Below are 57,671 nucleotides of genomic sequence, written 5' to 3' on the forward strand. Positions count from 1 at the left end.
AAATAAGAACCCCCACGCAGGTTGCAAGCAACGAAGAGGCGGGGGCCGTGTTACACGAAATGCTAGCTCATCAGGTGGGTAGGTCAACTCAAAATCATTCAAAATGTTAAGTTTCTTTCAATACTCATTCAAAAATACCAGATGTTTGCATCGGCCCAATTACCACCAAAAGCAAGAGTTTTATTGGGTTGAAGGTGTGAAGCCCTGCCGGTATTTCTGGTGCTGATTGCCACGTCACACCTCCGTTGGGACGTTGTAGCATTAATCCACTGTGAGAGGTTAGTTGTCCCGGTTACTGATTAACCAATAATGTGAAAGAGTGCGCGGTGGATGTTTAATATGCCTCGCTATTCAAAGGAACGTAAATCCGCCGTTTCTCAGAAGCTTTTGCCTCCAGATAACTGCTCTGTACCTGATTTGGCAAGAGAGCCATTGGGGGAAGCTGAATCTGGCAGGGAGAGATCTCCCGCCAGAGCAAACAGGATCAGTGCGTTATGGCACCAACAGAAGTGAAGATATAGATCAGAGGGCGGTCAGCTGTTCCGTTTTTCCGCATAACGCTGCCAGTGATATCATGACCGGCATTCAGCAATCGGTGGAACAAACTCAGGCGACCACGATCAACATAGCCAAGCTCACGGCCATTCAATTCAATACGAATAGCCTGGTTGTCATAAACATTGTCAGGCTCAGCTACAAACTGCACCGGTGCATCAATAGCAATGTCGTCCTGGGTTACCTCAGCCTCATGCCTGAAGCCAGCCACTTCGGTGATCAACTCAAAGGGCTGTAAAGCATTATCAAACGGATGAACCAGTCCAAACCCGTCATCAGGTAGTCGTGCCCCTGCATAGCCCAGCAAGGCAAAATCACTGATTTCAGCGTCAGGGTTCAGCCCTCTCAGCTCCATATACCGATAAAAGTCACTGCGACTGCGGGGAGGAAGCCTTCTGACAAAAGCCTCCAGCACTTTGTCGTCAAACTCTTTTCCCCCTTCTTTCAGGCGAAAGGCAGGGTGCCCTGAAAAGCCATGCTGACGGGCTCGCTCAAAGTCTTCAGTGTCCTAAAAGTAATTGAGAACTATCTTGTCTTCCTTGCGCACCAGCTCGCCTACGACATAACGTGAACGATCCTCACTTCCCTGTGCCTGCCAGGACAGCAATAAACGATCAGGCTCGATCAGGTGCTCAATGTACCTCATTTCCAATTTTCTCCAGATGTTCGAGCAGAATACGTTTTCTAAGAATAGTTAACTGGTATACAAAATCTGCTCTTTCAATAGACAGAGGCGATTTTATGTCAAAGGACGTTAATTCGCTAAGAGTCTTTTCCTGAGCTTCCTCTTCCCAGCTGAGGCTGTCAACTAACAACGGTATAATAGCTGGATATTTTACGCAGATGCGGTAAACACCCTCTATAAGTGGTAGTCGTCCATCTTCTGAAAGGCTCCACTTCATATGGTGCCTGCCTTTTCGGATGTAAGCGCGTAGTCCGTTTTCATCGGTTGAAAGCTGACGGATTTTTTTCTCAAACAGTTCGTGCCCAAGACTGGTACCATTGTCGAAAAATGGAGTGAGTCTTGCCGTACCCATCTTGTCGTTCCAGACCACCCCCCAGTTTTCCTGATGACGATCTGTATTCCCGATCAAGGCATCATAACAGAAGCATAAGCCCCATTACTCTTGCCAGCTATGGCAAAGAACTTTGCGCTGCGAGAGAGCTCTTGAAAACTTGATAACTGTATCCAGATTATGTTGTCGTCCCTTTTCCCGGTCATAGCCATCAATCAGCGACTGCATATGGTCGCCACCGGGGGTAAACCGTTCCTCAGTGTCAGGACTATAGCCCAAAAACCATTCAATAATAGAACCCGGTTCACCCGTTTCTGAGTTCACAGCAACAAAAGCGGGAGGAACAGTTAGCTTCATCAATCGGTCGACTTTGAAGGCAATAATTTCTGCCCAATACTGATTGATCTGGATGCCTTGGCTTTCTCGAGTCTTTGGCGCTTTTTATAGCTTCTTTAAACAGGTAAGTACCTAACCAGTTGGTTTCGCATATTCTGGACGGCGGCTTTTTCCATCCTTCTGCGTTCCAACTCTGGTTGCGTAGCTATGGCTACGCGCCCGTCGTTGCGCCTTGAAGGATGAAAAAATCCTCTCGCCAGAATATGCGAAACCAACTGGCCAGGTACTTATCTGTGATTCGGTAAACAAAAATTATACGGGGCTGTTGGCGGGCATACTCTCAAGCTCTTATCTCTGGCTCCAACAGGAAATACTTCATAGTCTTCATGCACTGGCCACCGGGCAATATCAACAATCTGGTCACTGGGCTGGTGGATGTTTTCACGATCAATCAACTGAAAATACCATTGGAAAATGTCTGCCAATCGTAACTTGTCGAGCAACGCATTAAAGCGCCTCATGCTTTCAAGCTTCTCTGCCGGGGGTACAAGACTGGCTTATTGATAGTGGCGTCAATGATGGGGTGAGTCGCTTCTGAAAGCATTTTAATCGAAATGTTGCAGGGTATACCATAGAGAGCCTACCCTGCTAACAGCTCAGCATTCTCAACAGGATTCACCTATGATCATCGAGCCCTTCAAAACCCGAAACAACGATAACGATCCGGATAAAGCATATGCCAAGCTGGAAGCTTGGTTAGACAAATTTATCCCTGTTTTTCTGGAATCACCGGAATATAAAAAACTGTCCAAAGCCAATCAGAAGTCTGGGGGCTCCTGGTTTCGGCTGTTTATGGATTACCAGCTGAATTACATTGGCGGAGATCTTTGTGATTGTGACGAGGAAGATGCTGCCGAGATTCTGCTTGAGCTTTTCCCCCGCAAGGTTATTAGTCCCGACTCCCAGGTAAAAATCATCATTCCCGAATTAATAGCGGTCTGGCAGTTCCTGCACAGAGAGCTGAACAGTGGCAAGAAGCCTCAGCTGGAATTTGCAGAAGATGTGATTAGTTTTCTTAAGAGTATCAAAGGGGACTATCTTTCTATCTTCAAAGGTGAGATGGATGACGATTTGTCTGATGAAGGTATGATCGATCAACTACTGGCGCAGCTCGAATCTGAAAAGGACGGGTATCCCTGGGTTGACGGGATGATTGCTGAGGTCGCTCAGAACCTCGACAACATTCAGCAATATCCAGAGCCACCGGAAAACTGGGCTATCCTCTGGGAAGAAAATTCCCTGGGGCAGTTCCTTGAGCACATCCTTACTGCTGACTTTGACGCTTCTTTTCCACACGCTTTTGACGCCATACAAGAGCTGCTCAGCTTTGCCTGTCAGTATCTCTTTATGAGAGTGCGGCAAAAAGATAAAGATGCTTCGGACTTCTGGCAGCAAACGGAAGGGAATATTATGAGAGCGGAGGAGTCTGGCGTTCTTGTTTCTGAGTCTATGCTGATTCTCATATCAGTTCTGTCACAATACCGGCAGTTTTTGTCAACTGAGTTTCGGAGTTTTATCGAGGACTGGCGTTTAGAAGAGTATGACACGGATACTTTCCCGGATGACTTTTCTCTCGAAGACTTGAACGACACCTTCCAGGCCCTGCTTAATGAAGTTCCTGATGAATTTGCTTTTGTCACTGTGATCAAGGAGCAGCTTGGTTTCATTCCTGATGACGTCATGAACACGCTTGTTCACGCATTACTCTCGCTGGGAGAACAAGCGGCAGACGCACTGATGCTTATGGTACTGGATCGTGATGAACAACGGGCCGTTGCCGTTGCCTCGGCAATCAGTGAGCATCCTGAAGTCATCGGTACCAAAACGCTCTCCCGCTTAATCCGTATTCGAAACTGGCTGGCAGCCCCCGTTCAAAAGCCAGTCGACAAACTGATCAGGGATGTTCGAAAGCTTGGTGTTGTGCCACAACCACCGGAAGCACAGGATATTCAGGAAGTGCATATGTCGGGTGTGGATGGTGCTGGCGCACAGGGCGTGATGCTATTGGTGAAAGAAGGCAGGTCATTCCGGCTTATCAGCTTTGTGCTGAAAGAAGCAATCGGTGTAATAGATGTCATGGTGACACCGCCTGAAACAAAAAACGAGCTGAAAAAATACCTCGCCCTTGCTAAAGAGCAGGAAGCCGGAATGGAAAAAGTATCCCTCGAACTGATTCAAACACAGCTTCCGGTATTTCTGGCCCTGAATCTGAAAAGCAAAATTGCCATCGATCACGAGCTGGTTCAGGCCATGGAATTGTTGAGTCTGGATGACTGGAACCCGGCATCTGCTGAAGTTGGCAATCTTTATGCCGATCTCATTCCACTCACTCCAACTACCGAAGATATTGAGCAGGCTCAGAAAAAATCTGGCAAATGGACGACTAGCGGCGTTGGTCAATCATGGTTTTCTGATGATGCAAGGCTTCAGAAAGTGATTGATAGTTCCCCTGTCCAGAGTCTCTGCACAACTATCTGTAACGAAGTTCTTGATTCAGATCGGCATTTATGGGGAGAACGCCTTGGTCGTATGGCGGTCTGGGCTCAGCACGCCATTAATAAGCGTCGGCAACAGCAAAGCCAGGATTATGCCGTTGCCAGCTGGTTGCTTGAGCATTCGCAGCTCCCCACTCATGAAATTGAGCTACTGAGAGCCATAGCCAAAAACTCTATTGATTACTGACGGAAATAAATTCTTTTTTCAGATGTACGACAGTTGGTAACGGTATCTGGCCGTGTAAGAAGTAGAAATCAACTGTCGTTTTCTCTGATGGATAGTCGAATAATCATTCAGCATCTAAAAGTCATCAACCGGCACATTTATTGATAGGGCGTCAGGTCGTTGCCATCGCGCTTCATCAAGTCGAGCAACTTCTTGTGAACAAACAGTTTTTCCTTGCCGGATTGAATTTCTCTGAGCACACCTATTGCGCAAAGCTGCTTGAGGTAGAGTGAAGCAGTTTGCCGCCTGGCAATGCCCCGTTCTGTCAGGTTGTTGATACGACAGTAAGGCTGCTCAAAAATAATTTGAATCAGCTCATGGCTGTATATTTTGGGTGCCTGTTGTTGAACCCAACGGGATGTCAGCTCCATCAGTGCCCGTATTCCGGCTATTTTTGCCCGGGTCCAGCAGGATGTATTTTCCACCGCCTGTAACATATATAAAACCCAAGGCTCCCAAGCTTGCTCCTGAGTAACCTGATTGAGCAGATGATAGTATTGAGCTTTGTTCCGGACAATGTAGTGACTCAAATAAAGAATGGGCAGTGTCAGTAGACCTTGCTCCAGCAGATAGAGAATATTCAGCACCCTTCCGGTGCGACCATTGCCATCAGTAAAGGGGTGAATCGCTTCAAACTGATAATGCGTTACCGCCAATTTTATTAGCGGATCAGTGTCGTCTTCTGCGTGAACGTACTGCTCCCAATTGGCCAGCAAGTCACGAATAACCGTTTCTCCTTCGGGTGGGGTATAAATAATGCTGCCCGTCAGGTCATTGGCCAGTTTAGTGCCCGGCACTCTGCGAATGTCCATCTCACAGCCTTTAATGATACTGCATATAGCCACCGCCATATTGGTAGATATTGGCCTTTGGGTCAGTTGCTGAACACCCGAAAAAAGCGCAGTCCGGTATCTCAGGGCTTCCTTGGTTGCCGGGTCTGCCAGGCTGTCCTCTTCGGCATACTGGAACAGCTTGTCGGTAGTTGTGACAACATTCTCTATTTCTGAACTGTCTTTTGCTTCCAGCAGTGGCAGCATATTGATCAGCAGTTCCTGATTCGGTAACAGCTCCCCGGCCTGCTTTAGCTCTGCCAGTGCAGATCGAGCCCTGATACAGGCTTTAAGAACCGGGACTGTCTCCAGATTTTGAGCAGCGGGCAATAGTGGAAGCTGGTTGTAGGGCTGATCGGGCTGCCATTCCATGTTCACAAACCGGTTAAAAATCGACACGTAATCAGCTTATGTCGATAGCATCGACATGTAAAGGAAACGTGTTTAAAAAAAATGGTTTTATCGACACGTTTTCAGATTTACCCTGGTTCCCACGCTTTTCAGCCCTGAGAGCCCTGCCGCGGGTTTGTCGCTTTTTAATCAAGGCAACAAAACTGCACATTAACAGTTAATGATATCCAGATGACAGCCATGAGTATTTATTTGAATTACAGTGTCGCAGTAAATTCAATGGATTCAGACAAGGGCCCCAGCAAATATCCAAGCAGCGTGCGTTTGCCTGCCAGAATATTTAATTCAACGGTCATACCCGGAATCAACTGATTATTTTCACCAAACCCTGAGCTTTCCGTTTCAATCATCGCTTTATAGTAATGCTTGGCCGTGACACTATCTAGGTAAGTGTCAGCGCTCACCTCCAGAACCTTGCCCTTTAGAGAACCATAAGTCGTGTAATCGTAAGCAGAAACCCGAACATTTACCGACTGACCGGGCCAGACTCTGGCTCTGTCATGTGGGGCCACCATGGCTTCGACCATCAGGGGAACGCCATCCGGGACTATCTCCGCCAATATCGAACCCGGTGACACGACCTCACCGATAGTATTGACATGCAGGGTGTGCAAGGTACCCGTCACCGGTGCCGCCACTTTTTTACGGATCTCCCGTTCACTGGAAGACCGAATCTGCGCCTGAATCTGAGCAATTTCTAATCGGACTTTGTTGTAATTGTGCTGTGCCTCTTCACGAAAATCCGTCATCAGTTTGGTTTTCTTTAAACGCAGCTCTGACAGATTGGCATTAATGACCGGAATCTGCTTCATTGACTGGTTGATTCTGGTCTCGATTTTCAGCAACACCATCTTTTTTTCCAGCTGATTATGAATCGAACCAGCACCCTCTCTGAGAAGCGTGGTCAATATATCCAACTGCTTCTGAGCGACTGCCCGCTCGTTTTTCATATCCTTAATGACCTGCTCAAGCTCAGATAACTGGGCTTCCTCTTTGCTAATCTGTTGCCGAACAATGGAGATTTGTTCGCTGAGCTTTCTGTCACGTTTTTTATACAACTCGTGTTCGTTAAGGTAGTGCTCGTTATTTCGAGCCGTTTTTTTACTGGCCGTGGTAAGTTCCTTACCCGTCATTTCCGCATACAATCGTTGCGCTTTTGCGGTCAGCCCTATGAGTCTCTGGTTCAAAATGCTGATATTTTCGGTCAGGGAAGGATTCATCACCGAAAACAATACCATGTCTTTGTGAATCCGTTGCCCTTCTGTCACGTGTAACTCGGTGAGAATACCGCCTTCGAGATGCTCAACCACACGGTTATTGCTGAAAGTAGTCACCCGGCCATGACTTTTGACAACCACGTCAATTTCGACAATGGCTGACCAAACCAGAAAACACAGAACGATAAAAGTGATGGTGAAAATGACGGAATAGCGGGAAATCGAACGAAACCGCATTCGGGTTAGCAGTGGCTTCAGCATTATTCGCTCTCCACCACCCTGATAACCACCTGGTTTCTTTGCTCTGTGCCGGATTCGTCAAGTCTGATCTTGATAAATTCAGCGGACATACCAGCATCAAGAAGAATTTTTCGAACTTGAGAGATTCGGTTGAAGGCAATTTCGTAAGAAACCGTTTTTGCCAGACTTCTGCTATTAAGCAAACTGATTACATGGATCGTTTTACCCTGAAAATCATCCAGATTTGCCTGAACCCAGTCTTGCAGCTCTTTGTTTGCGGCTTCAGAAAGCCTTGAATTGAAATCCTCGTACTTTATACGAATGAGTTTACTTTTTATCTCTGTGGATACCTGGCTCTGTAAATTGACACTCAGGGCTTCAGAAACGATTTCTTTCTCAATATCCGCTTCTACCGAAGCCTGCTGACCCGCTTCCAGCCCCTCGGTTGAACCGGCTGCCGCATGTTCAGCTTCAATGGATGATTGCGCAATATCAAAACCCACCTGAACACTCAGCGCAGAAACGACCATAACCAACACAACCACCAGGAAAACAAAGACCAGCAGAGTGGTCGACAGAGCATCCACAAATCCGGGCCATGGGTTGCTTTCAACTTTTTTAGCCATGGTGCTCCAGTAGCAGGTGTGCGGGAAGGATATTGTCTGATTATCTATCGCCTGTCTGATCTGTTTCTTAATAACCGTCAACCCAAAGCTGAATGCTAAAAGGAAGCATCCTTTGCAGTTTTCGTCTTGTGGGCCGAATAAGACTCTGAGACTCGTAGAGTCATTTTGAAAACGCGGGTAGGCGGCAAAAAAAAAACAGGACAGGCAGGATTAAATTTTATGAAACTAAAAAGTCTGCTTGGGGTGAGTTCATTACTGTTTCTCTCCCCGGTGAGTGCTTTATCGTTACCTGAAGCGGTTAACAAAGCACTGGAGATTAACCCGACCCTGAAGTCTCTGGAGTCTACGGTTGAGGTTGGAGAGGCGCAACTGGACAAGAGTTATGCCGACTACCACCCGAAGATTACCCTTCAATTGGAAAGTGGCAAGAGCAAGAATTCAGACAGTGCCTGGCAGCAAAAACGCAAATCATCCGTAACACTTAATCAGGTTGTGTACGACTTTGGCCGGATTTCCAACCAGATCAGTGCCAGAAAATACAAGCTGAATTCCTACCAGCAAGATCTTGATAACGGGCGTGAGCAGCTCGTCCTGCTGACCTCAAACACCTTCCTGGAGATACTGAAACTGGAGGAGGTGATCGGCTATATCAAAGAGAATATAGCCTTTTACGATCGTTTTTTGGGCATCCTTGAAACCCGAAATCAGACAGGTGCGTCCAGCAAATCTGATGTTCAGCGTCTGACCAGTCTGAGCCAGAATGCCCAGCTTGAGCTTATCCAGTATCAGACGGACCTGACGTTTGCCCGTAAGACCTTTAAAAGCCTGACGAACATTGAGCCTGAAAACCTGATAATTCCTTCGCTGGACGGACTGGTTATCAAGCAAACCCCAGAGCAACTGGTCGAATTTGCAACAACCCGGAGTTATCAGATCCAGTCTCTTAGAAAAAACATTGAGTTCGCCAAAGAAAATCGAGACAAAGCCCGTTCCGATCTTTATCCCAAATTTAACCTGAAAATTGAAACCAACAGGGAAAATTCTCTGGACACCAACGGGAAATGGTCAACCACACAGGCTGCCGGTATCACAATGAGTTATGACATCTGGGACGGCTTCAAGGCCCGAAGTAATGTTGATGAAAACAATGCCAAAGTGATGCGGGCTAATCATCAGTTACGAGAGGCTACACTGGCACTGGAAAAAGAGGCAGAGGAAGCTTACAGCGCGATGTTGAAGTTAAAAGATGAGAAGGCAGTCAATAAAGAGGCACTGGAAACCAACCGTGAAATTGTCGATCTCTACTACAAAGAATTTGAACTGGGCGAAAAGACCCTGCTGGACATCACTACAGCCCAGGGAGATTACCACAACAGTAGAGTCCAGAGTGCCGTGTTCCGGTTTGAGTATTACAAAAGCACACTGAAAATTCGTTATTACCTGAACGATGTCATCAATACTGTCCGGAGTCTGGCAGACGAATCGAAATGATGCTTCTGAAGAAAAGCGAGAGAACGACGGGCAACACGGACAAAACAGGATAATAAGGACATGTCTGAGCTGCATATTGCCGACCCGAAAAGAATAGTGAGCTTCATAAGGCGAATGCAGTTTGTCGTCGTAGCCAGCCTGATTCTGGTTTATTTTTCCAGGGATTTTTTTATCACGGCGCTTATGTCGAACCTGCCCCTGAACGGTACGATTTTATCGGTGTTCATAATCGGTTCGGTGCTCTGTTTCCTTTATGTGTTTCAACTCAAAGATGATGTTCTGGTGGTTGCCAAACTGGATGAGATCCTGTTTGAAAACAAAGACGATCTGGACGATAAGAGCGGCCAAAGAGACAAGAGCACGCAAGAGCAGGACGAACCCGTAGCTTTGAAGATGCACCTGATGGGGCCAACCGTCACCCTGCTCAAAAACAACGTGGCATCTCTGGGTGTTATCCGACTTTCGGCTCCTGCAACCCGGGCACTGATAGACTCCCTGCAAGACAGTATGAGCGAAAAGTCCGCCTTCATTCGCTACTTCACCGACCTACTGGTTTTTATCGGACTACTGGGTACTTTCCTCGGTCTGACCATTACCATTGGCTCGATTGGCGGCATCCTGTCTGATCTTGCGGGTGGGTTAGATGGGGGAGATATTATGGAAACCCTGATCAAGCTGATCAGGGGTCTGGAAGGACCTCTTGGCGGAATGAGTACCGCCTTTGGTTCTTCCCTTATGGGACTGAGTACTTCGTTGGTACTGGGTATTTTTCTGCTTAGCCTGGACAAGGCCGGCCATTACTTCACTTCTGCCATGGAAAACTGGCTGGCCGAGCACACAGTTGAGAGAAATTCTAGTACTGGAGCGGCTGCGACAACCGCCACTCCAGCCCCGGGCAACGGGCAACTGGAGCAGATTACCACCCAACTCGGCACCATCGCCAATACTCTGAAGAAAATCAGCATTCAGTCTGCAAATGACAGACAGTGGCAAAGCCTGATCGCTTTACTCAAGAATAACCACCTTGAGCTCAAGACTGAGACCTCTCAGCTGTCTGAATCCTTGCAGCGAGCTGAACAACATATTGAAACTTCTGCCGAGCTTCAGTCGAATCAGTTAGCACAGACGCAATTGCAACTACAGGAATCAGAAAAACTACGACAGTTGTTCACTACTCAGACCAATGCCAGTATAGAAGCACTGGGGGCCGTCCAGGAGAGCAAGCATCGGCTGGTTCAGATTGTCAACGCCCTGCTGGATGAGCAGAGAGCCCTGGGGCGCAGTCATGTGAAAACCACTGAGCAGGTCTCCGAGCTGAAGGCGTTCATCTCGCAGAAAAAAGACGCCTCTGCCACCGAACTTAAAGGCGTCTCTCAACAATTACAGGCACTTTCCGACAAGGTTCAGGAAGATAATCAGGACAGCCAAACCAGACAGTCACGAATGGAAAAGATGTTCATGTCCATGTCCATGGCAATTAAAGATGTAAGAGCCAGAATAAAAGGCAAGTGAGCAGTGAGAGCTCGCAGGCATATCATTCCTCTGGTCTGGAGTCTGGCCGCTTCGGCTGACGAGAGTCCGGATTTTATTTTCCCGGTAGCTTGTCGTTATGGTGTTGACTGCTTTATCCAGAACTATGTTGATCATGACCCCACTGCTGGCTTTAGCGACTATCATTGCCGTCAGCAAACCTATGACGGCCATTCTGGTACCGATATCAGGCTAGTCAACCTGCCTCAAATGGATAAGGGGGTTCCTGTGCTGGCAGCAGCCAATGGTAAGGTTGTCGCGACACGGGATGGCATTACAGACACTTATCTGGACCCGGCAAGACGTGAGGAAATAAAACAGATCGGTCTGGGTAATGCCGTTGTTATCGAGCATCGGGACGGCTGGCGCACAATTTATGGCCACCTGAAAAAAGGCAGCCTGACCATCAAAAAAGGTGACCGGGTTATCCAGGGGCAGCCACTGGGAGAAATCGGCCTGTCCGGATTAACCGAATTTCCCCATGTTCATTTTCAGGTGACGCATCACAACAAGACGATCGACCCGTTCATAGGAAAACCGGACAGAGGCAAATGTGGGGATAACCTCAACAGTCAATGGCTCGGGATCGCGGACAACAAGTTAACCTACTTCCCGGGTTGGCTGTTGGATCATGGTTTCAGTCACACCCCCCCGGACAACTACCGGGCGATTGAAACCGGGAGTTTTAACAACGGCTCGGGTGACAAAAACCCGCGCCTGTTTTTTTGGGTTCGGTTCATCGGGCTGTCAACGGGTGATCAGGCAACATTGAGTTTCGTAGCACCCAATGGCGAACTTATCAGGGAGTATACCTTCCCGAAGCTGAAATCAAGCAAGGCACAGCAATTTTATTACATCGGCATAAATAATCCGGCTATCCAACCGGATCAACCGGGTCGCTGGCAGGGAAAAGTCAGACTGAAACGCACCTTGCTCCCTCCCATTAAGAAGGCTTTTGATTATGCAGTCGGTGTTGATGATGTTGCTGGCCGTTGATAATTCAGCTCCTTCAGCACTCGACTGCGACTGTCGTCACCGATAATGCGACCTTCGGATATCACGATAATCCGGTCCACCAGTTGCAACAGGTTTTGCCGGTGCGTGATAAGAATCAGTGTCTGGTCGTCCTTCAGGATGCCCGGAAGACGCTGACAGAAAAGTGTTTCGTTGTAGTTGTCATAGGCACTGGTTGGTTCATCAAGGATCAGTAAACGACCCTGACGTACCAGCGCACGAGCCAGGCAAAGCGCCTGTCGTTGACCACCGGAGAGATTCTCGCCCCGTTCCATGATTTCATGGGCGTAGCCCCGGGAGCACTTCTGGACAAATCCATCCAGACAAGCCCCATAACAGGCTTCATCCAGCTTTTTAGTAGATGCTGCACGCTGTCCGAGCATCAGGTTACTTTTCAGTGTGCCGGCGAATACAGAGGGTTTCTGCGGTGCCACAGCATAATGGCTGCGGTAATGATCCAGGTTAAGATGCTGCAGATTGCGACCGTCAATCATAACGTTGCCTTCAGTCGGCTCCACCAGTCCCTGAATCATGCGGATGAGCGTACTCTTCCCGGAGCCGGAAGCACCGAGTATCGCCACCCGTTCCCCCGGCTCGATCTTCAGACTGATATTTTTCAAAATCTCTGGTTCTGTGGCTTTATATCGATAGGACACTTTATCGAATTCAATCAATCCTTTCAGGGTTGGAACATTGAGTTTATCGTTGAGGTCATCCTCTCCTGCCAGACCCAGCAGATCGTTAATCTCTTTTAACGCCTTGATGGAGAAGCTCAGGCGATTCACCGCCATGGCCAGACTCATCAACGGAGCAACAGCCCTGCTTCCAAGAATAATGCAGGCAAAAAGGGAGCCAGAAGAAAGGTTACCACTGTGTATCTGGAATACACCCACAATAAGCATACCGATGACCACACTCTGGCTGGCACTTGCCACCAGCGTGTTTAGCAAGACATTAGACTGTTTACTGGCCAGCGATGCCCAGGCAGAAAGGGTTACCAGACTTCGCCAGCGCGCCTGAGTCTTGCGTGTTGCACCGAGGGTTTTAATCGCTTCCAGCTCTGAGCTGACTTCATAGAGAAAAGCACTTTTGGCATTATTGGCCCGGGTCAGCTGGCTGGCACGATGTCGTGTACTTCGATAACTGTATATCGCAATCGGTATCAGGCAGGCCGCAATGCCGAGGGGAATGAGTGCCATGACGCCACTGATCAATCCTATGACCAGGGTAAACAGAATAAAAAATGGTGCATCCAGTAGTGATAATACTACCGTTCCGGACAGAAATTCCTTAACCCGGGCAAAATTTTCCACAGCATGGGTAATGCGGCCTGTGGAGTCCGGCAGTTCACTTTGTTTCAACTGAAGAAGACGCCCCATGATGAACTGTTCGCTGCGTTTTTCAATAATCCGGCAGGCGTCATCGACAAAATAAGTGCGAAGCCAGCGCAGGACAAAATCAAAGATAACCACTACCAGCATACCTATCCCCAGAACAAGGAGCGTATCAGTAGCAAAGGTTGGGATGAGTTTATCGAACACCATGTTGGTGAATAACGGCAGCGCCAGAGTCAGCAGATTGACCATCACGGTCGCCAGCAGTATCTGGACGTAGTGAGGTCGGAGTTCGTTCATCTGTGTGCGAAACCAGGCAGGCATCAATAACTTGCTGGCAGTGGCTTTTTCCTTTTGTTCACTGAAACAGAAAATCGTGCCGGTATAAACCGACGACAATCGCGACAAAGACAGCCATAACCCCAGAGGGTATTTTCGTGACGCCACAAAATACTCACCGTTGCGAATTTCGGTGATAGTCATGAATTTTTTTTTCTTTAACTGAATGATGCAGGGTAGGTCATCTTCCGTAATATCAATGAGTTCGCTGCGTTTTTTTATCATGTCCAGGCCACAGTAGGCAGCAGCCTGTTTAAGACGCCAATGGTCAAACTCCTGACCATCTCGTGTGAGTGCCTCTAAATCCTCACTGACAACATCGGCCCCCATGTAATGGCAAACGCTGAGGAAACAATCTTTGAGGTGAAATTTAAGCATGTGAGGCGCTCTTTTAGTTATCCTGGCGCCCTCTGAACCTACTGGCCTGAATCCATCAGAGGAAGTTGACTGTTATGGTATTGCCACTGTTGTCATTGTAAATGTGCTGACTGGCATCACTGGTATCACTGCTGGTCGAATCATTCACAGTAATACCATCACTGCTATCAACATCAATGGTCAGGCTGTTACTTCCGGAAAGTGCACCGACATCATTCATTGAGATAGTGATGTTATCGGCACTTCCTCCGTTGAAATCAATCTTTTCAACATTATCGATAAGGCTGGTGAAATTACCCAGATCCAAGGTGCCACCGTTATTGAGACTGAGCGTGTCGTTGTCAGCTCCACCATCTATCCGTGTGGCATTGTTTTGCAGGGCTGCCAGATCGATATTGAGAGTGTCGTCACCGGCTCCGCCAATAAGCTGGTCTGCTGCAAAACCCGTTAAGGTGTCGTTACCGCCATTACCTTCCAATACGTTAGCTATCGTGCTGGAGGCGGTGAGATTATCCCCACTGTTGGAGCCCAGCACTTTCTCAATATTGGTCAGGGTGTCGTTACTGCCGCCACCGTCGGTGGCCGTACCAGTGGTCAGGTTAACCGTGACGGCATTGGTTTCACTGCTGTAATCAACGGTGTCTTCATCTGCCCCGCCATCCAGTGAGTCGGCTCCGGCGCCCCCCTCCAGAATATCGTTGCCGGAGCCGGCATTGAGGGTATCGTTTCCGTTTCCGCCCCGGAGTGTGTCATTGCCGCTACCACTGTCCAGAATATTGTTTGCACTGTCTCCAATCAGGGTGTCGTTGCCATGGTTGGTGGTGACATTCTCAAAACCCTTGACCTTGTCAATACCGGTAGAAGTTCCGCCACCATAACTTTTGTTGACGGTGATGTAACCATCAGCATCTGCTGCGGCAGAGAGGTCGACGGTAATATCATCCGGTGTGTCACCTGGCCCGGTGACATTGCCCACCATATCCAGCGTATCGCCCGCCGCAGTGTTAGCACCGCCATCTAATTTATCGTTTCCGAAGCCACCGTGGATGATGTCATCGCCAGCGCCACCCGTAATGGTGTCATCGTCCTGATTACCATTAATGTTGTCGTTGCCGTCTCCCCCGTTAATGGTGTCAGCACCGGCACCACCAAAAATCGTATCGCTTCCGCCCCCCCCGTTGATGGTGTTGGCTGACGCATTACCATACAACTGGTCGCCCGATGCATTGTCGGAGCCAGTAATGTTTTCGATATCAATCAGCGTATCGTTTCCAAAGCCACCATCAATGGCATAGCCTCCTGACAAGTCAACAGTAACTGCTCCTGAATCCTGGCTGTAATCAACAGTGTCAATGTCATCACCGCCATCAAGCGTATCAGCACCAGCACCACCGCGAAGCGTATCATTACCAGCACCGCCATCAAGGTCGTTGTTGGCGCTGTTACCGTTGAGCGTATCATCCCCGCTACCACCAACAATATTTTCGATCTCACGAAGGGTGTCCGTGCCCGCAGAAGTGTTGGCTGTACCATCGTTGCCAGTTTCGGCCAGAGTCACAGTGAGACCGCCAGTATCCGCCGAGTAATCCACGGTGTCAGTATCTGCGCCACCATCCAGAATATCGTTGCCACCGCTGCCATGGAATGTATCGTTGCCACCCGCGCCACTGAGACTATTGCTGTTGCTGTCACCGGTCATGGTATCGATAAAAGCAGTACCAATAACATTTTCCACATTACGGACAGTATCGGTATTACCACCCTTGACCACCGAGCCATTAGATGCACCAGCCAGAGTGACGGTCACGCCACTGCTGTTGCTACTGTAGTCGATAGTATCCGTGCCGCTGCCACCATCCAGAATGTCGGTACCATTACTTGAGTGGATCGTGTCGTTCTGATCACCGGTGTTAATGGTATTGTCCTCATTATCACCCGTGATGGTATCGACGCCGTCTGTAGCAATAATATTTTCGATGTTGCGGAGAGTGTCTGTGTCAGTGCCATCATTGACGGTACCGTTAGCGCTGCCATTGAGCACAACCGTGATACCGGAACGAGCATGGCCACTGTAATCCGCGGTATCAGAACCTGTGCCACCATCCAGAGTGTCTGTCCCGGTACCACTTTCCAGAGTATCGTCGCCAGCCATACCATTGAGGGTATTATTGCCGCTGTCGCCGATCAGGGTATCGGCGTTGCCGGAGCCAGTGGCATTTTCAATATTTTTGAGTGTGTCAGTATCACTACCATGAACCGCAGTGCCGTTGGCAGAACCGTTGAGGGTGATGGTTAAACCACTACCAGAGTTGTTGAAATGGGATGTGTTGTAATCCACCGTGTCACTGTCGCCACCACCATCAAGAGTATCGTTACCATCACTGCCATAAATGGTGTCTGCGCCGGTACCCGCATTGATCGAATTGCTGACACTGCTGCCGGTCAGTGCGTCGTTTTGATTACTGCCAATAATATTTTCAATATTCTTCAGGGTATCGGTGCCCTGATCGATGCTACTACCTGTCTCACTGGTCAGATTAGCGGTCACACCGTTGGTAGCACCACTGTAATCAACCGTGTCACCCAGACTGCTGTGGGCTCCTCCCTCCAGCACATCATTACCGCCACCACCGATCAGTGTGTCATCGCCCGAGCTGCCATCGAGGGTATTATCGCCACTATCACCCGTCAGCGTATCGTCGGAGAAACTGCCGGTAATATTTTCGATCTCGTAAAGGTTATCGGTGCCATTGCCGGTGGCTATGCCAGTGCTCAGATTGACATTAACCGCACCTCCGTCAGCGTAACTGACCGTATCATTACCGGTACCCCCATATATCTGATCGTCACCGGCATTGCCTTCCAGCGTGTCCGCACCACTGTCACCATAAAGAGTATCGTTGCCAAAACCGCCTTTCAGAAGGTCAGCATCCCCCCCTCCACGCAAGATATTGGCCAGAGCATTGCCGGTAATATCATCGGCCTGGCCACCTCCGGTAACATCTTCAATCCCGGTGATGCTACTGTCGGATGAACCGTAACCATCCTGGGTGGCGTTACCGTTACCGAGGTTAAGGCTAATAGCGTGGGTTGCCATGCTCAGGTCAAGCAGGTCATTATCACCAATGCCACCATCAATAGTGTCATCGCCCTGACCACCGTTGATAGTGTCATTGTCGGCACCACCTTGCAGCGTATCGTTACCGGCACCACCGTCAATCCGGTCCTGACCCGCATTGCCTTGCAATACATTGGCGTCGCCGTTACCGGTGAGAATGTCGTCACCACTGCCTCCGACCACACTTTCAATACCGGACAGGGTGTCTGTCACCGCGCTGACAGTTGCCGTTTGTAAAACATTGGACAGATCTACGGTGACTGCCGAGCTCTCACTGGCATAGTCAACGGTATCATTGTCTCCGGCCTCTTCACCGCCATCCAGCGTATCGGCACCGGCACCGCCAGTCAGATAATCATTGCCGTCACCGCCTTCCAGATGGTCAGCACCATCTCCACCGGACAAGATATCATTATTGGCATTACCCACCAGGTGATTAGCATTGGCATCCCCTGTCAGGTTGTCAGAATGGGCACCACCACGGACATTTTCAATATTTACGAGAGTATCGCTGGAACCCTGGCCATCTTGGGCATTGGGGCCAACCAGATCGCTGAGATCAACGGTAACATCACCGATAGCGTCGCTGTAATCGGCCCAGTCCGCTGTGCCTGCACCACCGTCGAGACTGTCATTGCCGACTCCGCCAACCAGAGTGTCATCACCGGAACCCCCATTCAGCGTGTCGCCTTCTGCTCCTCCTCGCAGGGTATCGTCATTATCGCCGCCGTTAAGGGTATCAATGCCATCCCCTCCTTCAAGCACATCATCACCGGCATCGCCGTTGAGCTGGTCGGCACCGGCATCGCCATGTAATGTATCGTTATTGTTACCACCGTGGAGAATGTCGTCATTGGCGCCACCTGTCAGGGTATCGTCGTCATCTCCACCCTCCAGAGTATCATTACCGTCACCGCCAAAGAGCTGATCCTGACCGGCATCGCCACGCAATGTATCGTTGTCTGCCTCACCATAGAGGGTGTCATTTTCCGTACCCCCTTCCAGGGTATCTGCCCCGGCACCACCATAGAGCGTGTCCTGACCGGCATCTCCGTAGAGCAGGTCATCGCTGTCGTGGCCCTCCAGCCTGTCATTGCCACCACCGCCACGGAACTCATCGACGCCAGTGCTGCCGGTCAGCACATTGACATCAGCATTGCCCGTGACTTTACCGCCGTTCGCGCCCAGCGTAACATTCTCAACATTGGTAATACTGGAGTCGCTGGTACCATAACCATCGTTGGTTGCTGTACCTGCCTGAAGATCAATATCGACTGCTTGTGTTGCCCCGGTTAACAACAGGGTGTCGGTTCCTGCTCCACCGTTGATGGCGTCGTCACCGGCACCCCCGTCAAGCTCGTCATCACCATCTTCACCCCAGAGCGTGTCATTCTCGGTTCCACCTGAAAGATTATCCTGACCGGTGCCACCCTTGAGGAAATCTGCACCCTGACCCCCTGTCAGGATGTCGTTATCGGCATTACCCTCGATATCATCGTTATCTGCACCACCGTCAATGGTATCGTTGCCGTCACCGCCAACCAGCTCATCATCGCCACCGCCACCTGAGAGGGTGTCGTCGCCGCCACCCCCTTCAAACCGGTGGCTGTCAGCGTTGCCGGTCATGCTGTCGTTATTGGAGGTACCGATAATATTTTCAATATTAAGCAGCGTGTCCTGACCACCTTCACCGTCATTGCTCACCTGGTTACTGCCCAGGTTCATATCAACAGTGACCGCCCCCTTGCCGCTGTAATCGGCCGTATCACCATTGCTGGAATGACTGCCACCATCCAGAGTATCGTCACCGGTTCCACCATAAAGAGTGTCATCCCCGGCATCGCCATTCAGGCTGTCATTGCCAGCATCGCCGTAGAGGGTATCGTTGTCGTCACCACCACTGACAGTGTCACCATCAGCGCCACCGTGGAGAGTGTCCGTACCGGCACCGCCATTAATGGTATCAATACCACCATTACCATTGAGGGTATTGGCATTGTTATCACCGGTCAGTGTATCGCCATGAGCACTGCCGCTGATGTTCTCTATACCTTCCAGAGTATCGGTATCGGTGCCATCGTTAGCCGTTCCGTTACCGCTGGCAGTGAGCGTAGCCGTGACTGCGCTGCCATGGACACTGTAATCAACGGTATCGCCATTACTGCCGTGGCTTCCGCCCCTCAGGGTATCGGCACCGGCCTTGCCATAAAGGATGTCATCCCCGTCCTGACCATCCAGAATATTGACTTCAGCGGTACCCGTCAGGATGTCATCACCGGAACCACCCAGCACAGATTCAAAATTGGCAATGGTGTCAGTATCGGCCCCGTCCGTCACCGAAGATGAGCCCAGGTCAACCGTCAGGCCTGTGGTATTGTCAGAATAATCCAGGGTATCATTGTCGTTGGCGCTTTCACCGCCATCCAGGGTGTCACTGCCACTGCCACCGCTGATGGTGTCATCGCCTTCATCGCCGTTGAGGGTATCGTTTCCACCCATGCCTTCCAGTGTGTCATTACCTATTCCACCGTCATAACGGTTGTCTCCACTATCACCGATGATATGGTCATCACCCGCACCCAGCACCAGGTCTTCAATGCTGGTCAGGGTATCTACATTGCCACCACCGAGATCGACCTGAAAACTGTTTCCGCCTGCTGAGCGGTCAATGATCAGTGATCCGGCGAAGGCGCTGTAATCCACCCGGTCATTACCCAGCCCACCATCGAGAGTGTCAGCGCCGAAGCCACCTTCAAGAATGTCGTCACCGTCCTGCCCCAGCAACACGTCGTCGCCATCGCCACCGGTCAGGGTATCGGCGCCATCGCCACCTTCCAGTTGGTTCGCCTGATTATCACCCTCGATGGTATCAGCGTTGGCAGAGCCAATAATATTTTCAATGTCTGTGAGTGTGTCATTGGCACCATCACCATCGTCGGAAGCTTCGCCATTAAGCAGGTTCACACTGACAGCCCCGCCGGCATCGCTGTAATCGGCAGTATCAGTGCCAGCGTCGCCGATAAGCGTGTCTATCCCTCCCGCACCATAAAACGTATCGTTGCCACTACCGCCGGTGAGATGGTTACTTTCAGCATCCCCCCGAATCGAATCATTGTAAGCAGTGCCAACCACCCTTTCGATATCGATCACCGCATCACGATTGCCGTAGCCATCATCGGTGGCTTCTTCATTGGCCAGGTCAATGGTCAGGGCTCCGGTGGCACCGCTGTAGTCGGCAGTATCATTCAGGCTATTATCCGTTGTATCATCGCCGCCACGCAGGGTGTCTGCGCCGTCTCCACCGATCAGAATATCCGCACCATCACCACCATGAAGAATGTTGGCAAGGTCATTACCGGTTAACGTGTCATCATTACTGCTACCGGTAAGGTTTTCGATGCCTGCCAGAGTATCGGTGTCACCGGTGGCGGCATCAGTGGCGTTGCCGCTGCCAGCGCCACCATTGGTGAGTGTTGCTGTGACAGCACTGCCATGCCCTGTGTAATCTGCTGTATCTCCGGTACCCTGACCACCATCGAGGGTGTCATTGCCAGCACCACCTCGCAGAGTATCATCACCAGTACCACCAACAAGCTGATCAGCACCGCCACTGCCACTGAGGGTATCGTTACCAGCGTTGCCACGAATCGTATTGTCGGCATTATCGCCGGTCAGCGTATCGTCGTTACTGCCGCCGGAAAGGTTTTCGATATCGGAGAGGGTGTCCTGGCCGCTTTGGCCATCGTTGTTTTGTAACTGATCAAGAAGGTTGATGGTGACAGACTGAGCCTGGGCACTGTAATCTGCGGTATCAATTCCGGCACCACCCTGCAGGTTGTCATTACCTGAACCACCGATCAGCGTGTCGTCGTCATTACCGCCTATGAGGATGTCGTCAAGATCTCCCCCATCCAGGGTATCATTACCCTCCTGCCCTTCCAGGGTATCGGCACCTCCCAGTCCATTGAGGGTGTCGTTCTCATCTCCCCCCCAGAGAACATTACTGATGCCATCGCCGGTCAGCGTATCGGCATGGTCGCCGCCTATCAGGTTTTCAATGGACTGGAGAGTGTCCTGACCACCCAGAGTGTCATTGATCGGTGCGCCAGCAGACAGATCAATCGTCAGGCCGGATACAGCATCCCGATAATCAGCCGTATCAATGCCGCCGTTGCCATTAAGGGTGTCGTTGCCAGAGCCACCGGAGAGCGTATCATCACCTGCCCCCCCATCAAGCGTATTGTTGGCAGAATCACCGGTCAGAGTGTCATTACCGGAGCCACTGACGATATTCTCAACATCAAAAAGACTGTCCCGATCACCATGACCATCATCATTATTGGTATTGTCTGCCAGATTAATCAGGACGTTATTGGTCTGGTAGCTGTAGTCGGCGGTATCCGTGCCACCACCGCCTCTCAGCGTATCATTGCCAGCCTCACCCACCAGCCGGTCATCACCATCGCTACCATCCAGTTCATTAACTTCGCTGCTTCCGGTAATGGTATCGTTATTGTCAGTTCCGACGATATTTTCAATATTAAGCAGAGTATCAGTATCTGAACTGCCACCACTAAAAGTGGCAGACCCCGAACCTGAGCCATCATCAAGATCAACCGTCAGCTCAACGCCCGATAACGAGCTGTAATCCACCGTATCAGCACCCAAGCCACCATCGATGGTATCGCTGCCCGCACCTTCGTAGAAGGTATCCGCTCCGTCATCACCAAACAGCTGGTCATTGCCAGCATTGCCCGTAATACTGTCATCACCCGCTCCACCTTCAATGCGGTTGACGTCGCCATCGCCGATGAGAGTGTCACTGTGATTACCGGACAAGATATTTTCGATATTATTGAACGTGTCTGTGAGAACACCTTGCTCTTTGGCCCGGTTTGTGGAGAGATCCACTTCAACAGCTGCGGAGGCATCGGTGTAATCCACTGTGTCAGTGCCCGAACCACCATCCAGCAAGTCGGTTCCTGCACCGCCTTGCAGGATGTCATCCTGATTGCCACCATAGAGCTGGTCATCACCATCGGCCCCACTGAGGGTATCGGTTCCGTCATTGCCGTAAAATTCATTGTTTTGACTATCGCCCGCAGCGACATCATTACCTGCACCAAGCTGGATAATCTCGATGTTGCTCAGGGTATCGCTACCCCCTTGACCATCATCGTTAATAGCCTGGTTAGCCAGATCAATAACAATGGCCTGGGCATTGGTATTTGCGGAATAATCAACGGTGTCGGTATCATCACCGCCATCAAGGGTGTCATCGCCGGCAGCACCGGTCAGCGTATCGTTGCCCGAACCACCGGACAGCTGGTTGTCTGCGCTACTCCCTGTGAGGGTATCCGCAGCATCGGAACCAATGATGTTCTCAATATTACGAAGTGTATCTGTGTCAGATCCGGATACAGCCGAGCCGTCCCCTCCCAGAACAAGCGATGCGTCAACGGACTGACCTGCTCCCAGATTGCTGTAATCCACAGTATCAATATCATCGCCGCCATCAATGATGTCACTGCCGCCCCCTTCAATAAACACGTCATTACCGGTTCCGCCTTCGAGAGAATCGGCACCATCGCCACCGGTCAGAGTATCGTTGCCGGCATTCCCCCTGAGGGTATTGGCATCCGCTGTCCCGGTCAGCGTATCGTCACCGGCACCGGTACTGACCGCTTCAAAATTGCTGATGGTATCGACATTGTTCGAGCCGGCATTAACTGTCGAATTGTTCAGGTCTACGGTGAGGTTATTGGTGTGGTCAGTGTAATCCAGAGTATCAAAATCAGCGCCACCATCCAGATCATCGTTTCCGGCACCACCGCTGATTGTGTCATTGTCATCATCGCCACGAATGGTGTCGCTACCGTCACCGCCGAAAATGGTGTCGTTCTGGTTACCACCATAGAGCGTATCATCTGCACCTTCACCGTGAATTGTGTCGATGCCATCCAGCCCCTCTATGACGTTAGCTGCACTGTCTCCGGTCAGGGTGTCATCATGATTGCTGCCCTTGATGTCCTCAATACCATTCAGAGTGTCATTACCATTGGCACCCGATGCGCTGCCAATGGTGAGGTTAACGGTGACGCCAGCCGTGGCATCATCATAATCCGCCCGGTCGGTAGTGCCAGCATCGTCGCCACCAATCAGCACATCATCACCCAGGCCGCCCTTGAGAACATCGTTTCCTTCACGACCTTCCAGCCGGTTATTCAGGTTATCACCCGTCAGCGTGTCGCCGAGGGTGCCGCCAATCAGGTTCTCAATACTGTCCAAAGTATCCTGACCACCGTCGCCATCGCTGGAGACCTGATTATTTAACAGAATGGCAGTGACAACACCGCTAACACCACTGTAATCAGCAGTATCGCTCCCGGTGCCCCCTTTCAGCGTGTCGTTACCGCTATCACCACGCAGGGTATCGTCGTTATCACCGCCTTCGAGCGTATCAGCTCCCCCGCCGCCAGACAGGATGTCGCTGCCATCCAGCCCGCTCAGAGTGTTATTCTGGTTATCTCCCGTCAGTGTGTCGTTATTCAGGCTGCCTGTAACATTCTCAATGCTGTCAAGGGTATCGCTGGAAGAATCACCGTCGTCAGAGGTCTGGTTCGAGGCGGCGGAGAGATCTACTGTCACTCCGGACTGGGCATCGCTGTAATCCGCCGTATCGGTACCTGTACCACCTATGAGGTTATCAATACCGGCACCACCACTGAGGGTGTCGTTATCCGACCCCCCTTCCAGAATATCGTTGCCACCCATACCCTTGAGCGTGTCATCACCGGCACCGCCTTCGAGCTTGTTAGCCTCAGCGTCACCGGTCAGGGAATCACCACTGGTGCTGCCGATCAGGTTCTCAATATCAATCAAGGCATCAGAACTGCCGTCACCGTCATCAGTAGCCTGCAAGTTGGACAGGTCAGCTACCACCGCAGCGGCAGCGCCACTGTAATCCACTGTATCCACATCAGAACCGCCACTGCCGACCAGCCGATCCTGACCGCCACCGCCTACCAGAATGTCATCGCCGCCGCCTCCGGTCAGCACATTGTCTCCGGCATCACCCGTGAGCGTATCGTCGGCACTGCCGCCGGTGACGTTCTCTATGTCCACCAGGGTGTCCTGAGCACCGCTACCGTCATCGTTCTGAGATTGGTTCTGAAGGTTGATGGTCACTGCCGTATTGCGGGCGCTGTAATCTGCCGTATCCCCTGCCGATTCACCACCACTGCCACCATCGAGAGTATCGGCACCATCGCCACCGACCAGGGTGTCATCACCACTTTCACCATAGAGCCGGTCAGCACCGCCATTGCCGGTCAGGGTATCGTCGGACTGACCGCCATAAAAATCATTGTCGTTGTTATCGCCAGTCAAGGTATCAGTGTGATTACTACCACGCAGATTTTCAATGCTGATCAGTGTGTCCGTGGCGTCGCCACTCACCGCCGCCTGAGGAGTGCCGGAAGAAAGATCGGCATTGACAGAACCAATAGCCGTGCTGTAGTCCGCCGTGTCCGTCTCGGTGCCACCATCAAGGGTGTCGCTGCCAAGGCCGCCAGTCAGGGTGTCATTGCCGCTGCCCCCCTGAAGGTGATCATTACCGCTATTGCCGTTGATGGTATCGTTACCACTCCCGCCATCTATGAGGTTGTCGTGAATATCGCCGGTCAGGGTATCACCCAGCGCACTGCCCGTGATGTTTTCAATATCGATAAGGGTGTCAGTGTCGGCTGTCCCATCGGTGGCGTTGCCGCTGTCCAGATCAACCGTTACCGCACGACTATGACTGCTGTAGTCAACCGTATCACCGTTCGTTTCGCCGTTGGCACCGCCATTGAGAGTATCACTACCACTGCCACCTTCCAGAATGTCATCACCATCGTTACCGAACAGCTGGTCAGCACCGTCATTGCCACTCAGGGTATCGTTGCCATCATTGCCCTGCAGGATATTGACACCAGCGTCACCCGTCAGCGTATCGTCGTGATCGCTGCCATTGATATTCTCGATGCTGATCAGGGTATCGGTGTCGCTGCCAATGGTGACGGTATCGACATTACCGGATATATCGGCCACCACACCGGCAGACATCAGACTGTAATCCACCGTATCATTACCGCTGCCGCCATCGAGGCTGTCACTACCGACGCCACCATCAAGGGTATCGTTGCCACCACCGCCTTCCAGAGTGTCATCGCCCGCATCACCATAGAGCGCGTCGGCATCATTTTCCCCCTGAAGGGTATCGTCGCCATCGCCACCATGCAGCGTATCGTCACCACTGCCACCCTGGAGCAGGTTGACCTGAGTGTCACCGGTAATATTGTCAGCACTGGCACTGCCGACAATATTTTCGATGCTATCCAGAGTATCCGTAGCCCCTGAACCGTCGGTGGCATTGGGTGTGGCGTCAGCAAGATTGACGGTAATACCGCTGGCATCATTGCTGTAAACGGCGGTATCTGTGCCAGCACCGCCTCGCAACTGGTCGGCACCTATGCCGCCTTCAAGGCGGTCTGCATCGTCACCGCCTTCCAGGATATCGTCACCCTCGCCACCGACCAGGGTATCCTCGCCCGCTTCTCCCCTGAGGGTGTCAGCATCCAGCCCCCCATCCAATGTGTCGTTGTCGGCACCACCGGCCAGTATATCCTCTCCCCGTCCTCCCATCAGGGTGTCATCACCGCCATTGCCCAGCAAAGTATTGGCATCGTCATCGCCAGTGAGCGTATCGGCAAACTGGCTACCGGTGATATTTTCAATGCTGATCAGGGTATCCGTGGCATCACCATCGACAATGGCCGTATCGTTTGCGCCAGACAGGTCTGCCGTAACAAATCCCGATGCATCGGTGTAATCCGCTGTATCGCCGTCGCTACCCTCAGTTCCGCCATCCAGCGTATCTGCACCGGCACCACCGGCCAGAGTATCATCGCCAAGGCCGCCAGCCAGGGTATTAGCATTGGCATCACCGGTCAGGGTGTCTTTAAAGTCACTGCCGGTGACATTTTCAATATTAGTGACGCTATCAGTAGCACCACTGCCATCGGTGGCCTGGCCAGCAGAGAGATCGACCACCACACCCATACCGTCACTGTTGGTGTCCTGATCAGAGGCGTAACTGAGCGTGTCCACACCCGTGCCACCGTCGATGGTGTCAACTCCCTCTCCTCCTACCAGCGTATCGGAGCCGTCACCGCCTTCAAGGGAATCATCACCCTGTCCGCCTTTCAGACTGTCGTCACCGTCGCCACCCTGCAGCCTGTTGGCAGCCGTGTCACCTGTCAGCACATCATTACCGTCGCTGCCGGTAACATTCTCTATCCCGATCAGGTCATCCTGACCACCACCATCACCGTCATCCGTCGCCTTGCCGATAGACAAATCGACAGTGACTGCACTGGCCGCCAGCGAGTAATCGGCGGTATCGCCCACCGCCGTATTGGCACCACCTTCCAGACGGTCATTGCCTGCCCGTCCTGTCAGGGTGTCATCCCCTGCTTCCCCATAAAGCTTATTGGCGTTAGCGTCGCCGATGATCACATCGTCGTGGCTGCTACCCCGAATATTCTCGATATCATGGAAGGTATCCTGGCCACCATCACCATCGTCTGTCGCTGTACCGGCTGTCAGGCTGGCAGTAACGGCTGCTGCCGCACCGGTGTAATCAACGGTGTTCTCACCACTGCCACCCTGGAAGATATCATTGCCGCCCCCACCCGCAAGGGTGTCGTTGCCCAGACCACCAGACAGCTCATTGTCATCGTTATTCCCGGTCAGGCTATCGTCATGATCACTGCCAATAACTTTTTCAATGCCGCTCAATGTATCAGTGGCACCAAAACCATCAGACGCAGTGCCAAGGTCCAGGTTCACGGTGACAGCCTGGTTACTGGTACTGTAATCCACCGTGTCAATACCATCACCGCCGGCCAGCTCATCATCATCACGGCCACCCACCAGCAGGTCGTCACCATCCCCGCCAGTCAGGACATTGGCATTATCATCACCGGTCAGGGTGTCATTGTTGGAGCCGCCGGTCACATTTTCGATGTCGTTCAGGATATCGGTAATGAACCCGCCTTCAGTCACCTTGTTACTCGCCTGTGACAGATCAACCGTGACAATGCTGGTGTTGTCACTGTAATCCGCCGTGTCACTGCCCGCCCCGCCATTGAGGGTATCCGCCCCGGCCCCACCCACCAGGATATCGTTGTCATTACCACCATTGAGGGTGTCATCACCGCCATTACCGAGCAATGTATCTGCACCGGCATTACCAGTAAGCACGTTGTCTACAGCATCACCGGTCAGACTGTCATCGCTGTTGGTCCCGGTTATATTTTCAATGTTCCGCAGAACATCCTGGCCACCCTCGCTGTCAGTGGCCAGACCAGTAACCAGACTGGCGGTGACACCGCTGCTGCCATCACTGAAGTCAACCGTGTCGCCGGCTGCACCATGACTGCCACCATCCAGAATGTCGTTGCCCGCTCCGCCGGTCAGAACGTCGTCACCGGCTCCGCCAGAGAGTTCGTTGCCCTGGGAGGAGCTGTCAGTTCCGGTCAGGGTGTCGTCACCACTGCCGCCGATCAGGTTCTCGACATTGCTGTAGGCTTCACTACCACCGCTACCGTCGTTACCGAGGCCAGTCCGAAGGTTGGCGGTGACGCCAACGGAGACTCCGGCATAAGTGACCGTATCCACGTCCGCACCACCATCGAAATTATCCGCCCCGGTACCGCCAGAAAGCGTGTCATTGCCGTCATCACCCTGTAGCGTATCGGCACCTGCACCGCCACTGAGAATGTCATCGCCGCCATTGCCTGACAGAACATTATCACTGCTGTTACCGGTCAGCGTATCGCCATAACTGCTGCTACCTGTTATGTTTTCGATGTTGCGCAGGGTATCCGTTTCCGTTCCGCCGGCATCCGTTGCCTGGCCATCGCCAGCATCTGCAAGCGTTGCGATAACCGAACGACCGTAGTCGTAAAAAGTCACGGTATCAGCGCCGCTTTCTCCATCAAGAACGTCATCACCGGCTCCGCCGAAGAGCAGGTCGTCACCATCCCCCCCGCTCAGGATATTGGCGTCTGAAGAACCCCGGATATCATCATTGTGATCACTGCCAGTGACGTTCTCGATGGCGATCAGGGTATCTGTACCGCTATCCCCGTCATCCAGAGCCCGGCCAGAAGCCAAATCAACACTGATGCTATTGCCGGCACTGCTGTAATTCGCCTGGTCACCGGTCCCAATCCCACCATCAAGAACGTCATCACCGGCACCACCGGCAAGGATATCATCGCCTCCTTCACCTTTAAGCTCATTGTCCCCAGCATCACCACTGATATTATCCTGAGCATTACTGCCCGTTATATTCTCAATGCCATACAACTGATCGCTGCCACCGTCGCCATCATCACTGGCTGAATTGGCAGAGAGATCAACAATGACCCCTGCCGCTGCCAGTGAATAGCTGACGGTATCAGTGTCCTGACTGCCGGGGTTAACTCCCGCAGCTTCTGTCTCTCCATAGAAAGTGTCATTACCGGCACCACCACGCAGCAGGTCGTCACCGGCATTGCCGCTGAGCAAGTTGTTATCGCTATTGCCCACCAGCCTGTCGTTGTTGCTGCCACCAGTGACATTCTCAATATCAATCAGGGTATCGGTGCCAGCATCAATGCCGTTGGTATTGGTTAATGAGCCATCCAGAGCAACAGTAACAATACCGGTGCTGGCGGAATAGTCAGCGGTATCACTCCCGGTGCCACCGTCCAGTGTGTTGCTGCCTCCCCTGCCAGTGAGCACATCGTCCCCGGCGCCGCCCGACAGCTGGTTATCGGAACCGTCCCCTAGCAGGCGGTCATCACCGCTGCCGCCAGTGATATTTTCAATACCAACCAATGTGTCAGTGCCACTGAGCGTGCTGCTGGCAATACCGGCATCCAGATCCGCATTCAGATCGGTTGAGTCGGCACTGTAATCGGCTGTATCACCATTCGCAGTCTGAATACCACCATTCAGAGTGTCATTGCCGCTGCCGCCGGTCAGCCGGTCGTCACCGTCCCCTCCCAGCAAGGTGTCTTGGCCCCCGCCACCATTGAGAACATCGTCACCGGCATTGCCAGTCAGCGTATTAGCATCAATGTTGCCAGTCAGCTGGTCATCACTGGAGCCGCCTATGACATTTTCAATGCCTGAAATAGTGTCCTGACTGCCAGTACCATCGTCAGCCACCACCCCGCTGGCCAGATTAACCTGAATGCCAATGGCAGCAGCACTGTAATCAACCGTATCGCCATGGGTTTCATTGTCATCCCCACCGATCAACTGATCTGCTCCGGAGCCACCAATCAGTCTGTCATCGCCATCACCGCCGTCGAGTATATCTGCACCCGCGCCACCCGACAGTTGATCGTCACCGGCATTGCCCCGAAGCACATTACTTTCATTACTCGTACCGGCGCTAATAACATCATCACCAGTGCCTCCCAGCACATTCTCAATACTGGTCAGGGTATCGGTGTTATTGAAACCATCGTTGCTGGCCGTATCATTTTCCAGGTCAACAACAATATTGCCGGTTACTGTGGTATAGTCAGCCGTATCGCTCTCCGAACCACTGCCACCATCGAAGATATCGCTGCCATTTCCGCCCACGAAGGTATCGTTACCGTCGCCACCCTGCAGGTGGTTATTCAGCTCATCGCCGATCAGAACATCATTTCCCGCAGAGCCTGTGATATTTTCAATGTTTTTCAGGGCATCGGTTCCGCCGTCACCGTCGATAGCAGCATTGGCACCAATGCCGTATGAAGCCGTGTGATCTGTGCCGGAAAGGTTCACTGTCACCGCTGACGAAGCTTCACTGTAATCGACCCAGTCACCCGTCTGGCCATTAAGACCACCATCCAGCGTATCATTCCCCCCCCGGCCCATCAGCGTATCGTCACCACTGCCGCCGCTGAGGGTATTTTCAGTTGAAGTTCCTTTCAAAAAATCGTTTCCGGAGCCACCGGAAACGTTCTCAATGGAAATCAACGTGTCCTGTCCCGAACCTGTTACGACGGGGTTCAGGGTATCATCCAGATCTACGGTAACGCCGCTGGTCTCGTTGCCATAACTGACGGTATCACTACCGGCACCACCATCCAGCCTGTTGGTACCCCCACCACCGCCCAGGGTATCATCCCCGTCCAGACCGAATATTTCATTATCGCCGGTATCACCGAGCAGTGTGTCGCCCTGCCCCGTCAGATTGGTACCTTCAATGTTTTCAATAGATTGAATGGTATCTGTGCCACCCAGGCCATCATCAGAAATACGGCCATCGCCGAGGTCAACACTGACGGCACTGGAAAGAGCTGCAAAACTGACCGTATCGACGCCATCGCCACCTCGAAGATCATCGTTTCCGGAACCGCCATCCAGAACATCGTTCCCGTCACCGCCTTCAAGAATGTCATTACCGGCGCCCCCGATCAGCGTGTCATCATCAGCACCGCCCTGAAGGGTATCCCGACCATTCCCTCCATCAAGCCTGTCAAGGCCACGGCCACTACTCAGCACATTATCGAGATCATTCCCCGTGAGAGTATCATTACCATGGTCCGTGGTGACGTTCTCAAACCCAATGATGGTATCAACACCAGTGAACAGGCCGCTTCCATAACTCTTGTTGACCGTGACGGAGCCCGTTCCATCCGGTGAGGTGCTCAAGTCAACCGTGATATCATCCGGTGTATCGAAAAGACTGGTTACCGTCCCCACCATATCCAGCGTATCAATGCCTTCACCACCATTGAGGGTATCGTTACCAAAACCGCCATGGATGATGTCATCATTGGCACCACCATCAATAACATCGTCACCCTGATTACCGTTTATGTAGTCGTTACCGTTACCGCCATTGATGGTGTCTGTCCCGTCACCGCCAGAGATAGTGTCATCGCCATCCATTCCGTTAAGAACGTTTGCCCCAAAATCACCAAAAATCTGGTCATCCCCGGAACTCCCGGTAATGTTCTCAATATTGGTCAGGGTATCTGTATCACCGCTGCCGTCGGTGGCGGTCGACCCTGTCAGATTAACCGTGACGGAACCGGTTTCATCACTGTAATCCACCGTATCCGAACCTGCGCCACCGTCCAGGCTGTCTGCGCCGGCGCCACCTTTCAGAATATCGGTACTCGCACCGCCCGATAGAGTGTCATCATCGGCACCACCGTCCAATACGTCACTTCCAGCACCGCCGTAGAGAGTATCTGTGCCGGCACCACCAGCCAGAAAGTCATCGCCACTCAAACCGCTAATAACGTCATCGCCGGCAAGGCCGGTAAGCGTATTATCACCATTGTTGTCGGCGTCAATGTATTCGCTACCGGTGATGGTATCGTCATGGATTGTGCCGATGACGTTCTCAAAATTGCTAATGGCATCAGAAGTGCCATAACCGTCATCAGTCACCGACCCGGAGCCCAAGTCTACTTTGACACCACTTTCAGGCCCTATCGTATTAGCGCCATATTCATAGCTGAACTGGATAGTGTCAGAACCCGCCCCGCCATCGAGCTGATCATCACCCATACCGCCGGAAACGAAATCATCACCACCCGCCGCATCAACAATGTCATCACCAACGCCTGCGTGAATAATGTCATCATTGTCGCCTGTTGTTATATTGTCGCTGGTTGGGCTGGTATCCAGTACCAGGGGGGAAAGTTCCGATGAGGAAAGAGTGAGTTCACCCGGATCGGAGGCATCTCGACGGATAACAGGGATGACGTATTCATTTTCTGAACCGTCTTTGAGAACCAGCTTAAAGGAAAGGTCCACCACCTGACTGTCAGTTTCAGTAGGGTAGGTCAGAATAAAATTGGTCAGACTCGGCAGCAGCCAGCTTCCGTCACCCTCATTCGCGCCACCGGCAACACCCCAGCCATCGGGCATATTTTCAACATAAATAGCTGCAATATCATTAATATTTGCATCATTCTGCAGAACCAGATTCTTACTGTTTAATGAGTCAGTAAAAAGTAAGGGATCTTCACCGTAAATTTCCAGGCCACTGTTGTAATTGAGCTGAACATCAGAGTCTCCGTCCAGACTACTTCCAAAGCGCTCAACCTCAAGATGCTGTTCGGGATCGCTTTGGGTAATCGAAGAGTTATTACCGCCACCACCAATAATGAGTTGACCTGCGGAGCTTGAGCCAACATTAGTCACCGAAACCGAGAATGTCAGATTACTGGTACCTTCCGTTGTTGAAGTCGCTTCTGTTGGAGTAACTTCTTCAACCGGAGGCGAAGATGACGAGCTGGTGCTGGTTGCCTGGGCTGTGTCGGTAAAATCATCATCCCGGGGTTCTACCTCTTCTACAGGCTTTTTCTTAAACGCCTCATCATTCTTTTTTATTTCCTTGCTGGCTTTTGATTGAGTCTTTGAATCAGTCGTTTCACTGTATGATGTTTCTTCCGTTTCCTTGCCCGATGGCGTTTCTTCCTCTTCAGAATCACTCTCCTGACCCTTCAGAGTAGAAACAGGTACATCTTCCGATTCAACAAAACTGGATTTAGCAATGAATTCATCACCACTAATCACAGAGCCATCGGCGAATTTGAATTGAAGTGTTTGCTCTGTTGCAGCCATTACACCCGCAAGTAACAGGGTGATTTCAACACCATCCGGAAAAACAAGAACAAAGTCAGGCCCCCTGACTTCCAGTTTTACGTCATCGGAATTAAAATCTAAGAGATACTGGGTGTCAGCTGACACTGATTTGACGACTGATTTTGATGGTTTTTCAAATCGAACTTTTTCAAGATTTGTGGTGACGTCTGAACTTAATTCTGACTCACTAGAGGTCTGCGACTGCTGCTCACTACTGGCACTGCTATCATCAGCCATGATTGCACCCCTGTGTAATGATCTTAAAAATTATAAATCTTGATGAATATTTATCTTCACAAACAAACAAGCGATCTATCTAAAATACAATCCCTATTAAGTAGGTATAGATAGCTAACTTTATTAATTCAAAAAATAAAAGACAGTCTATTTAACAAATACTTTGAACAGTTTTTTTGACGACTTAACATTGATGTGCCGAGGCTTGTGGCAAGGGTTCGGATGTAATCTCAAATCCGGCATCTCTCCGAGTTGCCTGAAAGCGCCCTGATCACCCAACCCTCTGGTACCACTGAGTAAAAATCGTCCGAAGTATTGACTCTCTTACGTTGCCATTTAGGAGCAGGTGCAGCGGACTAAAAAAACGACATGGAAGAAGATGCACTATTGTGCATGCAATTCTCCGATTTGTAGAATCCAGTACGATACCCTTGTTCTTTTTTATTAACAGGAGTAATAAAAGAATTAAACAAAACACCAAGTGACCAATCGGATTTATAGGCAATACTGGAAGCCGTCTTAATAGGAATATTTCTGGTGTCTAACCTATACCCAAATGTTAACAAGTCCTTCTCATAGGCTGCATCGAAACAATAATGCCACAGGAAAGGATTGACCGGATAAGGAGTTTTCCCACTCTTCAGGTCATTCCAGGCACTATCGCAAAACGTCTTACCCTTCTCATCCAGACTGGCAATGGAAAAGTCCTTGCTAATACCCAACTCTGCTGCTGTATAGTAAAATCCTGCAGTAGCAAGAAAACTGTGCGTATTTCGGGGAGGGTGAAATCCAATATAGTTGTTGATTTCTTGTACTCTTGTAATCAACGGCTTAACTTTCGCAGTGCAGGTAATAAAATCACCAGTTCCGTTTCTGCCATCTGGCAAAGGGTAGCCTATAGGGAAACATGACGCCCGGTTCAAATATTGGCTTATTGCCTGATCCAGCCCTAAACCCAAAAAACTTTCTGAATTAAGCTTGTAAGTATTGTCGTTTATCTTAACGGTGAAATCCTCATCCTTATCTACCTCATAAGCAATCTGTGTAGAAGCACCGCCCAGGTCAAGAACACCTACTGTGTCTCCCTGTAGTTTTATGCGCGAGTTGTCATGATTCAGCGCCAGCCAGGCATACAGTCCCTCTTTCCTGCCTGTTATTGTCTCCACTTCAATAGTGGCTGAAGGAAAGTTATCTTTTAACCATTTTTCAACTTCATCATTCAGAGCTGCTCTTTTCTGCGGACTGATTACCCGCATTCCGGCGGTTGAATAAAAGTAAATATTATTAATATTTCCTTTGCTGACTGAACCAAATAGCCTCTGAAGATACCCACTCACACTGTCTACACTTTCTTCCTGAACACCGCCTTTCATTTTGCTTGACGTTTTTTTCTTGATAACAGGAATTCCGTTGGCAGGGTCTGGGGAATGTTCATAGATATAGAGCCTTGAACCGGTACTGCCCGCATTGATTACTGCAGTTATCTTTTCCGGATCCAAGCCATAAACTGCCGTTACTACTGAGCACAAAATTGCAAAAATACTGGCTAACTTACCTGACGACATTATGTTCACACCCTGTTTTTCGGGGTTGAAACACCCGCCATTGAAACCTGATAAAGCGCTCGTTTTTGTGAGCCTCAAGGCAGAGTGGGCTCTAAATACCTGATATCCCAGACTACAGGGCATCAAAATTAATTAACCAAGCGAAGAGTCAAGCAATGACGGAATAAAAACTGAATAATATTGACTCAGTGATAGTAGCAGAACTTCAGGAGTGTGAAGGTTTTGTATTTTAATCTTGTGCCTCGTCAGTAACAATGCTTCGGACAGTCTTTACTCATTGATATCAAGAAGTTGGGCGCTCATGGCACTTTCAGACAACTCAGTGGGACACCTGAATTGCCATTAAATTCGTGCCCTTCTGGCACACGCCCTGGTATATCAATGTTAAGTCCTCAAAAACTGTCCAAAGTATTTTTTAACAGAACACGGTCGATAATTAATAGAGTTTAAATTAAAAATTCTCAATAAATTAGAACGCATATATAAATGAACAATAAACCACCTTCATGGGGAGAGCCTGCCCCCTGGTTCCACGCTCACACAACCAACAACCCTCAATTTGCATTTTCCAGTCTCGGCGGACGTTTTGTCGGACTGGCCTTTCTCGGTGACTGCTCAGCAAAACCGGTCATCAAGTTTCTGGAAGCAGTCAATCAATCAAATTTAATCACTCGTGATGACAAAAGCGTCCGTTTCGCAGTCACGCTGAATCAAAGAGACCTGCACGACCCACAGACACTGAAAGCATTCCCAAATCAGCGTATTTTTTATGATGAAGGAGGAACTGTTTCCAAGCATTACGGAGCCTTGGACAAACACTCAGAACAGCAAGAAATTTTCTATGCCTATTGGTTAATTCTTGACCCAACGCTTCGCGTCTATGCCAAAGGCACCCTTGATGAGCCTGATATTTTTATAAAAACCATGCAGAAGCTGCCTGACCCTGAATACCATTCATCTCCAGATATAGAACCCTGGGCCCCAGTTTTGCTGGTACCCAGGGTGCTGGAAAGCGATTTTTGCGAAACCCTTATTCGTTATTATCAGAAAGGGCAGCCGGAGCCATCGGGCTTTATGCGAACCATTGGCGGCAAGACTCTGGAACTTCAGGACAACCATGTCAAACGTCGAACCGACATCAGTATTGACGATAAAAACTTGCAGGCGGCATTGAAACATCGGATAAGAACTCGCCTCACTCCCGAAATAGCCAAAGCTTTTCAGTTTCAGGCCACACGCATTGAGCGCTATATCGTTGCCTGCTACGACAGCAGCAACGCGGGCTTTTTCAAAGAACACCGGGATAACACTACGAAGGGCACCGCACACCGTCGATTCGCTATCAGCATCAACCTGAATAGTGACGAATACGAAGGGGGGGAATTGTGGTTTCCAGAATACGGCAACCGTCGCTATAAGCCCCCCACAGGTGGTGCCATTGTCTTTTCCTGTTCTCTTATGCACGCAGCAACACCGGTAACCAGTGGCACCCGCTATGTCACCCTGCCATTTCTTTACGATGATGCAGCAGCCAGAATACGTGAAGAAAATAACCGTTTCCTGGGCGACGGGGTTGAGCCTTATCAATCCAGTTAATCTTGGGTCAAATGTTTTATGGCAGGCACAGAGAATCCCACTTCGGACTCTGCTTTTGTGGATTCCAAGCTGAAATTAAGCTCCAGCGGTTTAGCTTCGAACTACCATGGTTTGTCAGCGAGCTTACTCAGCTATGCCTAACTCGCTCAGACAGGCTTATAACTCGGCTGAACTTCATGCAAAAGCTCTCTCCAGTCTCAATCTCTGGCAATCTTATCCGCTCCAATAACTTTCACTTCAATATCTTTCGCTTCAATATTTTGCACTTCAACATCTCGTTCATAAATGTTGAAGGATGTTAAGGAATGTTTGAAAAGACAGCCAGCTACTAACCCAATAATGCAACCATCACAAGGGCGCGCCAAAAAGACACCAACAGTGAAGCCAAAGGCTGCCATGTAACATTCCGGTTTTTTGCTTTCAAGTCGGTATATGTGTCTTACCGTTTGTTGTGAAGTCGGTTGAGTCGATTTGATCTCGATGGGTGCCATAGTTCGTTCTTCTGAGTTTGAAAAGGTTTATTGATACAACACATAGAATCAGAGGATGTTTTCTCTTAAATGTTCCAGAAAAAAACTAACATGAAGGATAGTATTGCTAACATTTTCAGACTATTCATGAACTCAACCCACCCAACACTTGGTTTCGGCCGGAAAAGGAATATCCTCTCGTGCTGAACGCAAGGTCATGGACAACCGTTTTATGAGTGCTAAGGTGAAACGGCAAAAGATTGACCGGCTGAACCGGCAAATGAGCAAGCTGTCTGCTGAAGCGGTTGGGAAGTATGGGAAACAGTTCTGATATATACCTGCTATACTAACCAAAACACTGAATAAGTAGGTATTAGCATGAGCAAAAGTAAAACCACAGTGACCATTGATGACGAGCTGTTGGAGCAGGCTCGTGAGTTGAAAATCAATATATCATCCGCAGCGGAGCAAGGCGTAATGGCAGAAGTCAAGAGTCTGGAAGAAGAGCGTTTGAAGAAGCTCTATAAGGAAGCTATGGAAGAAATTGAACAAGTCATTAAAGAAGATGGTTTGTTCAGTGATGGCATGAGGACTTTCTAAATGTCACAGTTCGATGTGTGTTTGAACACCGCCGATAATGCAGACAAGTACCCTTACATTGTAGTGCTTCAGTCGAGTTTAATTCAGTTCGACGACCAATCGGTTGTTGCCCCTCTAAGCCGTAGTAACCGTTACAAAAAAGCATTGCAGGTATGCCCCCAAACTGTTGTGGACGATGAAGAATGGATGCTGGTTATTCCGCAGCTGGCAGCTATTCCCAATCACTTCATCGGCAAAAAAGTGGCCAGTATGCAAGAACAGCGTAGTAATATTATTTCTGCCATTGACCGCCTGTTCACAGGCATCGGCTGACCTTTAAAATCAGTGGTTGCCGACGGGTTGCGACCAGTCTTCAACCTCTAAGCCCGGCACTCTACAAAACTCTTTGGTATTATTGGTAATCATGGTCAACTGCATACTTCGGGCATGCCCAGCTAACATATTGTCATAGCTACCAATCAGCTGACCGGTAGATTTCAGAAAGTGTCGAATTTGAGAAGAGTGTTCTGCTGCATCCCCGTTAAAATCCAGTATCGGGATAACACTCAGGAGGGTACTCAACTCTACCTGTTTTTTCTCCCGAAGTCTTTTTGGGGCGCAGCAAATGCCAAACCCCCCTATGTCAGGATAGATGTCGCCTCTTTTGATTCATGACTCTCAATAATTGAGAGCATACAAAAAGAGGCTGTTATGACTCGCTACTCCAAAGAAATGAAAGAGTCCATTATCCAGAAGATGATGCCGCCAAATAATGTTTCCGTGGCTCAGCTTAAAAGAGAAACCGGCATTAATGATGCAACCCTGTATACTTGGCGCAAACAGGCAAAAGCGCAAGGTGTAGCCGTGCCCGGTGATGGTAAGAATCCTCAGCAGTGGAGTGCTGAAAACAAGTTCGCGGTTCTGATGGAAACCGCCAACATGAACACAACAGAGCTATCCGAATACTGTCGTAAGAAGGGTCTCTACTACGAAGACTTGCAGCAGTGGAAAGCTGATTTTATCGCAGGCAGCACAAAGCCTGCTGAATCCCGTCAGGTACAGGCCGCTGCCAGACGAGATGACAAGAAGCGCATCCAGAAACTGGAAAAAGAACTCAAACGCAAAGACAAGGCACTTGCTGAAACCGCAGCACTGTTGGTTCTAACAAAAAAGGCAAACGCGATCTGGGGGGAGCGCGAGGACGATTGATTCCTCTCCCTGATCGCAAGGAAGCCGTTGCTTTAATCCAGGAAGCTGTTTCACAGGGTGCACGTAAAGTGAAAGCCTGTGCTGCGCTCAACCTGTCGATACGCACGGTTCAGCGCTGGCAAAAAGATGTAGAACAGGTGCGGGAAGATCAGCGTCAATACGCAGACCGGACAATGCCTGCCAACCAACTAACCAAGAGTGAGCAAAACGAGATTCTGAAAGTCTGTAACAGCGAGCGATTCAAAAGTAAGTCGCCATGCCAAATTGTACCGACACTGGCCGACGAAGGTGTTTATATGGCTTCTGAGTCAAGCTTTTATCGAGTGCTGAAGGCCCATAATCAACAGCATCATCGCGGTCGCAGTCAGAAGCCCGCAAAGCGGAAGCCGACATCGCATCGGGCTACGGCTCCGAATCAGCTCTGGTCGTGGGATATAACATTTTTGGGGTCGCCGATCAGGGGTAAATATTATTATCTCTATTTGGTTCTGGACGTCTATAGCCGCATGATTGTGACCTGGGAAGTCCATGAGAGGGAGTCCTCTGATCTGGCTGCTCAGATGATCCGCAAAGCTTTCATGCAGAATAAAATCAGCCTTCAGGAGCAACCACTGGTTCTGCACTCCGATAATGGCAGCCCAATGAAAGGGGCGACCATGCTGAGTACTCTTCAGCAGCTAGGAGTACAGACATCGTTCAGCAGGCCGCGCGTAAGTAACGATAACTCATACTCAGAGTCAGGCTTCAGAACCATGAAATATCGTCCCGGGTATCCGAATCACTTCTCCAGTCTGGAGTCAGCCAGAAAGTGGGTGTACGGGTTCGTAAACTGGTACAACATGGAGCATAAGCACAGTGGCATCAAGTTCCAGACCCCCTACGACAGACATACAGGGAAGGCTCAGAAAAGGGTTCTGAATCGTGAAAGAGTTTACCGTAAAGCAAAAGAGCAACACCCTGAGCGATGGGGAAGCCGTGAAACCAGAAACTGGCAATTACCGGTAGAGGTGTGGCTTAACCCTGAGCGATCAGAGAATCAGCAGCATTGTGATTTAGCTGCATAAGTTGAGGCGACATCTACCTTGAAAGTTACCGAAACATAAGTTCATCAACAGTAGCGGCCGATATAAATATACGGCCATTGTTGCTTTTGGAATGTTCTTTGATACTACCTGTATCGCGAGCTCTCAGGATGTGAATCAGGACATTGGTGTCAAGTAAGTATTTCATTATGTCCAATCCCCAAAATCACGTTCTTGTGGTAAAGGCTGTTCTCTATCAGGGTAATCCTCGCAGGCCGTGATGTTGTCAAAAAATTCGTCCCAGTCAACGTCTAGAGGCGAAATGGTCAGAGTATTCCCTTGTCGCTGGATTTGAACGTGCTTTACATTGTCTGGAAACGCAAACTCTTTGGGAATGCGAACAGCCTGTGTTCTGTTGTTTTTGAAAATGGTCGTTTTCATCATCGATCCTTTATTGTATATACCCTAGTATCTACTAGATTAAAAATTCAGACCTTGTCCACAGAACTATGGGGTGAAATCAGGTGCAACTATGCTATTTGCTTCGCAGCGTCTTTATGAGTTCTTAACAACTAAGCCATGAGCATTTAGACTTTTTTTCATTTTACTTTCCTGCTATTTACTGTCGCAACAAGGCAAAACATGATCTCACCGCACGATCCTTTTCTTCAGCAACAAGGCCTGCTGATGGCCAGTAGTTACTTTACTCTGACAGGCCAGTTGCTTTTCGGACTGCCTCTGAAAGACCCCGAACTGGGTTTAAAGCTTTATGAACACTCGTCAGCGTTGTTGTCTCATGGCACAGAAAGTGATCCGATCTTCTGTTATGGCAACCTGAGTGCCCAGTCTCTCTTTGAAATGGACTGGAACACCCTGACTCAAATGCCCTCCAGACACTCTGCAGAGCAGCCCAACAGAGAAGAGCGGGCCAGATTGCTCAGAGAAGTCAGTGACAGCGGCTACATCAAAAACTATTCAGGTATCCGGGTTTCCAGCACCGGACGACGGTTTCTGATTGAGCAGGCGCTGGTTTGGAATCTCTACGATGAGGAAGGTGAATACCGGGGTCAGGCTGCTGCGTTCAGTGGCTGGACTTTTCTTTGAGATCTCCCCGTATCTTCAAGGGCGACAGGTATAGATAGCCATTCAACTGAGCTATCCTAAACAATAGACAGCCAAAGGATAATTTTTATGAAAGGACTCATTTTCAGCGGCCTCTGCTTTTTGTCCTTGCCCGCCTTTTCAGAAAACGACTTGCCTCTGCCATCACCGCCCGCTTCCGCAGAAGCTCATGATTATAAAAAGCAGAGCATCGAACAGGTGATTGACAGCGGAGACGATGACGAGCTAGTGAGACTTTCCGGTCAAATCATCAAGAAGCTTAGATGTTCGATTTACCTGTTTCGAGATAAAACCGGAGAAATCCAGATTCAGATTAAGAATGACGACATACCCAAAAAGGGCCTGCTCTTCCGCTCCCCTACCATCATCAAAGGTGAGGTCACGAAAGACCCAAACAAACCCATTGTGGTGGAAGCCGACAAGATTCTTTATGTTTTCTAAAAACTAATCCGCCCCCGTGCATTCCAGATCTCCGATCATTACTGAGTGCGGTCACCGACCACCAGGAAGTCGGAGTTGAGCAGTAAATCTCCGGCACCCTCCAGCGTTATATTTTGGATAGACAAAATATGACCAATATTTATTTTTCAGACATTTTTTCCGGGTAAATTTAGTTTTTTATGGCAGTATTTAGTTTTTACCCTGACAGATATGGAGCAGTTCCGGGAATGCATAAATTGCAGGCCGGCGGCCAGATCCTTCCCTGAGCGTCACAATGGGACCATCCGGCACATGCAACTGGCGCAAAAGACCGTGCAGAGTAGGCTTACTGATACCAGACCGTTTAGCAAAATCGTTCACTTGAAAGATAGGTCTGTCAAAGAGTGTATCTACCAGTTGCATCGTGAACTTTGAGCCTGTCGTTTGTTGAACACTGACTTTAGTCTTCTCATATAACGACATGATCGTTTTTACTTTCTGAACGTTCTCTTTAGCCTGAATCAGTATGGCTTTGAGAAAAAATTCAATCCATCCTGTCCAGTCGCCTTCCTGGTAAATCCTCTTTAGCCGTTCGTAATATTCATCCCGGTGTGCTTCCAGATAACCTGAAAGATAAAACATAGGACTGGAGAGTCTCTGTTTACTGTATAAAAACAGCGGTATAACCAAACGACCAATACGACCATTGCCATCCTTGAATGGGTGTATCAGTTCAAATTGAGCATGAACAATGGCGGTCTGAGCCAATACATCAAAATCATTCTCGCCCAGATAATGATTCCAGACTTCAAGATGATCCATCAGCTTTATGGGGTCCGGGGGAACAAAGGTTGCGGTCTCCAGGGTACATCCAGCTCGACCAATCCAATTCTGATCCTTTCGAAAAGCACCCGGTGCTTTGCCTTGCCCTCTTACACTATCCAGTAGTAGCTGATGTAACTGTAACAGGAGGCTTAAAGAGATAGTTCGCCCTTCAGCCAGGTACTCCTGAGCCAGCATCAATGCTTTTCGATAGTTCAGTATTTCCTGAATGTCTGTATTTTTTCTCTCGTCAAATTGAGCACCTGCTTCATGCTCAAGCACCTCTTCAACCGTGGCCTGGGTCCCTTCAATCCTGGATGATAACACCGCTTCCTGATTCATCAGGGGCGATAGCATGACCGCAGGATTAATGATTCCCTGCAGCAAACCACTGTATTCAGCGAGTGCCGCATTAGCTTCACCAACCAGCGTGATGAGACGGCCGAAATCAAGGCCTTGAAGGGGAAGCGTATCAGGTATATACGGGGTCATGCCAAAACCTTGTGTATTAAAAGAAAGAATATTTAGTATATAAATCCTTTTGTGTCTGTCGTATCCAACACAAATTTTTTGTATTAAAAATTGCAATATTTAATACAAAATAACGATAGCGTACTGAACCTGATACACAAATCAGATTTTGTATTAAATTAATTAATATTTAATACAAAAAACACAAATCACTCGGCCACTTTAATCTTCCCTCACAGATTAAGAGTGTTAACCAGCAAAATCCGCGAAGTTTCCAGACGGGCTTCCACTGCATTATCCAACCTGCCTTCCAGTAGCATGTTCCTCCTGTGAATATTGCTCTGGCAGGCAGGTTTGGCTTATTCAGACTCCTAAAGACCAATTAATAACCGTGCATTCCAGATCTTCGACCAGTCCTGAGTTCGATCTCCCACCACCAGAAAATCGGAATTCAGCAGACTCTCTTTGAAGTTGTAGGAAAACCGCTTGCCGTGAGGGTCCAGCAGTAAGCCCCCGGCACCTTCCAGAATTGCCTGTGCCGCTGCGGTATCCCACTCGGATGTCGGCCCCAGCCTTGGGTAGAGGTCTGCCAGCCCTTCTGCAACATGGCAACTCTTGAGGGCACTGCCGACAGGCCTTACCTCCAGATTGGGATAGAGCGCTCTGAGTTTTTCAACAAATACAGCAGCTCTTTCGGTGCCATAACTTCGACTACCCAGTGCCACAGTTTCCTTTTCTGGCTGAAAACTTCTTGGAGTAATACTGACAGCAGGCTGGTCTTCAGTTTGTTTGAAAGCCCCCAGATCACTGCCACCCCAATAGATAGTATTCTCATCAGGGACCTGAACCACACCCAATACCGGATAGCTTCGGCCATCTTCTGACTTTTCCATCAAGGCGATATTCACAGTGAACTGGCCATTTCCATTGATAAACTCCTGGGTGCCATCCAGAGGGTCCACCAGCCAGTAGCGTTCCCACTGGCCGCGCTCGGTAAAAGCGGTATGTTCAGACTCTTCTGATAAAATCGGGTATTGAATGTCCAGAGCCTTCAGGCCCTGCTCAATAACTTCGTTGGCTTTGAGATCTGCCAGAGTAACCGGCGTTTTGTCAGACTTGTGCTGAACACCCAGATCTTGCTGATGGTAAAGGGTCAGGATGGCCCCTCCGGCCTCTCGGGCAATCTGCTTTACGGACTCAATCAGCTTGTCGTCAAACATCGGGATTCTCCAGCCATCCGGCCTGAATTTTCTCTCTGACCAGAAACAGGGTAGCCAATGCCCTTGCTTCGGAAAAGTCCGGCCTGTCGTTCAGTTCCAGCAAGCGGTCAAAGGACCACTCAACCACTTCCAGGGGCTCTGGCTCGTCCCCTTCGAGCTTTTCTTCATAAAGGTCCCAGGCCACCATTGAGTGTATTCTGCTTTTCATGTAGTTGGGTGAATGGGTAAATGAACTCAGGTACTTCCATTGCCGGGCACCGTAACCGACTTCTTCCTTTAGCTCGCGGTTGCCGCCTTGTTCCAGACTTTCTTCCGGCTCAACCAAACCCTTGGGCAGAGTCAACTGATAGTCTTCGGTACCACCGGCATACTCACGGATCATCAGGAAACGATGATTATCCAGCAGCGGCACCACCATGACCGCTTGATGCCCTGTTCCAAAAGAACCTAATCGTTCATAGGTTCTTTCAACACCATTGGAGAATTTGAGATCCAGTTCTTCTATTCTGAACAGACGAGTGCGTGCAATTTCACGACACGCTTTGATGACCGGTTTTTCTGACATGATTCCCTGCCTCTTGTTCAGCCGTTATTATATGTGTCTAACCCATTGCTCACATACGTCGATGGACAATTAATTCACTTAGCCTTGTGCCAATAATACAGCAAGATTGCTGTTCAGGGTCTGGATAAGTCATCATGGCAAAAGAAGAATGTCGAGGTGATTATGATTAACTGGAATGCCATAGATACGGTTCTCCTTGACATGGATGGTACCCTGCTGGATCTCCATTTTGATAACTACTTCTGGATGGAATATGTACCTCAGAAATATGCCGAAAAACACAGCATTACTCTGGAGCAGTCGAAAGAAGAGTTGCATCCGAGGGTAGCCCAGACATTCGGCAAGTTGGAATGGTACTGCCTGGATTACTGGGCCAGAGAGCTGGATCTGGATATCATCGCTCTGAAGCAGGAGCTGGTTCATTTGATCAGCTTCAGACCCGGTGCCGACCGTTTCCTGCAAAATATCCGCGACCGGGGCAAGAAAGTGATCATGATCACCAATGCTCATCGGGACGGCCTGTCACTGAAGCTGGAAAGACTCTCCATGGCCCACTATTTTGACAGATTGATCAGCTCCCATGATTACGGCTACCCCAAGGAAACTCAGGCATTTTGGCACAACCTGGAAGCCGATATAGGAACGGATAAAGAACGAGCCCTGTTTATTGATGACAGCCTCCCGGTCCTGAATTCTGCCAAAACCTATGGCATCGCCCATTTACTGGCTATCCGTTATCCGGACAGCAAGCAGGGTGCCAAAGATACCGGTGAATATCAGGCCGTTGAAGATTTTCAAGAGCTTATTCATCTTTGATCAGGCTTTGAAAACCAGTTTAATGACTTTTGAGAGTAATAAATGGCCAAGCAAAGAAGTGTCCAAGACAAACAGCCGGACAAAGTACGTCTGGACAAGTGGCTCTGGGCTGCCCGCTTTTACAAGACCCGAAATATCGCCAAAGAGGCCATTGAAGGTGGCAAGGTACATCTGAATGGCCAGCGCTGCAAACCCGGTAAAGAGCCCAAAGTAGGTGACCAGCTGAAACTGCGTACCGGCTGGGATGAAAGAGTAGTGATTGTTCGGGAACTCTCTGACAAACGCCAGAAAGCCGAGCTGGCACAACAACTCTACGAAGAGACTGCGGCCAGTATTCAGTCTCGTGAGGTGGCAGCAGAACAACGCAAGGCTTTGCGCGGTGCTATGGCTCCCCGGCCGGATCGCCGTCCGGATAAAAAACAGAGAAGGGATATTCTCAGGCAGAAATCCAACCTGGCCGATTAATGTCAGATCAGATAAACAACACCTTTTTCCACCTTTGAGGGAGCCAGGGTCAGTTTGTCACCAAGGCATGGGCCTGCCACACACTCTCCTGACTCAATGAGAAACAAAGCCCCATGAGTAGCGCACTGGATCAGTCGCTTTTCGCTGTCCAGAAAGCGGTCTTCCTGCCATTCCAGATTGATACCGAGGTGTGGGCAACTGTTTTCGTAGACGAAGACTTCTTGATCTCGACGGACGACGAAAATAGAGCCTTTTTCGGTCTCGAAACCTTTACTTCCGGGGTTTTCAAGATCATCAACAGCGCAGAGTTCCAACAAGTTTCCAGTTCCTGAATTTGATGGCTGTTTTGAAAATAGATTCTTAAACAGCCATGAGCCAACAATGGCGCTCACTGCGCATCATCAAGAGAGATACGAAGCCTGAAAGAGCGGTATCGACCCATAATAATTGAGCTGATTTAAAACTCATAGCGCACTCTGGCTGAAAAACTGTCGGTGGTGTAGTGCTGACTCCAGTTATGGTCGTATCCTGCTCTGAGTGTCCAGTGATGACCACTTTTGACGGCAAAAGCGAGACCTGCAGTGAGTCGATAGGGGTCTCTGTCCGGCCCAGTCACTTTAAGAGTTGAGCCGCTAGCCAGATGGGTCGCTTTGAATTCGCTTCCGGATGAAATAAAGTCGTAATAGCCCATCAGTGTCAGCTCCGGTTTAAAGACGGTCTGACGTCCCCAAATGGCTCCGTTAAACTTGAATCCAGCACCCAGCTCAGCTGTGAGGTAGTCATCGTTTTCAATTTTTTGCTCGAACCCGGAGTTTCCCTTTTCAGAATAATCCTGAATCCGAAGCTGACCATAACTGAACAAAGCCCGTGGTACCAGGCTCCAACTACCCAGTTGCCAGGCGGTGCTGCCAGTGACTCTGAGGCCCCACTGGTCAGCCTGGAAGTCGCCTTTCACTCTTTGGCCATTAACTGTTTTTTTACTGTCGTTGGAACCACTTCCCACGGATGCCACGGCATTCATGGACAGTCTTCGGTAATTCCAGCTGCCATAGAGCGAGGTCAAAAAACTTTGTTGACGGGTACTGGCGCCATCATTCATATCAATAGAGGCTTTGGATAAGGTCATGGCAAAGCCGAATCTGATATTATCTTCCAGCTCACCGTCCACTCCCAGTGTCATGCCTCCCACCTGATTCTTGAAGCCCATTGCCTGATCAACAACCTCGTGCTTACCCTCGGTATAAAGAAGCTGACCCCAGGCTGCACCATCGACAAACTGGTCGCCATAATTAAAACCACGACGGATGCCTTGATTACGATTGAAGATGATATTGTGAACGTTATTGGTCAGAGTCAGCCCTGTTTTTTGAACTGCGGCCGAAGCCTCCGGTTGAACTTCATTAGCCTTGGTAGAAGCCACTACCGTGGCTAAAGCCAATGCGCCGGGTAAAAAATAATTGCGCGAAATTTTCACAATCCCTGTGCCTTCCCTGTTATCAGTGCTCATTCAAGCCATTACCAAAAGCCGGAGACTGCCTGTTCTCGGTCAGCCTCCGACTTTTTCCGATATCTGCTATTGTCATCGGATCATTCGAACAATGTCTTAGGAAGAATCAATGAAGCCCATTCCATGCAGTCGTTATATTCTTCCGTTTTCTACATCTTTCAAAAAGTCCACGAGCGCTTGCCGGTAGTTTTCCGGATCATCCCACATAGAGCAATGACTGCCGTTATCACAGAGTACCAGCCTGCTGTGAGGCAGAATGGAAGCCATCTGCTTCTGATCGTCCGGCGCCGTTGTGTCGTAGCGTCCAGCCAGTACCAGTGTTGCAACACGGATGCCGGCCAGATCATTCCAACGATCCCAGCCCAGCAGATTGCCGGTAAAAACAAACTCATTATTACCCTGCATAGTGTTGTAAACACTGAGATTCCTGTGATCAAAGGCCCTGCTCAGAGCTTCAGGCCAGCTAGGCAATCTGCAAATGTACTTGCGATAGAGATGTTCCATCAGAAGAGAAGGGTGCTCTTCATTGTCCAGATCGTTCGCCGCTTCGAATGGTTTTATTTGATCTACCACCTCCGGTGGCAACTGCTCCCGAAGGTGCTTGATATGAGCCATATAGGAATGAACACTGCCGGTGATGCTGCCGAGAATGAGTCCTTTCAGATATCGTTGGTACTTAAGTGCATATTCAATCGCCCACAAGCCACCACAGCCGTGGCCAAAGAGGTAAAAATCCTCCAGGCCCAATGCCGTCCGAACCTGTTCGATCTCATCAATAAATCGTTCCAATTGCCAAAGTGACCCATCTTCAGGCTGATCTGAGCACCATGAACCCAGTTGATCATAAAAAATGACCTCCACTCCCTGAGGAACAAGAAAGTCTTCCAGGCATTCCAGGTACTCATGGGAGCATCCCGGTCCGCCGTGCAGTGTCAGTAACCTTAATCGCCCAGAGCCCACCCGCTGAGTCCAGACCCGATAGCCGTTATTCAGTGTCACCCACTGAACTCCCGGTGCGTTATGCTTCTCTTGTTTGGTCATCATGCCAGTACACTGTTTAGACTTCGCAACGGATTCAGTGTAGGCAGTTTCTGTGGAAAAAGAGGCAATGCGCTCATTTACCTACTATTATTTCCGAGCCATCGTTTTGACTAAATTATTTATTTTTCAACGGTTTTTCGTTTGTTATGAAGACTCCTGCCCTGATCCTGATTCTAACCTTGCTGGCTTGCTCAACCCAAACCGGTGCATCCACAGCCTGCCAGAAAACTTTTGGGCCTGCTGGAGACAACATATTGCTATCAGGAATAAGTGTTTCATCGGGAGACCGCCTTGAAGGGATGCTTATCCCGGGCAGTTATCTGAATGGCCATCTGCTCATGTTTTCGGGAAACATGGCGATTACGAGCAAAGCGTCTCATCATTCGGCGCTTGGTGCACTGACCGTCTCCTCAGAAAATAATCTTTGCCGGGATGACGGCGGCCAATACTCCGACACTCTGAGATTGCAATGGTCAGACGATGCCACTGGCAGCATTCTAAACCTGTATGGCTACAATCTGAGACTGTTATCTAAGAATTGCTATACCGGAACTCTGAGCCAAACGCTTAAACCTGAGAGTTCAATGCAACTGATCGCTTTTTGCATTGATAAGTTTGATGACAAACACACTCCTTCAACTATGACCGGCCAGCTCAATTCCGATGAGATAAAACATAAGGTATGTTCTGAAGAGAGGCTGTTGAAAGAAACGGCACTCTCCAAAGAAGATTGTTTGAATCACTTCGACACCCAATCTCAAGCAGATAAAGATGTAAGGTTCAGTGATACCAAGAGACAACCTGTAGATCACAATCCCTTACAGCAGCCGTTGTATTACTTTGCTAAATAGCCCACAAAGGGTTGATCCATGCAGCCCAGCAGAACATCTGAATGAGAAACGGCTCAGTCGCTTTTCCCGGTAAAGTTCCCAATAGGCAGAAATGATCTGACAAGAGGGAGACTCAACGGGGTTCTGTGGAAAACTCTCTATGAAAGCTGTGGATAAATACAACTGTCAGCAGCGGTCAGTTTAAGTAGACAAATTCCATAGTCGTCTAAAAGCCTTTATTTATGTAATGTTCTTGTTGTTGCTTTCTCTAAGCTCACCGGCAAAAACCTGTGCATAAAAAGTGTATAACAGATTGTGCACCCGTCTTGAGCAAGGTCATTCCTTTTGCTGCCCCGGAAAAAGCTGGCCTTTTGATCACAGCCAGAACACTTGGCTGACGGGTTGCGCCTGCACCGTCAAACTGGCATAGCCCGTGGGAAACCCGTTACAGTAGTAGAACAGCATTAAATCCGACAGACCCCAGACCCGAATGGAATCATGAACCCCGGAAAAATATTCAAATGATTATCGAGGCGTTCACATGGGCCTTCTCAAGGGCAGTAAAAGGCGCACGACAGGCAGGGCTTGTGCAGGAGGTTGCTGCGATTGCAGGGAAGTACCAGCGAAACAAAAAAGCCTGGCAACCCCATCTGGAGCAAACCCGCGCTGCCATTAATGACGCCATAAAGGAAGCAGATCCTGCTGAACCCATTCTGATTCTGGGCTCAGGACTGGGCCTTGATCTCCCGCTGCAAGCACTCAACGATCATCCGACCGGTGCCCTTTTGTTCGACGCCGTAAAGCCGCCGCAGCTTGCTGCCAAACTGAAACAGTATCCAAATATTAAATTTGAACTAAGGGATGTCACCGGCCTTCTCGAGGAACTCTGTAGCAACTTCAGCAGCAAGAAGATAAGCCTGCCTTCTTCCGCACCGTTGCCGCTCAAGGGTTTCAGTCTGGCAATTAGTGTGAATATGCTTTCACAGATTCCGTTATCATTCTCCAACAGCCCACCGGAAGGTGACGCGGAAATACGCATGATGACGGCTATCCAGAAAGCCCACATCATGACTTTAAAAGCGATGGGTTTTACCATTCTCTTAATTTCTGATTACGAACGCCACGAGTACAAAGACGATGACATTGAGGTTATCACGACCGTTGCGCCCCCCCTTTGGCCCGGTAAACCTGTAAATGAATGGGACTGGCATATTACACCATCAGGCGAAAGCAGAAATGGTCAGACCACAATCCTTAAGGTGGGTGTCTGGAAAATCCCTGCTGAGTTAGCGATGGCCTTGAATGAATCAACGACTCAAGGCAGCCAGTCTTCTTCCATAATCTGATCAAATGTCCATGGGCAAATCTCAGGAAAGCTGTGTTCATTCAGTTGCTGATGAGGCTGAACATAGTTATTCATTGCTTTGATAGCCAAGACCTTGCCATCAACATAAGCTTCATCGAAAAGGCTTTTCACCTCACTCTGAAGATGAGGCCGTCTCTTTATAAGCTTATTGATCGCTAGCCTTGTTCTATCAATCGTTCCTTTCCAGTCTCTGCAGTTATAGGGCTCGGGCAGCACAGGATTCAGAACTCGAATCTGATACTCATATTTCAGTAAATGGAGCAAAAGTGTCGTCAAACGAGATTCCAAGGTATCCAACTCACTGCTCATATCATCGATTTCCCCAATCAGGTTATCTATATCAAGTTGGTCAAATTGACGATTGGTCAGATACTCTTTCTGCTGCTCAACCCAGCGATAATAATCAGTCTCGTATAGATTTTTCATGAAATTGCCTCCAATCCGGCTTAGGCCCGAGAGTATAGTTTATGTTTTCTTTTTGTCAGGAATCACCACATCAAACGGCAGCCCCTTTCTCAGGGCAATCTGGCTGAAATAGATATTAATAGCCTGGGAGGTCGTTAGTCCCAGTTTACGAAGCACTTGTTCGGCTTCTTCCTTTAACGCTTCGTCGATACGCGCTCTGACGGTGGTTTCTTTAGCCATAGTGGTATCTCCCGTGGCATATTTCTGACTGGAATTCATGATTTCTCGTATGGTACATGAAACCGACGACCAACGGATGCGTTGTTCCTGCTACGCTTTTCCCGATAAGTGTTAAACTATCTAGATTGTTTGGCTGCCTGAACGTTCGTTGTGAGCACTTTTACCTCACCAGAGGCACTTGCCAGTTTTTTTGTCGAAGCAACTCGATAACCTATTCCGGAGGAATCAAGTTAATGGGCCGACGCCATAAAACCCACGCTGTTCAGGTGGGACACATTACCATCGGTGGCGATGCTCCTGTAGTCGTCCAATCCATGACGGATACGGATACTGCTGATGTCGAGCGTACGGTTGAGCAAATAAAGCTTCTGGCGGACGCTGGCTCTGAGATTGTCCGGGTGACGGTCAACACCGAAGAAGCGGCTGCTGCAGTTCCGGCCATCTATGAGAAGCTGGCCCAGCAGGGCTACAATGTCCCTATTGTCGGCGACTTTCACTACAACGGTCATATTTTGCTGACAAAGTACGATGATACTGCCCGCCTGCTGCACAAATATCGCATTAACCCAGGCAATGTTGGCTTTGGCAACAAGAAAGATGATCGCTTCAACGCCATGATTGACGTAGCCATAAAGTACGATAAACCAATTCGTATCGGGGTGAACTGGGGCAGTCTGGATAAAGAGCTGTCCACTCGTTTAATGGATGAAAACGCACGCTCTGAAAACCCTAAATCCTCTCAGGAAGTTCTGCACGAAGCTCTGGTACTCTCTGCGTTGACCAGTGCCGATGCAGCTGTAGCAAGAGGGCTTGGGGCCAACAAAATTGTTATTTCCTGCAAGGTCTCCCGGGTACAGGACCTGATCAGTGTCTACGAGATGCTCTCAGAGCGTTGTGAATATGCACTCCATCTGGGTCTGACCGAGGCGGGTATGGGTAGCAAGGGGATTGTTTCGTCCAGTGTTGCCATGGGCGTATTGCTCCAGCAGGGTATTGGTAACACCATTCGTACTTCCCTGACGCCGGAGCCCAATGGCAGCCGTGATCGAGAGGTGATTGTTTCCCAACAGATATTACAGGCACTGGATGTCCGTAGCTTTTCTCCTGAGGTGACCGCCTGCCCTGGCTGCGGTCGAACTACCAGTACTTTCTTCAGGGTTCTGACGGATGAAGTAGACGCCTTTCTGCGTACCAAAATGGTGACCTGGCGTCACAAATTTGTGGGTGTGGAAGAAATGAAAGTAGCGGTTATGGGTTGTGTTGTTAACGGTCCCGGTGAGAGCAAACATGCCAACATCGGTATCAGTCTGCCCGGAACTGGTGAAGCGCCTTCAGCACCTGTGTTTATCGACGGTCAAAAAGTAACTACGCTCAAGGGTGACAATATCACTGAAGAGTACAAGGAAATGATTGAAGAGTACGTCCACAAAACATACTCCCCCAGGGAGTCACTGATTGCCAGCCGGTAAAGGCTCAATCAAATTCCATAGAAGCCCGCTCAGCGGGCTTTTTTATGCTCCGGTTATATTGATTTACTCTGCTTCTTTTGGCTCAGGTCTTTCCTGTTCAACCATCTCAGGTGTTTCCAGACTGATCCGCCCCAGGCCACCGCTGCGGAATTCATTCAGGAGAATCTCAGAGACTTTGTGAAGATCAGCTATACCGCCTCTTCTCATGCAGTTTCTGCGGGCAGCAATCACATCCATCAGTTCGATATCACTGGAAGGCAACTCTTTGATCTGAAAACGCTGCCTGAGAGCTTCCGGGTACGCTTTCAGAAAATATCCAGCAGCAAACAGGGCGATGTCTTCGTATTCCAGAACTGCATCTTTAATGGCTCCGGAAATGGCCAGTCGATAGCCACAGGCTTCAGGCTCCAGCTTGGGCCAGAGGAATCCGGGCGTATCCAAAAGCACCATGCCATTGGGCAACTTGATGCGCTGCTGTTGTTTGGTAACTGCGGGAACATTTCCGGTTTTGGCAATAATACGGTTGGCAAGCGTGTTGATCATGGTGGACTTGCCGACATTGGGAATCCCCAGGATCATGGCTCTCATGCCTTTGATATCGAGTTTGCGTTCTACCATGCTCTCGGCCAGCTTCAGAACACCACGAACTTTTTCCGGCTGACTTTGGGTCAGGGCAATGGCCTTAACGCCTTCTTCCTTTTCCATCTCCCTGATCCACTGCTCTGTGACAGCAGGATCAGCCAGATCACTCTTGTTCAAGACTTTAATGTAGGGCGTTTTACCACGCAGGGAAGGCACCAGAGGGTTTCCGCTACTGAAAGGAAGACGGGCATCCAGAACTTCGATGATCAGATCGACTTCCGGGACCACTTTCTTGATCTCCTTTCGAGCCTTGTGCATATGCCCGGGAAACCAGTTAATTGCCATAACAACACCTTTGTTTACTGAAGGCCGGTATTCTATATGCTCCGGAGCAATCTAGTAACCCAGGCTTTTATCTATTGCTGGCGGCATTTCTCCCTGCTCAATGAGCGCTACGTCAGCAACAATCTGTTCCATCGCCCGCTCAATCGGAGTTGGGGCCGCAACATGGGGCGTAACAATCACCCGACTGTTCTGCCAAAGGGGATGCTTGTTGTCCAGTGGCTCAACTTCAAACACATCCAACATGGCGCCTCTTATGTGGCCTGTTTCCAGAAGATTTTGCAAAGCCTCTACCTCGATAACATCGCCCCGTCCTCCATTAATCAAAACACTGCCTTCAGGCAGCTTTTCCAAGGTCTTCTGATTCAACAACTTTTGGGTAGAAGGTGTTGAGGGCAAGAGATTGACCAGCACTCTGGAGTGTTTCAGAAGGTGGTCCAGTCCTTCATCGCCTGATACAGCTTTAACACCGTCGATCTGCTTTTCAGTTCGACTCCAGCCAATGACCGGAAATCCTGAATCGCTGACAGCCTTTGCCACCGCTTTACCAATAACACCAAGACCGAGAATGCCAACCGTCCATTCTGACTTCTTGCTGATTTTATGGGGCTGCCAGTTACTATCTAACTGTTGCTGACTGTAATAATCAAAATCACGATAGAAATGCAGCAGCCCATATATCACGTAATCCGACATGTATTCCTCCATGCCGACTCCTCTTAACTTGAGGACAGGAAGATCAGCCGGAAGGCTCTCAAGATCAACCAGACTATCAACACCGACACCCTGGTTAAATACTACTTTTAATTGGGTCTGCTGTTGAAAGAACTCGGCCGGAGGTTGCCAGATCACTGCATAATCCGCCAGCCAGTCATGGCATGCTTCTTTAGCCCAATGACGCACGTCTGCATCAGGGAAAGCATCCCTGACGGCTGAAGTCCAAAGTTCACTATTTTTCTTGTTATACACAATGATTTTCATCAACCTTAACTCCGTGGTAAATAATGAAATAATAATTAGAAATATTGTCCTGAGTCGCGACCAGAAAAAGCCTGAGCACAGTTAAGGATAATTGGGCCTTATTAACAGATATTGATTAGAGGCAGTTTAAGCGTCCTGCACTGCAATAATTTGAATACAGCTTTTCTATCATTGTGATAGCCATTACCAATTTCCAATCTCATCCGCTTGCCTCTAACTTTTATTCTATACAACAAGAGGACAATCCCATGAATGAATCCAAACAAGCAGAGAGAAATCAAGATAGTCTCAATATTTCATTTAAGCAATCCAAAAAGCAAAGCGATTGCAATTTCAACAACGACTATTACGGAGACAGAGTCTGCCTTGCCCCTTCTAACCAAAAGAAATGACAATTTGCAGATTCGATCATTAATAAACTCTTGATAGAATGCTGCAACTCTCTAAAGTCGTTATGGATGAACCTGTCGGTTGCGGGTTCGGGTACCAAAAAGCAAAAAACCCCAGTCGATCTCTCAACTGGGGTTTTGCTTTATTCAATGCCTGGCAATGACCTACTCTCACATGGGGAAGCCCCACACTACCATCGGCGATGTGTCGTTTCACTTCCGAGTTCGGGATGGGATCGGGTGGTTCCAACACTCTATGGTCACCAGGCAAAACTGGTCGAACCTTGCTTTTGAGCTGGAAGCCTGAAGCTGGAAGCTTGAAGCTGTTTGTCGCAAGCAGAAGGCTCTGGAATCCAAATATCTTTTTAAGCTGTGTTGTTTATTCTTGCTCAACACTCTCGTTCACTGTGTACGGCTTCAAGCTTACAGCTTCAGGCTTCCAGCTTCTTTCAGCTGGCCGCTGCGCTGCACAAATCGCTTTGGCGTTATATGGTCAAGCCTCTCGAGTCATTAGTACGGGTTAGCTCAACGCCTCACAACGCTTACACATCCCGCCTATCAACGTCGTCGTCTTCAACGTCTCTTATGGGCCTTGCGGCCAGGGAAGTCTCATCTTGAAGGGGGCTTCCCGCTTAGATGCTTTCAGCGGTTATCCCGTCCGAACTTAGCTACCGGGCAATGCGTCTGGCGACACAACCCGAACACCAGTGGTTCGTCCACTCCGGTCCTCTCGTACTAGGAGCAGCTCTCCTCAAACTTCCAACGTCCACGGCAGATAGGGACCGAACTGTCTCACGACGTTCTAAACCCAGCTCGCGTACCACTTTAAATGGCGAACAGCCATACCCTTGGGACCGGCTTCAGCCCCAGGATGTGATGAGCCGACATCGAGGTGCCAAACACCGCCGTCGATGTGAACTCTTGGGCGGTATCAGCCTGTTATCCCCGGAGTACCTTTTATCCGTTGAGCGATGGCCCTTCCATTCAGAACCACCGGATCACTATGACCTACTTTCGTACCTGCTCGAGATGTACCTCTCGCAGTCAAGCTGGCTTGTACCATTACACTAACCGCACGATGTCCGACCGTGCTTAGCCAACCTTCGTGCTCCTCCGTTACTCTTTGGGAGGAGACCGCCCCAGTCAAACTACCCACCACACAATGTCCCCGATCCTGATAAAGGACCTGGGTTAGAACCTCAATATTGCCAGGGTGGTATTTCAAGGTTGGCTCCATGCAAACTGGCGTTCACACTTCCAAGCCTCCCACCTATCCTACACAAGCAACATCAAGATCCACTGTGAAGCTGTAGTAAAGGTTCACGGGGTCTTTCCGTCTAGCCGCGGATACACTGCATCTTAACAGCGATTTCAATTTCACTGAGTCTTGGGTGGAGACAGCGTGGCCATCGTTACGCCATTCGTGCAGGTCGGAACTTACCCGACAAGGAATTTCGCTACCTTAGGACCGTTATAGTTACGGCCGCCGTTTACCGGGGCTTCGATCAACCGCTTCTCTTGCGATAACAGCATCAATTAACCTTCCGGCACCGGGCAGGCGTCACACCGTATACGTCCACTTACGTGTTAGCACAGTGCTGTGTTTTTAATAAACAGTCGCAGCCACCTGGTATCTTCGACCGCCGCCAGCTCAGGGAGCAAGTCCCGTCACCGGCAGCGGCGCACCTTCTCCCGAAGTTACGGTGCCATTTTGCCTAGTTCCTTCACCCAAGTTCTCTCAAGCGCCTTGGTATTCTCTACCTGACCACCTGTGTCGGTTTCGGGTACGGTCCCTTTTGACCTGACGCTTAGAAGTTTTTCCTGGAAGCCTGGCATCAACCACTTCCCCACCTTGGTGGGTTCGTCATCAGTTCTCGGCTTGGTGAACCCGGATTTGCCTGAGTCCACAGCCTACGACCTTAAACAGGGACAACCATCGCCCTGCCGGCCTAGCCTTCTCCGTCACTCCATCGCAGTCAAAAGGGGTACAGGAATATTAACCTGTTTCCCATCGATTACGTCTTTCGACCTCACCTTAGGGGCCGACTCACCCTGCGCCGATTAGCGTTGCGCAGGAACCCTTGGTCTTCCGGCGAGGGAGCCTCTCACTCCCTTTATCGTTACTCATGTCAGCATTCGCACTTCTGATACCTCCAGCCAACCTCCCGATTGACCTTCAACGGCTTACAGAACGCTCCTCTACCGGTTCAGTAGACAGTTGACAGTAGACGGTGGACGGTTTTCACTCATCAACCGTTTACTGTCCACTGTCAACTGTCCACTGAACCCCGTAGCTTCGGTGAATAGTTTGAGCCCCGTTACATCTTCCGCGCGAGCCGACTCGACCAGTGAGCTATTACGCTTTCTTTAAAGGGTGGCTGCTTCTAAGCCAACCTCCTGGCTGTCTGGGCCTTCTCACATCGTTTCCCACTTAACTATTACTTTGGGACCTTAGCTGACGGTCTGGGTTGTTTCCCTTTCCACGACGGACGTTAGCACCCGCCGTGTGTCTCCCGTGATTGCACTCATCGGTATTCGGAGTTTGCATGGGGTTGGTAAGCCGGGATGGCCCCCTAGCCCAAACAGTGCTCTACCCCCGATGGTGAGACACGAGGCGCTACCTAAATAGCTTTCGAGGAGAACCAGCTATCTCCGGGCTTGATTAGCCTTTCACTCCTATCCACAAGTCATCCCCTGGCTTTTCAACGACAGTGGGTTCGGTCCTCCAATCAGTGTTACCTGATCTTCAACCTGCTCATGGATAGATCGCCCGGTTTCGGGTCTACACCTTGCGACTTGGCGCCCTATTAAGACTCGCTTTCGCTACGGCTTCCCTATGCGGTTAACCTTGCCACAAAATGTAAGTCGCTGACCCATTATACAAAAGGTACGCCATCACCCATTCGAAAATGAGCTTTGACTGCTTGTACGTACACGGTTTCAGGTTCTATTTCACTCCCCTCAACGGGGTTCTTTTCGCCTTTCCCTCACGGTACTGGTTCACTATCGGTCAGTCAGGAGTATTTAGCCT

General features: G+C 49.7%; 39 protein-coding genes and 2 rRNA genes (1 of these 41 only partly in view). 15 read left to right on the forward strand and 26 right to left on the reverse strand.

Going from position 1 to position 57,671, the window contains the following annotated elements:
* Positions 1–484 precede the first annotated feature (484 nt).
* The 4 genes from P6910_RS25660 to P6910_RS25675 all read right to left on the reverse strand — a co-directional run bounded on the left by P6910_RS25660 (position 485) and on the right by P6910_RS25675 (position 1,928).
* A complete protein-coding gene (locus P6910_RS25660) occupies positions 485–970 on the reverse strand; it encodes an HIRAN domain-containing protein (protein WP_317144066.1) in 486 nt (161 codons plus the stop codon).
* A gap of 93 nt (positions 971–1,063) precedes the next feature.
* Positions 1,064–1,201, reverse strand: a complete 138-nt coding sequence (locus P6910_RS25665; protein ID WP_317144067.1) for a hypothetical protein — start codon at positions 1,199–1,201, stop codon at positions 1,064–1,066.
* Complete coding sequence (locus P6910_RS25670) at positions 1,188–1,610, reverse strand: hypothetical protein (protein WP_317144068.1); 423 nt, start codon at positions 1,608–1,610, stop codon at positions 1,188–1,190. The genes P6910_RS25665 and P6910_RS25670 overlap by 14 nt, the downstream gene beginning before the upstream one ends.
* Before the next feature lie 66 nt (positions 1,611–1,676).
* Entirely contained in the window at positions 1,677–1,928 is a 252-nt protein-coding gene (locus tag P6910_RS25675) for a hypothetical protein (protein WP_317144069.1), read from the reverse strand.
* A 660-nt stretch (positions 1,929–2,588) separates the two neighbouring features.
* Here P6910_RS25675 and P6910_RS25680 point away from each other — a divergent pair.
* Positions 2,589–4,649, forward strand: coding sequence for a hypothetical protein (locus P6910_RS25680; RefSeq protein ID WP_317144070.1), 2,061 nt, complete (start codon positions 2,589–2,591; stop codon positions 4,647–4,649).
* A 137-nt stretch (positions 4,650–4,786) separates the two neighbouring features.
* On the opposite strand, the gene fic is transcribed toward P6910_RS25680, so the two are convergent.
* The 3 genes from fic to P6910_RS25695 form a co-directional block, all read right to left on the reverse strand.
* The gene (fic, locus tag P6910_RS25685) at positions 4,787–5,917 is read right to left on the reverse strand and encodes a protein adenylyltransferase Fic (protein ID WP_317144071.1); all 1,131 of its coding nucleotides are present in this window, start codon (positions 5,915–5,917) and stop codon (positions 4,787–4,789) included.
* A 209-nt stretch (positions 5,918–6,126) separates the two neighbouring features.
* Positions 6,127–7,407: an HlyD family type I secretion periplasmic adaptor subunit gene (locus P6910_RS25690; RefSeq protein ID WP_317144072.1), complete on the reverse strand. Its 1,281-nt coding sequence runs from the start codon at positions 7,405–7,407 to the stop codon at positions 6,127–6,129.
* Positions 7,407–8,012 (reverse strand): hypothetical protein, encoded by a 606-nt coding sequence (locus tag P6910_RS25695; RefSeq protein WP_317144073.1) that lies wholly within the window; start codon positions 8,010–8,012, stop codon positions 7,407–7,409. The genes P6910_RS25690 and P6910_RS25695 overlap by 1 nt, the downstream gene beginning before the upstream one ends.
* Before the next feature lie 219 nt (positions 8,013–8,231).
* On the opposite strand from P6910_RS25695, the gene P6910_RS25700 reads away from it, so the two are divergent.
* Genes P6910_RS25700 through P6910_RS25710 form a run of 3 tightly spaced genes read left to right on the forward strand, consistent with a single transcriptional unit; the run spans position 8,232 to position 12,029 of the window.
* Positions 8,232–9,503, forward strand: coding sequence for a TolC family protein (locus P6910_RS25700; RefSeq protein WP_317144074.1), 1,272 nt, complete (start codon positions 8,232–8,234; stop codon positions 9,501–9,503).
* Positions 9,504–9,563: 60 nt separating this feature from the next.
* Positions 9,564–11,015, forward strand: coding sequence for a hypothetical protein (locus P6910_RS25705; protein WP_317144075.1), 1,452 nt, complete (start codon positions 9,564–9,566; stop codon positions 11,013–11,015).
* Between the two features lie 3 nt (positions 11,016–11,018).
* Positions 11,019–12,029, forward strand: a complete 1,011-nt coding sequence (locus P6910_RS25710) for a M23 family metallopeptidase (RefSeq protein WP_317144076.1) — start codon at positions 11,019–11,021, stop codon at positions 12,027–12,029.
* On the opposite strand, the gene P6910_RS25715 is transcribed toward P6910_RS25710, so the two are convergent.
* The 3 genes from P6910_RS25715 to P6910_RS25725 all read right to left on the reverse strand — a co-directional run bounded on the left by P6910_RS25715 (position 11,993) and on the right by P6910_RS25725 (position 34,711).
* Positions 11,993–14,098 (reverse strand): peptidase domain-containing ABC transporter, encoded by a 2,106-nt coding sequence (locus P6910_RS25715; RefSeq protein WP_317144077.1) that lies wholly within the window; start codon positions 14,096–14,098, stop codon positions 11,993–11,995. The two genes, P6910_RS25710 and P6910_RS25715, sit on opposite strands and share 37 nt — an antisense overlap.
* Before the next feature lie 55 nt (positions 14,099–14,153).
* On the reverse strand, positions 14,154–33,146 hold the full coding sequence (locus tag P6910_RS25720; RefSeq protein WP_317144078.1) for a hypothetical protein: 18,993 nt from the start codon (positions 33,144–33,146) through the stop codon (positions 14,154–14,156).
* A 356-nt stretch (positions 33,147–33,502) separates the two neighbouring features.
* Positions 33,503–34,711, reverse strand: coding sequence for a hypothetical protein (locus P6910_RS25725; RefSeq protein WP_317144079.1), 1,209 nt, complete (start codon positions 34,709–34,711; stop codon positions 33,503–33,505).
* 486 nt (positions 34,712–35,197) lie between these two features.
* On the opposite strand from P6910_RS25725, the gene P6910_RS25730 reads away from it, so the two are divergent.
* A complete protein-coding gene (locus P6910_RS25730; protein WP_317144080.1) occupies positions 35,198–36,307 on the forward strand; it encodes a 2OG-Fe(II) oxygenase in 1,110 nt (369 codons plus the stop codon).
* 197 nt (positions 36,308–36,504) lie between these two features.
* Here P6910_RS25730 and P6910_RS25735 read toward each other — a convergent pair whose 3' ends face one another.
* Positions 36,505–36,798, reverse strand: a complete 294-nt coding sequence (locus P6910_RS25735; protein WP_317144081.1) for a hypothetical protein — start codon at positions 36,796–36,798, stop codon at positions 36,505–36,507.
* A gap of 357 nt (positions 36,799–37,155) precedes the next feature.
* Here P6910_RS25735 and P6910_RS25740 point away from each other — a divergent pair, with 357 nt between their 5' ends.
* Both P6910_RS25740 and P6910_RS25745 read left to right on the forward strand, forming a co-directional pair.
* The gene (locus P6910_RS25740; RefSeq protein ID WP_317144082.1) at positions 37,156–37,377 is read left to right on the forward strand and encodes a type II toxin-antitoxin system CcdA family antitoxin; all 222 of its coding nucleotides are present in this window, start codon (positions 37,156–37,158) and stop codon (positions 37,375–37,377) included.
* Positions 37,378–37,689, forward strand: a complete 312-nt coding sequence (locus P6910_RS25745) for a CcdB family protein (protein ID WP_317144083.1) — start codon at positions 37,378–37,380, stop codon at positions 37,687–37,689.
* Positions 37,690–37,698: 9 nt separating this feature from the next.
* On the opposite strand, the gene P6910_RS25750 is transcribed toward P6910_RS25745, so the two are convergent.
* Complete coding sequence (locus tag P6910_RS25750; protein ID WP_410493953.1) at positions 37,699–38,025, reverse strand: PIN domain-containing protein; 327 nt, start codon at positions 38,023–38,025, stop codon at positions 37,699–37,701.
* 42 nt (positions 38,026–38,067) lie between these two features.
* Here P6910_RS25750 and P6910_RS25755 point away from each other — a divergent pair.
* Positions 38,068–39,629, forward strand: a protein-coding gene (locus P6910_RS25755; protein WP_317142866.1) for an IS3 family transposase whose coding sequence is annotated in 2 segments (ribosomal slippage) — positions 38,068–38,530 and positions 38,530–39,629 — 1,563 coding nt in all. Because the reading frame shifts where the segments join, the coding sequence is not laid out codon by codon here.
* Positions 39,630–39,654: 25 nt separating this feature from the next.
* Here the strand turns inward: P6910_RS25755 and P6910_RS25760 are convergent.
* Together P6910_RS25760 and vapB are read right to left on the reverse strand one after the other, a co-directional pair.
* On the reverse strand, positions 39,655–39,795 hold the full coding sequence (locus P6910_RS25760; protein WP_317144085.1) for a type II toxin-antitoxin system VapC family toxin: 141 nt from the start codon (positions 39,793–39,795) through the stop codon (positions 39,655–39,657).
* Complete coding sequence (gene vapB / locus P6910_RS25765) at positions 39,795–40,028, reverse strand: type II toxin-antitoxin system VapB family antitoxin (protein WP_317144086.1); 234 nt, start codon at positions 40,026–40,028, stop codon at positions 39,795–39,797. Before vapB ends, P6910_RS25760 begins: the two co-directional genes overlap by 1 nt.
* A 201-nt stretch (positions 40,029–40,229) precedes the next feature.
* Here vapB and P6910_RS25770 point away from each other — a divergent pair, with 201 nt between their 5' ends.
* Positions 40,230–40,691, forward strand: coding sequence for an MEKHLA domain-containing protein (locus tag P6910_RS25770; RefSeq protein ID WP_317144087.1), 462 nt, complete (start codon positions 40,230–40,232; stop codon positions 40,689–40,691).
* A gap of 87 nt (positions 40,692–40,778) precedes the next feature.
* On the forward strand, positions 40,779–41,150 hold the full coding sequence (locus tag P6910_RS25775; RefSeq protein WP_317144088.1) for a NirD/YgiW/YdeI family stress tolerance protein: 372 nt from the start codon (positions 40,779–40,781) through the stop codon (positions 41,148–41,150).
* A gap of 189 nt (positions 41,151–41,339) precedes the next feature.
* Here the strand turns inward: P6910_RS25775 and P6910_RS25780 are convergent, their stop codons facing one another.
* The 3 genes from P6910_RS25780 to nudE all read right to left on the reverse strand — a co-directional run bounded on the left by P6910_RS25780 (position 41,340) and on the right by nudE (position 44,207).
* The gene (locus tag P6910_RS25780) at positions 41,340–42,443 is read right to left on the reverse strand and encodes a Fic family protein (RefSeq protein ID WP_317144089.1); all 1,104 of its coding nucleotides are present in this window, start codon (positions 42,441–42,443) and stop codon (positions 41,340–41,342) included.
* A gap of 350 nt (positions 42,444–42,793) precedes the next feature.
* Complete coding sequence (gene cysQ / locus P6910_RS25785; RefSeq protein ID WP_317144090.1) at positions 42,794–43,642, reverse strand: 3'(2'),5'-bisphosphate nucleotidase CysQ; 849 nt, start codon at positions 43,640–43,642, stop codon at positions 42,794–42,796.
* Positions 43,635–44,207, reverse strand: a complete 573-nt coding sequence (nudE, locus tag P6910_RS25790) for an ADP compounds hydrolase NudE (protein ID WP_317144091.1) — start codon at positions 44,205–44,207, stop codon at positions 43,635–43,637. Before nudE ends, cysQ begins: the two co-directional genes overlap by 8 nt.
* 162 nt (positions 44,208–44,369) lie before the next feature.
* Between nudE and yrfG the strand changes: the two genes are divergently transcribed.
* Complete coding sequence (gene yrfG, locus P6910_RS25795; RefSeq protein WP_317144092.1) at positions 44,370–45,023, forward strand: GMP/IMP nucleotidase; 654 nt, start codon at positions 44,370–44,372, stop codon at positions 45,021–45,023.
* Positions 45,024–45,065: 42 nt separating this feature from the next.
* The gene (gene hslR, locus P6910_RS25800; protein ID WP_317144093.1) at positions 45,066–45,488 is read left to right on the forward strand and encodes a ribosome-associated heat shock protein Hsp15; all 423 of its coding nucleotides are present in this window, start codon (positions 45,066–45,068) and stop codon (positions 45,486–45,488) included.
* 2 nt (positions 45,489–45,490) lie between these two features.
* Here the strand turns inward: hslR and P6910_RS25805 are convergent, their stop codons facing one another.
* From P6910_RS25805 to P6910_RS25815, 3 genes are all read right to left on the reverse strand, one after another.
* Positions 45,491–45,805, reverse strand: a complete 315-nt coding sequence (locus P6910_RS25805) for a Rieske (2Fe-2S) protein (RefSeq protein WP_317144094.1) — start codon at positions 45,803–45,805, stop codon at positions 45,491–45,493.
* Between the two features lie 140 nt (positions 45,806–45,945).
* Positions 45,946–46,995 (reverse strand): autotransporter outer membrane beta-barrel domain-containing protein, encoded by a 1,050-nt coding sequence (locus tag P6910_RS25810; protein WP_317144095.1) that lies wholly within the window; start codon positions 46,993–46,995, stop codon positions 45,946–45,948.
* A gap of 132 nt (positions 46,996–47,127) precedes the next feature.
* Positions 47,128–48,039, reverse strand: a complete 912-nt coding sequence (locus P6910_RS25815; RefSeq protein ID WP_317144096.1) for a proline iminopeptidase-family hydrolase — start codon at positions 48,037–48,039, stop codon at positions 47,128–47,130.
* A 251-nt stretch (positions 48,040–48,290) separates the two neighbouring features.
* On the opposite strand from P6910_RS25815, the gene P6910_RS25820 reads away from it, so the two are divergent.
* The gene (locus P6910_RS25820) at positions 48,291–48,887 is read left to right on the forward strand and encodes a hypothetical protein (RefSeq protein WP_317144097.1); all 597 of its coding nucleotides are present in this window, start codon (positions 48,291–48,293) and stop codon (positions 48,885–48,887) included.
* Positions 48,888–49,387: 500 nt separating this feature from the next.
* Complete coding sequence (locus P6910_RS25825) at positions 49,388–50,212, forward strand: hypothetical protein (protein ID WP_317144098.1); 825 nt, start codon at positions 49,388–49,390, stop codon at positions 50,210–50,212.
* Here P6910_RS25825 and P6910_RS25830 read toward each other — a convergent pair.
* Positions 50,182–50,658: a DUF29 domain-containing protein gene (locus P6910_RS25830; protein ID WP_317144099.1), complete on the reverse strand. Its 477-nt coding sequence runs from the start codon at positions 50,656–50,658 to the stop codon at positions 50,182–50,184. The two genes, P6910_RS25825 and P6910_RS25830, sit on opposite strands and share 31 nt — an antisense overlap.
* A 39-nt stretch (positions 50,659–50,697) precedes the next feature.
* Positions 50,698–50,916, reverse strand: coding sequence for a type II toxin-antitoxin system RelB/DinJ family antitoxin (locus tag P6910_RS25835; protein WP_317144100.1), 219 nt, complete (start codon positions 50,914–50,916; stop codon positions 50,698–50,700).
* Positions 50,917–51,110: 194 nt separating this feature from the next.
* On the opposite strand from P6910_RS25835, the gene ispG reads away from it, so the two are divergent.
* Positions 51,111–52,346, forward strand: coding sequence for a flavodoxin-dependent (E)-4-hydroxy-3-methylbut-2-enyl-diphosphate synthase (ispG, locus tag P6910_RS25840; RefSeq protein WP_317144101.1), 1,236 nt, complete (start codon positions 51,111–51,113; stop codon positions 52,344–52,346).
* Positions 52,347–52,409: 63 nt separating this feature from the next.
* Here ispG and ylqF read toward each other — a convergent pair whose 3' ends face one another.
* The 4 genes from ylqF to P6910_RS25860 form a co-directional block, all read right to left on the reverse strand.
* Positions 52,410–53,273, reverse strand: coding sequence for a ribosome biogenesis GTPase YlqF (ylqF, locus tag P6910_RS25845; protein WP_317144102.1), 864 nt, complete (start codon positions 53,271–53,273; stop codon positions 52,410–52,412).
* Between the two features lie 51 nt (positions 53,274–53,324).
* Positions 53,325–54,251 carry a glyoxylate/hydroxypyruvate reductase A gene (locus tag P6910_RS25850; protein ID WP_317144103.1) on the reverse strand — a complete coding sequence of 309 codons (927 nt, stop codon included), beginning with the start codon at positions 54,249–54,251 and terminating at the stop codon, positions 53,325–53,327.
* 541 nt (positions 54,252–54,792) lie between these two features.
* Positions 54,793–54,908, reverse strand: a 5S ribosomal RNA gene (gene rrf / locus P6910_RS25855).
* Positions 54,909–55,129: 221 nt separating this feature from the next.
* Positions 55,130–57,671 (reverse strand): 23S ribosomal RNA (locus tag P6910_RS25860) (it continues 413 nt past the right edge of the window).

This window comes from Endozoicomonas sp. 8E, from assembly GCF_032883915.1.
Classification (GTDB): Bacteria; Pseudomonadota; Gammaproteobacteria; order Pseudomonadales; family Endozoicomonadaceae; genus Endozoicomonas_A.

Excerpts from the sequence above, each read along its gene's own strand:
- P6910_RS25665 (WP_317144067.1), bottom strand. The coding sequence starts at position 1,201 with ATGAGGTACATTGAGCACCTGATCGAGCCTGATCGTTTATTGCTGTCC.
- P6910_RS25705 (WP_317144075.1), top strand. The coding sequence starts at position 9,564 with ATGTCTGAGCTGCATATTGCCGACCCGAAAAGAATAGTGAGCTTCATA.
- ylqF (WP_317144102.1), bottom strand. The coding sequence starts at position 53,273 with ATGGCAATTAACTGGTTTCCCGGGCATATGCACAAGGCTCGAAAGGAG.
- P6910_RS25735 (WP_317144081.1), bottom strand. The coding sequence starts at position 36,798 with ATGGCACCCATCGAGATCAAATCGACTCAACCGACTTCACAACAAACG.
- P6910_RS25770 (WP_317144087.1), top strand. The coding sequence starts at position 40,230 with ATGATCTCACCGCACGATCCTTTTCTTCAGCAACAAGGCCTGCTGATG.
- P6910_RS25740 (WP_317144082.1), top strand. The coding sequence starts at position 37,156 with ATGAGCAAAAGTAAAACCACAGTGACCATTGATGACGAGCTGTTGGAG.
- P6910_RS25760 (WP_317144085.1), bottom strand. The coding sequence starts at position 39,795 with ATGAAATACTTACTTGACACCAATGTCCTGATTCACATCCTGAGAGCT.
- P6910_RS25730 (WP_317144080.1), top strand. The coding sequence starts at position 35,198 with ATGAACAATAAACCACCTTCATGGGGAGAGCCTGCCCCCTGGTTCCAC.
- P6910_RS25775 (WP_317144088.1), top strand. The coding sequence starts at position 40,779 with ATGAAAGGACTCATTTTCAGCGGCCTCTGCTTTTTGTCCTTGCCCGCC.
- P6910_RS25690 (WP_317144072.1), bottom strand. The coding sequence starts at position 7,407 with ATGCTGAAGCCACTGCTAACCCGAATGCGGTTTCGTTCGATTTCCCGC.
- yrfG (WP_317144092.1), top strand. The coding sequence starts at position 44,370 with ATGATTAACTGGAATGCCATAGATACGGTTCTCCTTGACATGGATGGT.
- P6910_RS25725 (WP_317144079.1), bottom strand. The coding sequence starts at position 34,711 with ATGTCGTCAGGTAAGTTAGCCAGTATTTTTGCAATTTTGTGCTCAGTA.
- P6910_RS25810 (WP_317144095.1), bottom strand. The coding sequence starts at position 46,995 with ATGAGCACTGATAACAGGGAAGGCACAGGGATTGTGAAAATTTCGCGC.
- ispG (WP_317144101.1), top strand. The coding sequence starts at position 51,111 with ATGGGCCGACGCCATAAAACCCACGCTGTTCAGGTGGGACACATTACC.
- P6910_RS25850 (WP_317144103.1), bottom strand. The coding sequence starts at position 54,251 with ATGAAAATCATTGTGTATAACAAGAAAAATAGTGAACTTTGGACTTCA.
- P6910_RS25815 (WP_317144096.1), bottom strand. The coding sequence starts at position 48,039 with ATGATGACCAAACAAGAGAAGCATAACGCACCGGGAGTTCAGTGGGTG.
- cysQ (WP_317144090.1), bottom strand. The coding sequence starts at position 43,642 with ATGTTTGACGACAAGCTGATTGAGTCCGTAAAGCAGATTGCCCGAGAG.
- P6910_RS25780 (WP_317144089.1), bottom strand. The coding sequence starts at position 42,443 with ATGACCCCGTATATACCTGATACGCTTCCCCTTCAAGGCCTTGATTTC.
- P6910_RS25700 (WP_317144074.1), top strand. The coding sequence starts at position 8,232 with ATGAAACTAAAAAGTCTGCTTGGGGTGAGTTCATTACTGTTTCTCTCC.
- P6910_RS25695 (WP_317144073.1), bottom strand. The coding sequence starts at position 8,012 with ATGGCTAAAAAAGTTGAAAGCAACCCATGGCCCGGATTTGTGGATGCT.
- hslR (WP_317144093.1), top strand. The coding sequence starts at position 45,066 with ATGGCCAAGCAAAGAAGTGTCCAAGACAAACAGCCGGACAAAGTACGT.
- P6910_RS25830 (WP_317144099.1), bottom strand. The coding sequence starts at position 50,658 with ATGAAAAATCTATACGAGACTGATTATTATCGCTGGGTTGAGCAGCAG.
- P6910_RS25745 (WP_317144083.1), top strand. The coding sequence starts at position 37,378 with ATGTCACAGTTCGATGTGTGTTTGAACACCGCCGATAATGCAGACAAG.
- vapB (WP_317144086.1), bottom strand. The coding sequence starts at position 40,028 with ATGAAAACGACCATTTTCAAAAACAACAGAACACAGGCTGTTCGCATT.
- P6910_RS25675 (WP_317144069.1), bottom strand. The coding sequence starts at position 1,928 with ATGAAGCTAACTGTTCCTCCCGCTTTTGTTGCTGTGAACTCAGAAACG.
- P6910_RS25720 (WP_317144078.1), bottom strand. The coding sequence starts at position 33,146 with ATGGCTGATGATAGCAGTGCCAGTAGTGAGCAGCAGTCGCAGACCTCT.
- P6910_RS25715 (WP_317144077.1), bottom strand. The coding sequence starts at position 14,098 with ATGCTTAAATTTCACCTCAAAGATTGTTTCCTCAGCGTTTGCCATTAC.
- P6910_RS25680 (WP_317144070.1), top strand. The coding sequence starts at position 2,589 with ATGATCATCGAGCCCTTCAAAACCCGAAACAACGATAACGATCCGGAT.
- P6910_RS25825 (WP_317144098.1), top strand. The coding sequence starts at position 49,388 with ATGATTATCGAGGCGTTCACATGGGCCTTCTCAAGGGCAGTAAAAGGC.
- nudE (WP_317144091.1), bottom strand. The coding sequence starts at position 44,207 with ATGTCAGAAAAACCGGTCATCAAAGCGTGTCGTGAAATTGCACGCACT.
- P6910_RS25835 (WP_317144100.1), bottom strand. The coding sequence starts at position 50,916 with ATGAATTCCAGTCAGAAATATGCCACGGGAGATACCACTATGGCTAAA.